The 54509-nt window shown below is 46.1% G+C and carries 70 protein-coding genes, 1 tRNA gene and 1 riboswitch (1 of these 72 only partly in view); of the genes, 15 read left to right on the top strand and 56 right to left on the bottom strand.

Features of this window, described 5'->3' with window-relative positions; genetic code table 11:
• Positions 1-121: 121 nt before the first annotated feature.
• From recN to ACWJJ5_RS12755, 24 genes are all read right to left on the bottom strand, one after another.
• Positions 122-1852: a DNA repair protein RecN gene (gene recN / locus ACWJJ5_RS12870; protein ID WP_003153174.1), complete on the bottom strand. Its 1731-nt coding sequence runs from the start codon at positions 1850-1852 to the stop codon at positions 122-124.
• Positions 1853-1883: 31 nt separating this feature from the next.
• Positions 1884-2333, bottom strand: a complete 450-nt coding sequence (ahrC, locus tag ACWJJ5_RS12865; protein WP_003153173.1) for a transcriptional regulator AhrC/ArgR — start codon at positions 2331-2333, stop codon at positions 1884-1886.
• A 94-nt stretch (positions 2334-2427) separates the two neighbouring features.
• Complete coding sequence (locus ACWJJ5_RS12860; protein ID WP_003153172.1) at positions 2428-3273, bottom strand: TlyA family RNA methyltransferase; 846 nt, start codon at positions 3271-3273, stop codon at positions 2428-2430.
• Entirely contained in the window at positions 3270-5171 is a 1902-nt protein-coding gene (dxs, locus tag ACWJJ5_RS12855) for a 1-deoxy-D-xylulose-5-phosphate synthase (RefSeq protein WP_024085592.1), read from the bottom strand. The genes ACWJJ5_RS12860 and dxs overlap by 4 nt, the downstream gene beginning before the upstream one ends.
• Before the next feature lie 143 nt (positions 5172-5314).
• Positions 5315-6205, bottom strand: a complete 891-nt coding sequence (locus ACWJJ5_RS12850; protein ID WP_043867281.1) for a polyprenyl synthetase family protein — start codon at positions 6203-6205, stop codon at positions 5315-5317.
• Positions 6195-6449 (bottom strand): exodeoxyribonuclease VII small subunit, encoded by a 255-nt coding sequence (locus ACWJJ5_RS12845; RefSeq protein ID WP_007408352.1) that lies wholly within the window; start codon positions 6447-6449, stop codon positions 6195-6197. The genes ACWJJ5_RS12850 and ACWJJ5_RS12845 overlap by 11 nt, the downstream gene beginning before the upstream one ends.
• A complete protein-coding gene (gene xseA, locus ACWJJ5_RS12840; protein ID WP_003153166.1) occupies positions 6446-7792 on the bottom strand; it encodes an exodeoxyribonuclease VII large subunit in 1347 nt (448 codons plus the stop codon). Before xseA ends, ACWJJ5_RS12845 begins: the two co-directional genes overlap by 4 nt.
• Positions 7793-7915: 123 nt before the next feature.
• Positions 7916-8767 (bottom strand): bifunctional methylenetetrahydrofolate dehydrogenase/methenyltetrahydrofolate cyclohydrolase FolD, encoded by an 852-nt coding sequence (folD, locus tag ACWJJ5_RS12835; RefSeq protein WP_007408350.1) that lies wholly within the window; start codon positions 8765-8767, stop codon positions 7916-7918.
• 11 nt (positions 8768-8778) lie between these two features.
• Positions 8779-9171: a transcription antitermination factor NusB gene (gene nusB / locus ACWJJ5_RS12830; protein WP_326359440.1), complete on the bottom strand. Its 393-nt coding sequence runs from the start codon at positions 9169-9171 to the stop codon at positions 8779-8781.
• Positions 9172-9434: 263 nt separating this feature from the next.
• On the bottom strand, positions 9435-9842 hold the full coding sequence (locus tag ACWJJ5_RS12825; RefSeq protein ID WP_003153156.1) for an Asp23/Gls24 family envelope stress response protein: 408 nt from the start codon (positions 9840-9842) through the stop codon (positions 9435-9437).
• Between the two features lie 21 nt (positions 9843-9863).
• On the bottom strand, positions 9864-11216 hold the full coding sequence (accC, locus tag ACWJJ5_RS12820) for an acetyl-CoA carboxylase biotin carboxylase subunit (RefSeq protein ID WP_007408348.1): 1353 nt from the start codon (positions 11214-11216) through the stop codon (positions 9864-9866).
• 14 nt (positions 11217-11230) lie between these two features.
• On the bottom strand, positions 11231-11710 hold the full coding sequence (gene accB / locus ACWJJ5_RS12815; protein WP_070082099.1) for an acetyl-CoA carboxylase biotin carboxyl carrier protein: 480 nt from the start codon (positions 11708-11710) through the stop codon (positions 11231-11233).
• 153 nt (positions 11711-11863) lie between these two features.
• Positions 11864-12514 (bottom strand): SpoIIIAH-like family protein, encoded by a 651-nt coding sequence (locus ACWJJ5_RS12810; RefSeq protein ID WP_003153150.1) that lies wholly within the window; start codon positions 12512-12514, stop codon positions 11864-11866.
• Between the two features lie 3 nt (positions 12515-12517).
• Complete coding sequence (gene spoIIIAG, locus ACWJJ5_RS12805) at positions 12518-13210, bottom strand: stage III sporulation protein AG (RefSeq protein ID WP_233662321.1); 693 nt, start codon at positions 13208-13210, stop codon at positions 12518-12520.
• Positions 13203-13823 (bottom strand): stage III sporulation protein AF, encoded by a 621-nt coding sequence (spoIIIAF, locus tag ACWJJ5_RS12800; RefSeq protein ID WP_015388014.1) that lies wholly within the window; start codon positions 13821-13823, stop codon positions 13203-13205. Before spoIIIAF ends, spoIIIAG begins: the two co-directional genes overlap by 8 nt.
• A 16-nt stretch (positions 13824-13839) precedes the next feature.
• Complete coding sequence (gene spoIIIAE / locus ACWJJ5_RS12795; RefSeq protein WP_003153145.1) at positions 13840-15048, bottom strand: stage III sporulation protein AE; 1209 nt, start codon at positions 15046-15048, stop codon at positions 13840-13842.
• 32 nt (positions 15049-15080) lie between these two features.
• Positions 15081-15470: a stage III sporulation protein AD gene (gene spoIIIAD, locus ACWJJ5_RS12790; RefSeq protein ID WP_071392571.1), complete on the bottom strand. Its 390-nt coding sequence runs from the start codon at positions 15468-15470 to the stop codon at positions 15081-15083.
• A gap of 12 nt (positions 15471-15482) precedes the next feature.
• Complete coding sequence (gene spoIIIAC, locus ACWJJ5_RS12785; RefSeq protein ID WP_003153142.1) at positions 15483-15689, bottom strand: stage III sporulation protein AC; 207 nt, start codon at positions 15687-15689, stop codon at positions 15483-15485.
• Between the two features lie 22 nt (positions 15690-15711).
• Positions 15712-16227, bottom strand: a complete 516-nt coding sequence (gene spoIIIAB, locus ACWJJ5_RS12780) for a stage III sporulation protein SpoIIIAB (RefSeq protein ID WP_071391624.1) — start codon at positions 16225-16227, stop codon at positions 15712-15714.
• A complete protein-coding gene (spoIIIAA, locus tag ACWJJ5_RS12775) occupies positions 16221-17144 on the bottom strand; it encodes a stage III sporulation protein AA (RefSeq protein WP_171463563.1) in 924 nt (307 codons plus the stop codon). The genes spoIIIAB and spoIIIAA overlap by 7 nt, the downstream gene beginning before the upstream one ends.
• A 76-nt stretch (positions 17145-17220) precedes the next feature.
• Positions 17221-17502, bottom strand: coding sequence for a YqhV family protein (locus tag ACWJJ5_RS12770; RefSeq protein ID WP_003153124.1), 282 nt, complete (start codon positions 17500-17502; stop codon positions 17221-17223).
• 147 nt (positions 17503-17649) lie between these two features.
• Positions 17650-18207 (bottom strand): elongation factor P, encoded by a 558-nt coding sequence (efp, locus tag ACWJJ5_RS12765; protein ID WP_003153123.1) that lies wholly within the window; start codon positions 18205-18207, stop codon positions 17650-17652.
• A gap of 24 nt (positions 18208-18231) precedes the next feature.
• Complete coding sequence (locus ACWJJ5_RS12760) at positions 18232-19293, bottom strand: M24 family metallopeptidase (protein WP_070082103.1); 1062 nt, start codon at positions 19291-19293, stop codon at positions 18232-18234.
• A gap of 131 nt (positions 19294-19424) precedes the next feature.
• Complete coding sequence (locus tag ACWJJ5_RS12755) at positions 19425-19955, bottom strand: YqhR family membrane protein (RefSeq protein WP_003153121.1); 531 nt, start codon at positions 19953-19955, stop codon at positions 19425-19427.
• Positions 19956-20176: 221 nt separating this feature from the next.
• On the opposite strand from ACWJJ5_RS12755, the gene ACWJJ5_RS12750 reads away from it, so the two are divergent.
• The gene (locus ACWJJ5_RS12750) at positions 20177-21133 is read left to right on the top strand and encodes a DUF1385 domain-containing protein (protein ID WP_003153120.1); all 957 of its coding nucleotides are present in this window, start codon (positions 20177-20179) and stop codon (positions 21131-21133) included.
• A 34-nt stretch (positions 21134-21167) separates the two neighbouring features.
• Positions 21168-21563, top strand: a complete 396-nt coding sequence (locus tag ACWJJ5_RS12745) for an SA1362 family protein (protein ID WP_173613473.1) — start codon at positions 21168-21170, stop codon at positions 21561-21563.
• Here ACWJJ5_RS12745 and ACWJJ5_RS12740 read toward each other — a convergent pair.
• The 3 genes from ACWJJ5_RS12740 to ACWJJ5_RS12730 all read right to left on the bottom strand — a co-directional run bounded on the left by ACWJJ5_RS12740 (position 21560) and on the right by ACWJJ5_RS12730 (position 23914).
• Positions 21560-22435 carry a patatin-like phospholipase family protein gene (locus ACWJJ5_RS12740; protein ID WP_015388011.1) on the bottom strand — a complete coding sequence of 292 codons (876 nt, stop codon included), beginning with the start codon at positions 22433-22435 and terminating at the stop codon, positions 21560-21562. The two genes, ACWJJ5_RS12745 and ACWJJ5_RS12740, sit on opposite strands and share 4 nt — an antisense overlap.
• A gap of 114 nt (positions 22436-22549) precedes the next feature.
• Entirely contained in the window at positions 22550-22978 is a 429-nt protein-coding gene (mntR, locus tag ACWJJ5_RS12735; RefSeq protein ID WP_007408338.1) for a transcriptional regulator MntR, read from the bottom strand.
• Positions 22979-23077: 99 nt separating this feature from the next.
• Entirely contained in the window at positions 23078-23914 is an 837-nt protein-coding gene (locus ACWJJ5_RS12730) for a lipoate--protein ligase family protein (RefSeq protein ID WP_129091565.1), read from the bottom strand.
• Positions 23915-24107: 193 nt separating this feature from the next.
• On the opposite strand from ACWJJ5_RS12730, the gene ACWJJ5_RS12725 reads away from it, so the two are divergent.
• Entirely contained in the window at positions 24108-24488 is a 381-nt protein-coding gene (locus tag ACWJJ5_RS12725) for a rhodanese-like domain-containing protein (protein ID WP_007408335.1), read from the top strand.
• Positions 24489-24540: 52 nt separating this feature from the next.
• Here ACWJJ5_RS12725 and gcvPB read toward each other — a convergent pair whose 3' ends face one another.
• The 3 genes from gcvPB to gcvT are packed head-to-tail and all read right to left on the bottom strand — an operon-like array spanning position 24541 to position 28470.
• Entirely contained in the window at positions 24541-26016 is a 1476-nt protein-coding gene (gene gcvPB / locus ACWJJ5_RS12720; RefSeq protein WP_070082106.1) for an aminomethyl-transferring glycine dehydrogenase subunit GcvPB, read from the bottom strand.
• Positions 26009-27355: an aminomethyl-transferring glycine dehydrogenase subunit GcvPA gene (gene gcvPA / locus ACWJJ5_RS12715; RefSeq protein WP_454022442.1), complete on the bottom strand. Its 1347-nt coding sequence runs from the start codon at positions 27353-27355 to the stop codon at positions 26009-26011. Before gcvPA ends, gcvPB begins: the two co-directional genes overlap by 8 nt.
• Positions 27356-27369: 14 nt before the next feature.
• Positions 27370-28470, bottom strand: a complete 1101-nt coding sequence (gene gcvT, locus ACWJJ5_RS12710) for a glycine cleavage system aminomethyltransferase GcvT (protein WP_454022441.1) — start codon at positions 28468-28470, stop codon at positions 27370-27372.
• A 178-nt stretch (positions 28471-28648) separates the two neighbouring features.
• Positions 28649-28749: riboswitch (glycine riboswitch) on the bottom strand.
• Positions 28750-28893: 144 nt separating this feature from the next.
• On the opposite strand from gcvT, the gene ACWJJ5_RS12705 reads away from it, so the two are divergent.
• From ACWJJ5_RS12705 to sinR, 4 genes are all read left to right on the top strand, one after another.
• Positions 28894-30564 carry a DEAD/DEAH box helicase gene (locus ACWJJ5_RS12705; protein WP_060562612.1) on the top strand — a complete coding sequence of 557 codons (1671 nt, stop codon included), beginning with the start codon at positions 28894-28896 and terminating at the stop codon, positions 30562-30564.
• A gap of 17 nt (positions 30565-30581) precedes the next feature.
• A complete protein-coding gene (locus ACWJJ5_RS12700) occupies positions 30582-31376 on the top strand; it encodes a YqhG family protein (protein WP_104842681.1) in 795 nt (264 codons plus the stop codon).
• A gap of 176 nt (positions 31377-31552) precedes the next feature.
• Complete coding sequence (gene sinI / locus ACWJJ5_RS12695; RefSeq protein ID WP_003153105.1) at positions 31553-31726, top strand: anti-repressor SinI; 174 nt, start codon at positions 31553-31555, stop codon at positions 31724-31726.
• 33 nt (positions 31727-31759) lie between these two features.
• The gene (gene sinR / locus ACWJJ5_RS12690; RefSeq protein WP_003153104.1) at positions 31760-32095 is read left to right on the top strand and encodes a transcriptional regulator SinR; all 336 of its coding nucleotides are present in this window, start codon (positions 31760-31762) and stop codon (positions 32093-32095) included.
• A gap of 47 nt (positions 32096-32142) precedes the next feature.
• Here sinR and tasA read toward each other — a convergent pair whose 3' ends face one another.
• From tasA to tapA, 3 genes are all read right to left on the bottom strand, one after another.
• On the bottom strand, positions 32143-32928 hold the full coding sequence (gene tasA, locus ACWJJ5_RS12685; protein ID WP_007408329.1) for a biofilm matrix protein TasA: 786 nt from the start codon (positions 32926-32928) through the stop codon (positions 32143-32145).
• Positions 32929-32991: 63 nt separating this feature from the next.
• Positions 32992-33576 carry a signal peptidase I SipW gene (gene sipW, locus ACWJJ5_RS12680; protein WP_060562614.1) on the bottom strand — a complete coding sequence of 195 codons (585 nt, stop codon included), beginning with the start codon at positions 33574-33576 and terminating at the stop codon, positions 32992-32994.
• A complete protein-coding gene (gene tapA, locus ACWJJ5_RS12675; RefSeq protein ID WP_173613471.1) occupies positions 33548-34219 on the bottom strand; it encodes an amyloid fiber anchoring/assembly protein TapA in 672 nt (223 codons plus the stop codon). Before tapA ends, sipW begins: the two co-directional genes overlap by 29 nt.
• A 258-nt stretch (positions 34220-34477) precedes the next feature.
• Here tapA and ACWJJ5_RS12670 point away from each other — a divergent pair, with 258 nt between their 5' ends.
• Entirely contained in the window at positions 34478-34807 is a 330-nt protein-coding gene (locus tag ACWJJ5_RS12670) for a DUF3889 domain-containing protein (RefSeq protein WP_003153097.1), read from the top strand.
• A gap of 39 nt (positions 34808-34846) precedes the next feature.
• On the opposite strand, the gene ACWJJ5_RS12665 is transcribed toward ACWJJ5_RS12670, so the two are convergent.
• The 9 genes from ACWJJ5_RS12665 to ACWJJ5_RS12625 all read right to left on the bottom strand — a co-directional run bounded on the left by ACWJJ5_RS12665 (position 34847) and on the right by ACWJJ5_RS12625 (position 40143).
• A complete protein-coding gene (locus ACWJJ5_RS12665) occupies positions 34847-35026 on the bottom strand; it encodes a YqzE family protein (RefSeq protein WP_003153093.1) in 180 nt (59 codons plus the stop codon).
• Positions 35027-35081: 55 nt separating this feature from the next.
• A complete protein-coding gene (gene comGG / locus ACWJJ5_RS12660; RefSeq protein ID WP_094247734.1) occupies positions 35082-35459 on the bottom strand; it encodes a competence type IV pilus minor pilin ComGG in 378 nt (125 codons plus the stop codon).
• Complete coding sequence (gene comGF / locus ACWJJ5_RS12655; RefSeq protein WP_094247733.1) at positions 35460-35855, bottom strand: competence type IV pilus minor pilin ComGF; 396 nt, start codon at positions 35853-35855, stop codon at positions 35460-35462.
• A 13-nt stretch (positions 35856-35868) separates the two neighbouring features.
• The gene (comGE, locus tag ACWJJ5_RS12650) at positions 35869-36183 is read right to left on the bottom strand and encodes a competence type IV pilus minor pilin ComGE (protein WP_015388003.1); all 315 of its coding nucleotides are present in this window, start codon (positions 36181-36183) and stop codon (positions 35869-35871) included.
• Positions 36167-36604, bottom strand: a complete 438-nt coding sequence (comGD, locus tag ACWJJ5_RS12645) for a competence type IV pilus minor pilin ComGD (RefSeq protein ID WP_025852922.1) — start codon at positions 36602-36604, stop codon at positions 36167-36169. The genes comGE and comGD overlap by 17 nt, the downstream gene beginning before the upstream one ends.
• Entirely contained in the window at positions 36594-36902 is a 309-nt protein-coding gene (gene comGC, locus ACWJJ5_RS12640; RefSeq protein ID WP_327969171.1) for a competence type IV pilus major pilin ComGC, read from the bottom strand. The genes comGD and comGC overlap by 11 nt, the downstream gene beginning before the upstream one ends.
• Before the next feature lie 4 nt (positions 36903-36906).
• Entirely contained in the window at positions 36907-37944 is a 1038-nt protein-coding gene (gene comGB / locus ACWJJ5_RS12635; RefSeq protein ID WP_454022455.1) for a competence type IV pilus assembly protein ComGB, read from the bottom strand.
• Positions 37931-39001: a competence type IV pilus ATPase ComGA gene (gene comGA, locus ACWJJ5_RS12630; protein ID WP_003153083.1), complete on the bottom strand. Its 1071-nt coding sequence runs from the start codon at positions 38999-39001 to the stop codon at positions 37931-37933. Before comGA ends, comGB begins: the two co-directional genes overlap by 14 nt.
• 191 nt (positions 39002-39192) lie before the next feature.
• The gene (locus tag ACWJJ5_RS12625) at positions 39193-40143 is read right to left on the bottom strand and encodes a magnesium transporter CorA family protein (protein WP_071391609.1); all 951 of its coding nucleotides are present in this window, start codon (positions 40141-40143) and stop codon (positions 39193-39195) included.
• A 145-nt stretch (positions 40144-40288) separates the two neighbouring features.
• Between ACWJJ5_RS12625 and ACWJJ5_RS12620 the strand changes: the two genes are divergently transcribed.
• Complete coding sequence (locus tag ACWJJ5_RS12620) at positions 40289-41590, top strand: hemolysin family protein (protein ID WP_094247732.1); 1302 nt, start codon at positions 40289-40291, stop codon at positions 41588-41590.
• Between the two features lie 37 nt (positions 41591-41627).
• Here the strand turns inward: ACWJJ5_RS12620 and ACWJJ5_RS12615 are convergent, their stop codons facing one another.
• Complete coding sequence (locus ACWJJ5_RS12615; protein ID WP_070082115.1) at positions 41628-42458, bottom strand: STAS domain-containing protein; 831 nt, start codon at positions 42456-42458, stop codon at positions 41628-41630.
• Between the two features lie 71 nt (positions 42459-42529).
• Here ACWJJ5_RS12615 and ACWJJ5_RS12610 point away from each other — a divergent pair.
• Positions 42530-42600 (top strand) — tRNA-Gln (locus tag ACWJJ5_RS12610).
• Positions 42601-42663: 63 nt separating this feature from the next.
• Here ACWJJ5_RS12610 and ACWJJ5_RS12605 read toward each other — a convergent pair.
• Positions 42664-43044 carry a Spx/MgsR family RNA polymerase-binding regulatory protein gene (locus ACWJJ5_RS12605; RefSeq protein WP_003153079.1) on the bottom strand — a complete coding sequence of 127 codons (381 nt, stop codon included), beginning with the start codon at positions 43042-43044 and terminating at the stop codon, positions 42664-42666.
• Positions 43045-43280: 236 nt separating this feature from the next.
• Here ACWJJ5_RS12605 and ACWJJ5_RS12600 point away from each other — a divergent pair, with 236 nt between their 5' ends.
• The gene (locus ACWJJ5_RS12600) at positions 43281-43526 is read left to right on the top strand and encodes a DUF2626 domain-containing protein (RefSeq protein WP_003153078.1); all 246 of its coding nucleotides are present in this window, start codon (positions 43281-43283) and stop codon (positions 43524-43526) included.
• A 40-nt stretch (positions 43527-43566) separates the two neighbouring features.
• On the opposite strand, the gene ACWJJ5_RS12595 is transcribed toward ACWJJ5_RS12600, so the two are convergent.
• Positions 43567-44205 (bottom strand): MBL fold metallo-hydrolase, encoded by a 639-nt coding sequence (locus tag ACWJJ5_RS12595; protein WP_003153077.1) that lies wholly within the window; start codon positions 44203-44205, stop codon positions 43567-43569.
• A 154-nt stretch (positions 44206-44359) separates the two neighbouring features.
• On the opposite strand from ACWJJ5_RS12595, the gene ACWJJ5_RS12590 reads away from it, so the two are divergent.
• Positions 44360-44533 carry a DUF2759 domain-containing protein gene (locus ACWJJ5_RS12590; protein WP_003153076.1) on the top strand — a complete coding sequence of 58 codons (174 nt, stop codon included), beginning with the start codon at positions 44360-44362 and terminating at the stop codon, positions 44531-44533.
• Between the two features lie 32 nt (positions 44534-44565).
• Here ACWJJ5_RS12590 and ACWJJ5_RS12585 read toward each other — a convergent pair whose 3' ends face one another.
• From ACWJJ5_RS12585 to ACWJJ5_RS12565, 5 genes are all read right to left on the bottom strand, one after another.
• Positions 44566-44880 (bottom strand): MTH1187 family thiamine-binding protein, encoded by a 315-nt coding sequence (locus ACWJJ5_RS12585; RefSeq protein WP_003153073.1) that lies wholly within the window; start codon positions 44878-44880, stop codon positions 44566-44568.
• Positions 44881-44885: 5 nt separating this feature from the next.
• Positions 44886-45923, bottom strand: a complete 1038-nt coding sequence (locus ACWJJ5_RS12580) for a YqgU-like beta propeller domain-containing protein (RefSeq protein ID WP_353575136.1) — start codon at positions 45921-45923, stop codon at positions 44886-44888.
• A gap of 72 nt (positions 45924-45995) precedes the next feature.
• A complete protein-coding gene (locus ACWJJ5_RS12575; protein WP_173613044.1) occupies positions 45996-47123 on the bottom strand; it encodes a M14 family metallopeptidase in 1128 nt (375 codons plus the stop codon).
• Between the two features lie 82 nt (positions 47124-47205).
• The gene (glcK, locus tag ACWJJ5_RS12570) at positions 47206-48168 is read right to left on the bottom strand and encodes a glucose kinase GlcK (RefSeq protein ID WP_017418148.1); all 963 of its coding nucleotides are present in this window, start codon (positions 48166-48168) and stop codon (positions 47206-47208) included.
• Between the two features lie 35 nt (positions 48169-48203).
• On the bottom strand, positions 48204-48413 hold the full coding sequence (locus ACWJJ5_RS12565; RefSeq protein WP_025852938.1) for a YqgQ family protein: 210 nt from the start codon (positions 48411-48413) through the stop codon (positions 48204-48206).
• Positions 48414-48610: 197 nt separating this feature from the next.
• On the opposite strand from ACWJJ5_RS12565, the gene nhaC reads away from it, so the two are divergent.
• A complete protein-coding gene (gene nhaC, locus ACWJJ5_RS12560) occupies positions 48611-49975 on the top strand; it encodes a Na+/H+ antiporter NhaC (protein WP_021494320.1) in 1365 nt (454 codons plus the stop codon).
• Positions 49976-50051: 76 nt separating this feature from the next.
• Here the strand turns inward: nhaC and ACWJJ5_RS12555 are convergent, their stop codons facing one another.
• From ACWJJ5_RS12555 to rpmG, 3 genes are all read right to left on the bottom strand, one after another.
• Positions 50052-50225, bottom strand: a complete 174-nt coding sequence (locus ACWJJ5_RS12555) for a hypothetical protein (RefSeq protein WP_003153061.1) — start codon at positions 50223-50225, stop codon at positions 50052-50054.
• Positions 50226-50295: 70 nt separating this feature from the next.
• The gene (locus ACWJJ5_RS12550; protein ID WP_038459203.1) at positions 50296-50850 is read right to left on the bottom strand and encodes a 5-formyltetrahydrofolate cyclo-ligase; all 555 of its coding nucleotides are present in this window, start codon (positions 50848-50850) and stop codon (positions 50296-50298) included.
• A 78-nt stretch (positions 50851-50928) separates the two neighbouring features.
• Positions 50929-51078, bottom strand: coding sequence for a 50S ribosomal protein L33 (gene rpmG, locus ACWJJ5_RS12545; protein WP_003153056.1), 150 nt, complete (start codon positions 51076-51078; stop codon positions 50929-50931).
• Between the two features lie 347 nt (positions 51079-51425).
• On the opposite strand from rpmG, the gene ACWJJ5_RS12540 reads away from it, so the two are divergent.
• Positions 51426-51779: a hypothetical protein gene (locus tag ACWJJ5_RS12540; protein ID WP_003153047.1), complete on the top strand. Its 354-nt coding sequence runs from the start codon at positions 51426-51428 to the stop codon at positions 51777-51779.
• Positions 51776-52240, top strand: a complete 465-nt coding sequence (locus tag ACWJJ5_RS12535) for an endolytic transglycosylase MltG (protein ID WP_003153042.1) — start codon at positions 51776-51778, stop codon at positions 52238-52240. Before ACWJJ5_RS12540 ends, ACWJJ5_RS12535 begins: the two co-directional genes overlap by 4 nt.
• Before the next feature lie 97 nt (positions 52241-52337).
• On the opposite strand, the gene pstB (ACWJJ5_RS12530) is transcribed toward ACWJJ5_RS12535, so the two are convergent.
• The 3 genes in view from pstB (ACWJJ5_RS12530) to pstA are tightly spaced (at most 18 nt apart) and all read right to left on the bottom strand, a layout consistent with a single transcriptional unit that may run on beyond the window.
• Positions 52338-53120: a phosphate ABC transporter ATP-binding protein PstB gene (pstB, locus tag ACWJJ5_RS12530; protein ID WP_003153040.1), complete on the bottom strand. Its 783-nt coding sequence runs from the start codon at positions 53118-53120 to the stop codon at positions 52338-52340.
• 11 nt (positions 53121-53131) lie between these two features.
• Positions 53132-53938, bottom strand: coding sequence for a phosphate ABC transporter ATP-binding protein PstB (gene pstB / locus ACWJJ5_RS12525; protein ID WP_070082116.1), 807 nt, complete (start codon positions 53936-53938; stop codon positions 53132-53134).
• 18 nt (positions 53939-53956) lie between these two features.
• Positions 53957-54509: the 3' portion of a phosphate ABC transporter permease PstA gene (pstA, locus tag ACWJJ5_RS12520; protein WP_017418153.1), read on the bottom strand. Its footprint extends 332 nt past the window's final position; 553 of the gene's 885 nt are visible here — the last part of the coding sequence; its start codon lies off the right edge, out of view; it ends in the stop codon at positions 53957-53959.

The raw sequence follows: 54509 nt of genomic DNA, 5'->3' as shown, positions 1-54509 counted from the left end.
TTTTCTGCTACATCTATACTTTTGCCTTCCTGCGCTTGATTTATAACCGGCATACGAAGAAAAACATTGGATACACTGTTAGAGAAATGGAACAAAAAAATAAGCTGCCTGTATCAGCAGCTTATCCTGTCGTTTTTACCTGTCCGGCCTGTTTTAATAGCTCTTGTGCATGCCGTTTTGTCAGATCGGTCACTTCCACACCCGCAATCATACGGCCGATTTCCGCTACCTTATCCTGCTTGGAAAGCGGCGTGACATGCGTTGTTGTCCGTCCGTCTTTGAATTCTTTTGCGATCAGAAGGTGCGTATCCGCCATGGCGGCAACCTGCGGCAGGTGTGTAATGCAGAGCACCTGTGAACCGGTCGATACTTTATGGATTTTTTCCGCGATGGCTTGGGCAACCCGCCCGCTTACACCGGTGTCCACTTCGTCAAAGATGATGGAGGTGACATCCTGCTGGGAAGAAAAAATACTCTTCATCGCCAGCATCACCCTTGAAAGCTCGCCTCCGGAAGCGACCTTTGACAGCGGTTTTAAAGGCTCACCGGTGTTTGTTGAAATTAAAAACTTCACAAGGTCAATCCCCTTTTGGGTAAGCTGCACGGGCTGCCCGTTGACAACCGGTGCTTCACTGGCTGACGGATCGGTTTTCACGAGAAATTCCGTATCAAACGTTGATTTGCCCATATACAGACTTTGTAATTCCTGATGAATCGCTTCCGCCAGTTTCTTGGCCCATGCTTTTCTGATTTTTGATAAATTGGCGGCTTCTACGGCCACATCTTTGCCGACCGACTCCAATTCCTTCTTCAGGGCTTCAAGGTGGCTGTCGCGGTTCTCGATTTGATCGATTTCCTCTTCTATTTTAGATCCGTATTCCAAAATGTCTTCTACCGTCGCTCCGTATTTGCGCTTCAGCTGTTTGATCTCATTTAAACGGGTTTCAATAAAATTCAGCCGTTCCGGATCATATTCCAGATCATCTAACAGATTGCGCATCTGAAAGGTTGCATCCTCCAGCAGATAATAGGAACTTGACACACTTTCAGACAGCTTTTGCAGCGGTTCATTGATATCCGAAATATCTTCAAGCTGGGCAGAGGCCATTCCGACCCAGTCAAGCCCCCCCTGCTCGCTGCGGAGCGCATTATAGGCGTTTTGCAATGATTCATAAATTTTTTCAAAGTTGGATATCTGCTTCCGCTCTTCCTGAAGAAGTTCGTCTTCATTCAATTCAAGCTTCGCCGACTCGATTTCTTCAAGCTGAAATTGAATCAGGTCTAACCGATGCGCCATTTCCTGCTCGCTTTCTGACAGCTTCTTCACTTTTTTGAGCAGCTTCATATAACGCTCATAGCCTTCATGGTAAGCCTGAAGCGCGGATTCGGCCTCAGCGCCCGCAAATTTATCCAAAAGCTCCAAGTGTTTGTCGTCCTCCATTAACAGCTGGTTATCATGCTGTCCGTGAATATCTAATAAAAGTCTGCCGATTTCCCTTAAAGCCGCAATCGTCACTAATTTTCCGTTGACACGGCAGACGCTTTTTCCTCCGGCATTGATGTCCCTTCTCATGACAATCATGTCGTCAGATGCGTCTATTCCCTGCTCACGGCATACTTCAAAAACGGGATGACCGCTGTCCAATAGAAACAGTCCTTCAAGCTCGGCCTTTGTTTCACCGTAACGGACAAATTCAGACGAGCCGCGGCCGCCGACTAATAGGGAAACGGCGTCTATAATAATTGACTTGCCGGCCCCTGTTTCTCCCGTCAGGACGGTAAGCCCCCGTTCAAACGAAATCGTCAGTTCCTCTATAATGGCAAAGTTTTTTATTGATAGTTCAGCTAACAAACAGCATTCCACCTTTTATCTGATAATTACGCTACAGCAGCTCCAAAAGACGGCTTTGTACGCCTTCCGTATCTTCAGGCGTCCTGCAGATGATTAAGATCGTGTCATCTCCGCAGATCGTGCCCATGATTTCTTCCCATTCGAGATTATCCATCAGAGCGCCGATTGCCTGAGCATTCCCCGGCATCGTTTTTAATACGATCATATGGCTTGCTGAGTCAATTTTTACGAACGCATCCATTAATGAACGCTTCAGTTTTGACAGCGGATTGAACCGCTGATCCGCCGGCAGGCTGTATTTGTAGGAGCCGTTGTTCGTCGGCACCTTTACGAGATGCAGCTCTTTAATGTCTCTGGAGACAGTCGCCTGGGTTACCTTATATCCTTCTTCTCTCAGCATGTCAACTAAGTCATCCTGCGTTTCAATCTCATGGCTTGTAATAAGCTCTCTGATTTTTATATGCCTTTGGCCTTTTGTCATGTAAGCACCTCTGTTTTCAAGCTGTTTGTCATTATGTTAACCGCTTCTTGATAAAAAGTACATGATGGCAGAAAAAAGGAATAATAGCCCCCTATTATTCCGGTACATCTGTCTTTTTGGCTTTTAATGTCTCATGTGCTTCGCGGACGGTACGGAGAATGTCTTCTTCCGGCAGTTCAGCGCCGTTTCCGTCTTCTCCGCCCCATTCCAAATGAAGCAGAAACTCAATATTGCCGTCTCCCCCCGTAATCGGTGAGAAGGACAGTCCTTTCACTGTATATCCTTCAGAAGCTGCAAATTGATTCATGCGGCGGAGAACGTCAGCATGAACGCCGGGATCTCTGACAATGCCTTTTTTTCCGACGGATTCCCGTCCGGCTTCAAATTGCGGCTTCACCAGTGCGATACAATCGCTCCCCGGTACAAGCAGCGTTTTTAAAACCGGCAGAATGAGGCGGAGTGAGATGAAAGAAACATCGATTGTCGCAAATTCCGGCAAACCCTCTGTGAAATCGGAAGGCTCGGAATAGCGGAAATTCGTCCGTTCCATGACGACGACCCTCTCGTCCTGTCTGAGCTTCCAAGCAAGCTGATTATAGCCGACATCCACTGCGTAGGACCGCTCAGCTCCGTTTTGGAGGGCGCAATCCGTGAATCCCCCTGTAGACGAGCCGATGTCAATCATCGTTTTGCCTTTTACCGAGACAGGAAACACTTCCAAGGCTTTTTCAAGCTTTAATCCGCCTCTGCTGACGTATTTAAGAGGGTTTCCTTTTACCGTTAACGGAAGATCCCGGGCGATTTTTTCACCCGGTTTGTCCAATCGGTTTTCATTTGAGTATACGATGCCCGCCATAATGGCGCGTTTCGCTTTTTCCCGCGTTTCCGCAAGGCCTTTTTCTACAAGAAGTACATCTAATCGTTCTTTTTTTGCTGTCATGATCCAATTCCTTTATGTGTCTTCGGCGGCATCAGCAGTTTTATCCGGTTCATAACCTCAGCCTTCGTGAGACCGATTTCTTCAAGCAGGGCGGTTACGCTGCCGTGTTCAATAAACCGGTCAGGGATGCCCATTCTGTCAATCGGTGTATGATACATGCCGAGGTCATGAGCGTATTCAAGAATCGTGCTGCCGAATCCGCCTTCAAGCACGGCTTCTTCTATCGTTAAAATCGGCAGACCTTCATTAAGAATGGCCTTCATCATTTGTTTATCAATCGGTTTTATGAACCTCGCATTCACGACACGCACGGACAGGCCTTCTTTTTGCAGTTCTTCAGCCGCTTCCAGCGCCATTTCAATGGTCGTACCGAATGTTAAAATGACCGCGTCTTTTCCGGGACGGAGCACTTCCCATGTTCCGATCGGAATGGTTTTCAGCTCTTTATCCATCTTAACGCCGAGCCCGTTTCCGCGCGGGAAGCGCATCGCGATCGGACCTTCCTCATAGGAAAGGGCTGTATTGACCATATGGCGGCCTTCATTTTCATCCTTCGGCATCATTAAAACGAGGTTCGGTATATGCCGCAAAAAGGCGATGTCAAAGACGCCTTGATGCGTCTCCCCGTCAGCGCCGACCAAACCGGCGCGGTCAATGCCGATAAATACATTCGCGTTTTGACGGCAGATGTCATGGACGACCTGATCGTACGCCCGCTGCAAAAAGGTCGAATAGATCGCAAGAAACGGCTTCATCCCCTGAAGCGCCATTCCCGCGGCCATTGTCGCCGCATGCTGTTCTGCGATTCCGACGTCAAACATGCGCTCAGGAAATTCTTTCGCAAATCCTTCAAGCTTAGAGCCGACCGGCATAGCCGGTGTAATCGCGACAATTCTGTCATCCTCGCGCGCCAGCTCCTGCACGGTGCCGCTGACAAGTCCGCTCCATGAAGGCGCCGCGGCTTTCGGCTTGACGAAATCACCCGTATTGATTTTATAAGGACCCGTTCCGTGCCATGTGCCGATTGTGTCGGTCTCAGCCGGTTTATAGCCTTTGCCCTTTTTCGTAATGACATGTAAAAGGACAGGACCTTTCGTTTTTTTGGCGTATTGCAGGTTTTCAAACAGTTCGTGGTAGGAATGACCGTCAACCGGGCCTAAATACGTAAAGCCCAGCTCTTCAAAAAACATACCTGACACAAGCATATATTTTAAGCTGTCTTTTATCCGTTCCGCTGTGGCGGCCAATTTTCCGCCGACGGCCGGGATGCGCTTAAATAAATATTCAAGCTCGTCTTTTACCCATTGATATTTGCCGGCCGTGCGAAGCCGTCCCAGCATAGAATGAATCGCCCCGACATTCGGCGCAATGCTCATCTCATTATCATTCAGAATGACGATCATATCTTTTTTCTCATCACCGATATGGTTCAGCGCTTCAAGCGCCATTCCTCCGGTTAAAGCGCCGTCTCCGATAATCGGGATGATATATTCTTTCGATCCTTTAATATCACGGGCGGCAGCCATTCCCATCGCGCCTGAGAGCGATGTTGAGCTGTGGCCTGTTTCCCATACGTCATGTTCGCTTTCGCTGCGTTTCGGGAAACCACAAAGCCCTTTATATTGGCGCAAGGTTTCAAACTCCTTGCCGCGCCCGGTTAACAGTTTATGAACATAGGACTGATGTCCGACATCCCATAAAAATTTATCTTTCGGACTGTCAAATTCTTTGTGAAGCGCAATTGTCAGCTCGACAACCCCGAGGTTCGGCCCGATATGGCCGCCAGAGGCAGACAGCGATGTGATGAGGAAATTGCGGATCTCCTCACTCAGCTCTTCCAGCTGTTCAATTGACATCTTTTTAAGAAATGACGGGTCCTGTATTGATAAAAGATCCAAAGCGGATCAACTCACTTTCAGCATGAATTTCTGCAAATTAAACAGTGTCTTTTTGAAAAAAGAAAAAGACTCCCTTTGTATTTTCATCGAAACTGCTTACATTTTACCATAGGAGCGGCAGCCCCTTCAAATCAGGACCGTTTTTAATGATCTCTCGCCGCGATTAAATCACAGAGGTCATGCAGCAGTTCTTTCTGAAGAGAAAGGCCGCTGATGATCCGTTTCGCCTCGCTGATATGATACGCCAGCTTCTCTTTCGCGCCTTCTAGCGTTAAAAGCGACGGATACGTTGACTTTTCATTCGACGTGTCTGAGCCGACCGGTTTGCCGATCTTCTCCTCATGCCCTTCAATATCAAGGATGTCATCTCTGATTTGAAATCCGATGCCGATATGGCTGCTGAACAGACGCAGCTTTTCGACTTCATCCTCCGGCGCATCTGCCAAAATGGCGCCCGCCGTCACAGAAAAACCGAGGAGCTTGGCCGTTTTCCGCTCGTGGATGGATTCCAGCTCCTCAAGCGTTATCCGCTTTTGTTCCGCTTCCATGTCGGCAGCCTGCCCGCCGACCATTCCTTCCGTTCCTGCCGCGCTGATCAGCTCATCGACGAGACGGAGCCGTTTTTCTGCTGAAACCGCCTCAGACACGTGAGATGTGATCAATTTAAAGCTTTCTGTCAGAAGCCCGTCTCCGGCCAATACGGCTGCCGCTTCTCCGAAGACTTTATGGTTTGTGGGCTTTCCCCGGCGCAGATCATCATCGTCCATGCAAGGAAGATCATCATGGATTAAGGAATACGTATGAATCATTTCGACAGCGCATCCGACCGGAATCCCGTCTTTTTCATCTTTTCCGTAAGCATTCAGAACGGCTAAGACGACGAGGGGGCGCAGCCTCTTTCCGCCTGCTTCCAAAGAATACAGCATAGATTTTTTGAGGATTTCAGGCATCGCAAGCCGTTCCGTATACAAAGAAAGCTGCTGTTCAATCAGTTGTTTGCGCGATGCTAAAAATGCGTCCAGTTTATTTGTCACCTTCGTCTTCCTCCTGAACGCTGAAAGGTGCAAGTTCGCCGTTATCTTTTAAAATAAAGTCCATTTGCTTTTCGACATGCTGAAGCTTTTCATGGCACATTTTTGAAAGGGCCATCCCTTCCTGAAAATAATTAATCGCCTGCTCAAGCGGCACGTCTCCTTCTTCAAGCTTTGCCACAATGCCTTCAAGGCCTTTCATCGCCTCTTCAAATGTCAGCTCTTCACTTTTTTTGGTTTCTGTCATTTTCGTTCGCCTCTCTTTTGCAATACTTCACACGTCAGAACGCCGTCTGTCATCTTTACTTCAAGCGTATCATTTTGTTCGACTTGATCAACGCTTTTGATCAGCTCTTTGTCTTTATAGGCCAGACTGTATCCTCTCTCCATCACCTGAAGGGGACTTAATGCATTCAGTTTACCAAGAACCGTCTGAAACTGCGAATGAAGCTGCTTCAGCTGGACATTCATGCTTCGGGCGAGCTGATTTGAGCGCTCCTCGTACCGTTTTTTCGCCTGTTTCAGCTGGGTTTCAGGGTGGAGCGCCGTTAATCTGTACGTATTCCGCTCCAGCTGCCTTTGTTTCCTGTCCGTAAGCCCTGTGAGCTGTGATTGGAACTGCTGATACAAAAGATCAAACTGCTGTTCTTTTTGGGTATACAATCGTTTCGGAAAACGGAACGCGTAGGATGACTGGAGCGATTGAACCCGTTCTTTTTTCTTGCTGATATGCTGCTGCATCGCTCTTGTCAGGCGGACTTCCGCCGTTTTTGTCCGTTCCATTAAGTCCGTCGTGTGGGGGACGGCGATTTCTGCCGCTCCTGTCGGCGTTGCCGCCCGGATATCCGCGACGAAATCACTGATTGTAAAATCTGTTTCATGTCCGACGGCTGATATAATCGGAATGGCGGAAGCAAAAATCGCCCGGGCCACGATTTCTTCGTTAAATGCCCACAATTCTTCGATCGAGCCCCCTCCCCTTCCGACGATCAGGACGTCACACATTTTTTGTGCATTGGCTTCTTCAATGCGCTTCACAATCGATCTGCTGGCATTTTCACCTTGAACGAGCGCGGGAAGCACAATGACTTTCACAAGGGGGTATCTTCTTTTAAGTGTGGTAATGACGTCTCTGACGGCTGCTCCCGTCGGTGACGTGACGACCCCGATCGTAGCCGGAAAAGCGGGGATGGCCTGCTTATGCCGGTCATCAAACAACCCTTCGCCGGCAAGTTTTTTCTTTAATTCTTCATATGCTAAGTAGAGCGCCCCCACACCGTCCGGCTGCATTTCTTTCGCGTACAGCTGATAGCTTCCGCTCGGTTCATAGACGGAGATCCCGCCTCTTACGATGACCTTCATTCCGTCCTCGGGCTTAAACGCAAGCCTCGAACTTTGTCTTTGAAACATGACGGCCTGCATGCGGGCATGCTCATCTTTTAATGTAAAATAGATGTGGCCTCTCGTATGAATTTTAACATTGGAGAGCTCACCCTTAATCCAAATGTCTTCAAGATGAGGGTCCACATCGAATTTTCGTTTAATGTATTTGGTCAGCGCGGAAACCGTGACATATGCCGCTTCACTCACATCCTGCACTCCTTTCATAAAGGCTTTTTGCCCTAAACTAAGAAAACCCGCTCTGGCTGAAAGGAGCCTTAAGAAGCGGGTATCGTGCTCATTGTCACACTTTTTGTGACTGTCTCCGGTTATCTATGATAACGTACGTCTGGCAGATTTAACAGTATTATGCGCAAGCATTGTGATGGTCATCGGACCTACTCCGCCCGGCACCGGTGTAATGAAAGATGCTTTTTCTTTCGCTTCATCAAACTGAACGTCTCCGCAGAGTTTTCCGCTTTCGAGACGGTTGACGCCGACATCAATGACAATGGCGCCCTCTTTGATTTGATCGGCTTTGATGAAATTCGCTTTACCGACCGCTACCACAAGAATATCTGCTTTTTTCGTATGCTCAGACATATTTTTCGTGCGGGAATGGCAATATGTGACGGTCGCGTTTTCGTTCAGCAGCAGCTGGCCGACCGGTTTACCGACAATATTGCTTCGTCCGACTACAACAACTTCTTTGCCGGAAAGATCTACGTTCGTCTTTTTCAATAACTCGACAATTCCGTGCGGCGTGCATGGAAGAAATGTATCTTCGCCAAGCAGCATTTTCCCGACGTTGAGAGGGTGGAAACCGTCAACATCCTTATCGGGAGAGATCCGCTCGATTACGGCTTTTTCAGAAATATGATCCGGGAGCGGCAGCTGGACGAGAATGCCGTGGAATTCCGGATTTTGATTATACTGATCAATCACTGTTAAAAGCTCCGCCTCGGTTAAGCTTGAGTCAAAGCGGTCAAGCTTAAATTTCATTCCCATTGTTTCAGCGGCTTTTTTCTTGCCTGTCACATATGAAACAGAAGCGGGATCGTCTCCGATTAAAATGACCGCCAAACCAGGCACTACGCCTTGTGCTTTCAGCTCTTCTACTTCTTTTGCCAATTGTTCGCGTTTTTCTTTAGCCGTTTCTTTTCCGTCGATGATTGTTGCAGTCATTTTCTTTCCTCCTATGATTCCATATCAGTTTTAATGTTAGAAAGAACCCCGTTTACGAATTTTGCAGCTTTATCGTCGCCGAACCGTTTTGCCAGCTCGATTGCTTCGTTTAATGACACGTTAGCAGGAATGTCGTCAGTATAAACCATTTCATACACCGCCAGACGCAGGATCGCGCGGTCTACGTTTGCAATCCGGTCAAGCTTCCAATTGACGAGATGGCCGGAAATCATTTCATCAAGCTGAACCTGATGTTCGATCACTCCGTACACCAGCTGTTCAAAGAAGGCATCTGTTTTTTCACCATCAAGCGCGTGCTCAATGGCATTGTTCGGTGCAATATCGCTGACATCAATCTGAAAAAGTGCCTGCAAAGCTTTTTCTCTAGCTGTTCTTCTTTTCATTTTCTTTCTCCTTCAGATCCGCTTTATCCGCTTGTCGTTAAGCTTAAAGAGATCATAACATATTTTTTTCTCAATCGCATGTCGAAATTTAGGTTTTTCACCCTAATGCCGAATATTTTCACAAACCGTATTAATTTCATTCGGATTTCACAGCATGAAGAAACTCGGCTGCCGTTTGTAAGCCGGCTTTCTTCATGCCTGAAATGACGGGAAACGTATAAAAAACCAAAGGGCTGCCCATCCCCTTGGTTTTTATACGCTCATTACATTTCTTCGTCGATTTCGACTTCTTGGGCTTTCGTGTCAAATTGAATGCCGACGATATGAATATTGATTTCATTAATGGTCAGAGACGTCATGTTTAATAAGGTTTGGCGGATATTCTCCTGAACGCTTGCCGCCACTTTCGGGATCGAGATCCCGAATTGAACGACGCAATAGACGTCGATGGTAATCCCGTCATCGGCTAAATCGACCTTTACGCCTTTACCGTGATTGATTTTGCCGAAGCGCTCTACGACGCCGGTGGCGAAATTGCCGCGCATTTCAGCAACTCCTTCAACTTCGGAAGCGGCGATGCCGGCAATGACTTCAATGACCTCAGGAGCAATTTCAACCTTGCCTAAATGAGCCTCGTCATGATCCATTTTAAGCACACTGTTGTCTTCCATTCAATTCACCTCCCGCAAAAATTATGAGCCCATTACATCATATGTTTCTAAAAACTTTGTATTAAACTCTCCGCTGACAAATGTTTCGTGTTCAAGCAGTTTCAGATGGAACGGAATCGTCGTTTCAATACCTTCAATCACGAATTCGCTCAGCGCGCGTTTCATCCGTGCGACTGCCTCATCACGCGTTGTTCCGTATGTGATGACTTTAGCAATCATACTGTCATAGTACGGCGGGATCGAATAGCCGGGATATGCGGCTGAATCCACGCGTACGCCGAGTCCGCCCGGCGGCAGGTACATGTTAATTTTACCAGGTGAAGGCATGAAGTTTTTCGCAGGATTTTCAGCGTTGATGCGGCATTCAATCGCCCAGCCGTTAAATTCAACGTCTTCCTGTCTGAGCGAAAGCTCCTGTCCGGATGCCACTTTGATCTGTTCTTTGATCAGATCCGTTCCCGTCACCATTTCTGTGACAGGGTGCTCTACTTGAATACGCGTGTTCATTTCCATGAAGTAGTAGCGCTGTTCTCTGTAGTCATAAATGAATTCTACTGTGCCGGCTCCCGTGTAACCGACGGCCTTCGCTGCTTTTACCGCAGCTTCGCCCATCTGCTCCCTGATTTCAGAATCAAGCGCAGGTGACGGTGACTCTTCAAGAAGTTTTTGCAGACGTCTTTGGATAGAACAGTCACGCTCTCCGAGATGGATCGTGTTTCCGTAATTATCCGCAAGCACCTGAATTTCAACATGGCGGAAATCTTCTATGTACTTCTCGATGTACACACCCGGATTTCCGAATGCCGTAGCGGCTTCCTGCTGGGTAATCTCAATGCCTTTGATCAGTTCTTCTTCTGTGCGTGCGACCCGGATGCCTTTTCCGCCTCCGCCCGCAGTGGCTTTTATAATGACAGGATACCCAATTTCACCTGCAAGCGAAACCGCTTCTTCCGTATTTTTTATGATTCCTTTTGAACCGGGCACAATCGGCACGCCCGCCAGCTGCATCGTGTCGCGCGCGATATCTTTTGTTCCCATTTTTGAAATGGCGTCAGCCGTAGGGCCGACAAACGTTACGTTTAATTCCTCGCACAGCTCGGCAAAGTCGGCGTTTTCAGCTAAAAACCCGTATCCCGGATGAATCGCATCCGTGCCGGTCAGCTTTGCGACGCTGACGATGTTCGTTACATTTAAATAGCTTTCTTTTGATGTTTTCGGCCCGATACAAAAAGCCTCATCGGCCATTTGGACATGCAGGGCGTCTTTATCTGCCTCAGAATAAACGGCTACAGTTTCAATGCCCAGCTCTTTGCAGGCCCGGATGATTCTGACGGCGATTTCTCCTCGGTTGGCGATCAATAGCTTTTTAATCATAATAGCAGGTCTCCTTACTCAGCTTTTACAAGAAATAGAGGTTGTCCGTATTCGACCAGCTGGCCGTTTTCAACTAACACTTCAACGATTTCTCCTTTTACTTCGGCTTCAATCTCGTTAAAGAGTTTCATTGCTTCTACGATACAAACAACTGTATTTTCGCTCACTTTTGAACCTTGGTTTACGTAAGGGCCGGCTTCCGGCGATGAAGAAGCATAAAACGTTCCGACCATCGGAGACGTAATTTTGTGCAGGTTTTCGTCTTGTTTCGGCGCTTCCTGAACAGGAGCGGCTTCACGCGCTTCCGGTTTTGCAGCCTGCGGAGCAGGTGCGTAAGCGGCGGGAACGGCTTGGGCTTGTCCCGTTACATTCACTGCCGGCGCTTCATTTTTTTTCAGTTTGAGGCTTACGCCTTCGATTTCGTAAACGAATTCGTCGATGGAAGATTCATCGATTCTTTTTATCAGTTCATGAATTTCGTTGATTTTTAACATCAGTTTCCACTCCTATGTATAAAAAATAGAAATTTATGGGTTGCTACTAAAAGTACATACTATGTTTATCTTACAGGAGCGCTTGTGTAAATTCAACACTGATCTAAAATGACATCAGAAAAGCCCGCAGCAGGTGCGGGCGGTGGAGATCTCTTATTTTGTCGGTTCAAACGTGACGGCGACGTCTTTCATTGTCTTGATTTCTTTTTCCACCAGGTCAATGATAGCGGAAGCTTTTGCGTTTGAATGTTTGTCAGACATGACCGTAATATTGATTTTGTCTCCTTCAGCATCCACGAGCGCATCTTTGTAGCCTTGTGTTTTAATCAGCGTTTCCAGCTGTTTTTCCGTCCCTTCAGCATTGCTCAGCGCCGTCATTTTATCGTAGGCTTCGCTTTTTTCCTTTGCGGTCGCATCATCGCTTGAAACTATGCTGTTTAACTGTTCCCTTTCTTTGCTTCTCGCGTCTTCAAGCTCCATGCGGTATGCGGTAAATAAGTTTTCATCAGCTGTTTCTGTAGCGACCGATCCGTCTTTGTCCGATGCTTCGGCTGATGTTTCTTTATCTTCTTTTGTGCCTTTAGAATCTTTCGTTCCTTTTGTTCCGTCTTCTTTATCCGTGCCGCTTCCGTTCTTATCTTTCGTTTCAGGAGCCGGCGTTTTTTCAGTTGCCACTTCTCCGCTGCTTTTTTCGCTTTTCATCTGCACGGCATTTTTGCTTTCCGGCGACATAATATAATAAACACTTAATACCACGACGAGACTGAGCATTGTTAAAAGCCAAACCGTTTGTTTTTTCAGCATGATTTATGAATCCTCCTTGATTTTTTTAGGGGCAACCGCTACACGGTAGCTCGGAACATCAAGCACCCTTGTGATGGCATCAATGATGGTTTTTTTTATTTGAACGTTGTCCACTCCCTGAGCGACAACGAGTACACCGCGAATATCGGGCTTTTTCGTCTGGACGACGACCGGGGTTTCCTTATCCCCGTTTCGAATCATGACAATTTGCTCCTCTGAGGTTTGATCGGTTACGCTTCTTTTGCCGCCTTCTTTATCGGTTTCTTCGGTGGTGGTGTCTTTTTTCGTTTTATTTTTCTCAAACACTTTCAAAGATGTTGCGTCTACGTTCACGACAATTGATACATCCTCCACGCCGATAATCGTTTCAAGGATTTCTTTCAGCTGGTTTTCATAGTCTCTTTCATAATCATCGATCGTGTTTTTGGCGCTGCTGTCTTTCGATGCCTTAAAAACGGGTGCGCTTTTTTGCCCGCTTTTGTCTTCCGTTCGGCCGGACATGACGGTCTGCGCCGCTTGGTCCTTCCCGGTTTTCTCCGGTGAAGAGAACAGCTGGCTCACCAGCATAAAAGATACCCCGAGCACAAACACGAACAGAAAATAATGATATTTTGTCAGTTTTGGTTTTTCTCCGTCTTTCGCCTGTCCGATCATCAGCTGTTTTTTGAGTATGGTCCATAGTCCGTTTTTATTCATGGCCGTTTTTCTCCCCGCCTTCCATATAAACCGTAATTTTCTCACTGCCGATTTCCCATATATCCGCAAGTTTTTCTTTGATGTCTGCGGCCTCTTTTTTTTCGGCTGCGCCTTCCGGTTCGTATTTGCGGTCTGTGCGGATGTCGATCGGTGCGACGGTTTGCACGGTTTTTTCAGAAGATGGGGCCATATACACGCTGATCGTTTTTACATCTTCTTCTGAACGAACCTGTTCTTCCGCTGTAAGGCGGATGTCGTCTATTTTGTATTCGTCATGACTGAACATCTCCTCCGCTTTCTTTTTTAGTTGGACAGCCATTTCTTCTAAAACATATGCGCGGTTTGATGCTTGTATTTCTTTTTTTTCTGATTTGATTTGATTTTTTATATCAGCGGATTGAGATTGCTCTTGTTTTGTCAAATAATCGAAGATGATTTCCGGGTCTGTTTTGAAAAGTTTGAAGATCGGGTTGAGCATGACAATGATTAACAGCAGGCTGACAACCATCTTGGCGTATTTTTGCATACTGGAGCTTGGCAGCAGCATGTCGATGACGATGGCGAATAAGATAAATAAAATAATGCTTGTCAGCCATTCTGTTAAAAAGCTCATATCCAATGGGCCTCCTTTATTTCATCATCATGGTGAGGTTGCCTGCTGTAATAATGACTGTAATACTGAGGAAAAACATGAGAGAGACGATGGCGAGCGCCGCGAAAATATACAGCACGCTTCTGCTGATGACGCCGAGGCACGTAATGACGGGCCCGCCTCCGAGCGGCTGCAGAATAGCGGCCGCGAGCTTATAAATAAAAGCGAGCGAGAGCACTTTAATCGCCGGAAACGCGGAGATGCAGATCAAAATTCCGACTCCTAGGATTCCTACGGTGTTTTTTAATAGGAGCGAGGCGCTGATGACCGTATCCGTCGCATCCGTAAACATCCGGCCGAGCACGGGAATAAAATTGCCTGTGATAAATTTTGCAGTCCTGAGGGTAATCCCGTCCGTCACGGCAGCCGAAGCCCCCTGTACGGAGATGACGCCGAGAAACACGGTGAGAAATACGGCAAGCGCGCCGATCGCGATATTTCTGAGCAGATTGGCAAGCTGCGTGACTTTATATTGATCCGTCATCGTGCTGACGATGCTTAAAATCGCTGACAGGAAGATAAGCGGCATGACAATGTTTTGAATGAGAAGGCCGCTCGTATTCATCAGAAATAAAATAACGGGGTGAAAAAAAGCTGCGGAGACGGCTCCCCCGGAAGACGCCAAAAGCGCGAGTAAAAGCGGGATGAGCGCGAGAATGAAACTTGTCATCGTCTGGATCGCTTCACTGGCATAATTGACGGCAACATGAAAGCTGTTTAAAGCGAGAATAATCAGCACCATGTAGACAATTGCATAAGCCACTTTGCTGACGGTGCTCTGCTGGAACGCATTTTGCAAAAGCTGCAGAATGACACAAAAAATGGTGAGAAGAATCAAAGTTCCCAGGAGCTTTCCGTTTGCGAGCACTTCATGAAACAAGTATGAAAATAAAGCCTTCAGCCATGCCTCCGGCGAGAACGTTTTTTCTCCGTTAATAAAGTCGATGATGCTTCCCTTTTGGCTTTCAGGCAGAAGACCGCCGTATTCTGTCATGATGTCGTCCCAAAACTTTCCGATGCCTTCTGTTTTCAGCGCTTCAGCCTGCTTTTTCGCCACTTCATCAGCGGATTCTTGGTGAACTGCGGTTTCCTGCGACGCACCGTCTGTTCCGGCAGCTTGTACACATTCAGTCTGAAAAAATAAGAGGATGAACAAAAAAGCCCCCGCCCACCGAAAGCGCTTCATTTTTTGTGCCCCCCTTTCCATTTTATTTATGATCAAGAAGGAATAAGTCCGAGAATCGTTTCAATAATGACGGTGAGTATCGGCACGGCCATTACCAGTATCAAAATTTTTCCGGCCAGCTCTATTTTCGAAGCAATCGCTCCCTGGCCCGCATCCTTTGTCAGCTGCGCACCGAATTCAGCGATGTAGGCGATGCCGATAATTTTTAAAATGGTTTCCACATAGACCATATTGACATTTGCATTGACGGCTATTTTTTCTATCATTCTGATAATGTCGTAAATCTGATCGATGAGATAGAGAAAGATCACGCAGCCGCTGAAGACGACAATCATAAACGCGAAAGTCGGTTTCTGTTCTTTTACGATCAGGGAGAGAAATGTGGCGATCAGGCCTAAACCTACAATTTGAACAATCTCAATCTGTAAGCCCCCCTATCCTTGGAATAGAAACACAGCTTTGATCTTTTTGAACAGGTCATCGACAATCGTCGCCACCATAAATAAAATATAGATAAAGCCAAGCAGCGTCACCCATTGGGCGTATTCTTTTTTTCCCATTTGGTCAAGTATGGTGTGCAGAAACGCAACCACGATACCGACTCCGGCGATTTGAAAAATGACATTTACGTCGACTCCCATTTTATGTTTGCTCCCCTCATGTTTACATCAATAGAAGAATGAGTAACAGTCCGGCTAAAAATCCTAAGCTTTTCACCATTTTTTCATTTTTCGCCTGCGCCCGTCCGGCATCCGCTTCCGCCGCTTCCAAATGTGTAAGCGCAAGCTTGATATGTTTCTGCTGAGAAACACGGTCATGGAGCCCGAGCGTCTCTCCGAATTGCTTCAGCACATCGTATTCGCTTTTTTTCATCGCCATGGAAGACCAGTTATGTTTCAAGCTCTGTTCCCAAGCCGTTTTGGCGGAATCGCTTCCCTGCTCAAGCCTTCTGCTGAAAGCTAGAAACAATAACGATACAGGTTCGGAAAGCTGTGCGGCAATTTGTCCCGAAGCTATGTGCAGCGGCGTATGCCCGAACATGATTTCCGCTTCTAGCGATTGGAGCGCCGCGCGCAGCTGACGGATCTGCCTCGGCCTTTCAATATACATTTTGGCGATCTCAAATCCCGTCCATGTCGTCGCTGTCAGAATGAACACGGCACCTAAAAGCTTCAGCATGACATCACGCTTTCAGCATGCGGAACAGGTTTCCCGTCCTTTCCGTACATCCTGCTGATCGTTCCCGGACCGCGGCGTCTTGACAGCTCCACATACCGGTCAAACACGTTTTCCTCCCACAGCATTTTCAGCGACGGCCTCTTGACCAAGTCTTTCATATTCCATCCGTGCGCAGAGACGATAACGGATACGCCCGCATGGAGCGCCTCCAGCAGCGCTTGTGAGTCTTCCATTCTGCCGATCTCATCCACAATTATGACATCAGGACTCATAGAGCGGATCATCATCATCAGCCCTTCCGCCTTCGGACAGGCATCAAGGACATCGACTCTGCGGCCGAAACTGTGCTGGGGAATGCCCCGCAGGCAGCCGGCAATTTCCGACCGTTCATCTACGATACCTGTCTTTTTTGCCGGGATGCGTTTTGATCCGGTGCTGGAAAGCCGGGCCAAATCACGAAGCAAGGTCGTTTTCCCCGTTTGCGGAGGACCGATGATCAGCGTGTTCAGCCAGTTTTCTTTCCATAAGAAAGGAATGAGCGGTTCTGCGATCCCCAGCTTCTCCCGGGCGATTCGGATATTAAAAGAAGTAATATCCCGGAGTCCTTTGACGGCTCCGTTTTCGACGATGACTCTTCCGGCCAGCCCCACACGGTGGCCTCCTCTGATTGTGATGTATCCTTTTTTCAGCTCTTCTTCCAGCGTGTACATACTGTAATTGCTGAGCCGGCTGAGGATCAGCTGTGCGTCGCCGGCCGTACACACATATGACAAATACAAAGGTTGTCCTTTTTGGATCAGTTCAACCGGCCTGTCGACCCGGATTCTGATTTCTTCTGTATCCCGCCTCGCTTCTTCGGGCACGGCGGAGATGGCATCTCTCAATAATTCAGGGAGAACCTCTGTAATTTCATTCAATAGAGTCTCCTCCTTTTTACCGATTGGCTTCTTTAAAATGTATGATCCGGGACAGACTTTATGACACCCCGGCCCTCTATTTATGCACACCGGCCAAAATCAGCACCACCCCCGCAAAAATCAATATTAATTTTGCATATGAGAGCTGTCCGGCAATCTGATAAATGCCGATCGTCATTGTGATGATAAAGATCAGAGGGCCGACGATTGCCAAAATACTATTCACCACAACCGCTTTTCTGATGTCGTTTGTCAAAAGCATGATAATAGCGGCCGATAATTCAATGAGCGAGGACAAAACTCGTAAACCGGCCATCGTTAAAACAGTAGAATTGATTGAACCGAACAAAAATTTCATTGCAATCCCCCAACTTCAAGCATTTTGTTACACTATATGCTCTAGCTGACGGAAGTAGTCTCACTATTTTCATATAGAAGAAAGATTCTGAGGCAGAACGCAAAAAAAGCCTGCCCCGTAAAAGGAGCAGACTCCGAATTTCTTTAACTACGCTCTTGACACGTAAGAACCGTCTGATGTATTTACAACCAGCGTATCGCCTTCGTTCACGAAGAACGGTACGTTTACGACAAGGCCTGTTTCCGTTTTGGCAGGTTTCGTGCCGCCTGACGCCGTGTCGCCTTTAATTCCCGGCTCTGTTTCAACAACTTTCAGTTCAACTGTGTTCGGCAGTTCAATACCGAGCGTTTCAGACTGATACATCATGATATGCACAGACATATTTTCCAGAAGGTATTTCAATTCTTCTTCGATTTGGTTTTCGTTCAATTCAAGCTGTTCATATGAGCTTGTATCCATGAACACGTGCTGATCGCCGTTGGCATAAAGATACTGCATCGTTTTTGTTTCGATTTGAGCTTTCGCGACTTTTTCACCTGCACGGAATGTTTTCTCCTGAATAGCGCCCGTGCGCAGGTTACGCAATTTAGAACGGACAAATGCCGCTCCTTTTCCCGGTTTTACGTGCTGAAAGTCAACGACGCGCCAAATGCCGCCGTCTACTTCAATCGTTAGTCCTGTACGAAAATCGTTAACTGAAATCATGTTTGATGTCCTCCTATATTCCGATCACAAAATAATTAATTCTTTAGGGGAATGCGTAATTGTCCGGTTGCCGTCCTCAGTGATGATGATATCATCTTCGATTCTTGCGCCCCCAACATCCGGTATGTATATGCCCGGCTCAACCGTTACCGCCATGCCCGGCTCAAGAACGGCCGATGACCTGAAAGACAGCCCCGGTGATTCATGGACTTCCATTCCGAACCCGTGTCCTGTCGAATGGCCGAAATACTGTCCGTAGCCTTTTGCGGTGATATGATCCCTCGTCAGGGCATCCGCTTCTTTTCCCGTCATGCCGGGTTTTATATGCAGGACACCAAGCGCTTGGGCATCGTATACGACCTGATAAATCTCTTTCAGTTTATCACTTGGCTCTCCGACCGCAACGGTGCGTGTGATATCAGAACAATAGCCTTTATAATAAGCGCCGAAATCAAGCGTGACCAAGTCTCCCTTTTCAATCAATTTGCCGCTTGCCACTCCGTGGGGAAGGCTGGATCTGACTCCCGAGGCGACGATCATATCAAAGGAAGAGCCGTCTGCTCCTTGACGTCTCATATAAAATTCGAGCTCGTTTGCAACTGAAATCTCTGAGATGCCCGGTTTGATAAACGTCAGAATATGTTCAAACGCATCATCCGCAATCTTCGCAGCTTCCTCTAATATCTTAATCTCTTCACTTGACTTAATCAAGCGCAACTTTTCAACGGAATCCGCGACGGGAACCATCTCCGCTTCCTGCAGCACCGCTTGGTAGGATGCATATGTTCCGTACGTCATGCTGTTTTGCTCGAAGCCGAGTTTTTTAACGCCGTACTCAAGAATCGTATCCGCAGCCGTTTGGATTAAGCTACCGCCGTGCTCGATAATGTCAAAACCCTTCACTTGCGTCTTCGCCTGCTCGGTGTAACGGAAATCCGTGATAAATGCCGCACGTTCTTTCGATATGACCGCAAGGCCTGACGAACCCGTAAATCCCGTCATATACTGCAGATTGGCGGAGCTTGTCACCAACATTCCGTCTATATCCAGCTGACCGAAAAGATTTCGCAATTTCTCAAGTTTCATTCCCTTTCTCCTCCTCGCCGATTCTTGACTGCCGCCTGACAACGCGGGAGCATCCCCGCCCGGTTTTCAGCACAAAAAATGTTCACTTCTCGTGAACATTTTACCATACCGGACAGGGATTATACACTTATTCACTTGTTGCCGAGCGCCCTTGCAAGCTTGTCTGACGTAAGTTCATTGTAGTTGAAGGAAATTGAGTAGCCGACAAACAAACCGTACAGAATGTAAAGGCAAAGCGTCGTCACGATTGTATCTGATTTCAATTCAGTGACGGATTTCACATCTTCGAAAATCGGATTGAATAAGAAAAAAACCGCACACCATAAAATGACGCCGTACACCATCCCCGGCCACATGGTTTTAAAACGCTTCAGGCAGACGAAATAAATAAACGCCCCGGCAATTGAAATGAATCCGATGACAACGATGCTGACCATCGTGCCTAGCCATTGTTTTTTCCATTCTCCGATCATAAACGGCTGAAGAATCATGTTGGGGCTGATCTCTGAAAAATGAAAGACATACCCGAGATAGCCGATCAAACTCCAAAATACACCGCCGGCAAATCCGATACCGCAAATTCTGCCGGTAAATGAAACAGGCTGCTGATCATCATCCTGCTTCTTTTTTTCTTCCTGTTCTGAATGTTTTTCGCTTGTCATCATGGCACCTCCAGTCATAGACTGCCCAAAAATTAAAAAGTCATAAAAAGCTGCGCCATATTTTCATTCAATGAGTAAAATCTAAAGAAACGGGGTATACTGCATGTAGAAAAAGCATTGATTTTCCGGCTGTCTAACTAGAGGTTTACCGCGGTTTCCTGTACAATAGAGTGAAAGGAAATGGTTAGTAAATCCTAAGAAAACAGGCAGGTTGATAAACAATGTCCAAACAAAAAACGCCCCCTGCATACGGCGGGCAGGCTGTCGTTGAAGGGGTAATGTTCGGCGGCAGAAAAAATTATGTTACCGCCATCCGCAGGAATGACGGAAGCATTGATTTTTTCAAGCTTCCGAGAGTGCCGAACGCCAAGCTTTCGGCTTTAAAAAAGATTCCTTTTTTGCGGGGAATCGTCGCCATCATTGAGGCGAGCGCCAACGGCACAAAGCATTTAAACTTTTCCAGCGAACGTTACGGGCTTGATCCTCAGGATGACGCCAAGCTGGAGCAGGAAGATAAGAAGGGTTCCGGCTTATCGATGTTTTTCAGCCTGGCGGTGATTGGCGTTCTGTCGTTTTTGTTCAGCAAATTCGTTTTTACGCTCGTCCCGGTCTTCTTAGCGGAGCTTGTAAGGCCCGTATTTTCCTCAGACGCCGCGCAGATCGGAATCGAAAGTCTGTTTAAGCTGATTCTGCTTCTCGGCTACATTTATTTTTTATCAATGACGCCGTTAATTAAAAGAGTGTTTCAATATCATGGAGCCGAACATAAGGTCATAAACTGTTATGAACAGAATTTGCCAATTACAATAGAAAATGTTCAGAAACAGTCACGGCTTCATTACCGTTGCGGTTCAAGCTTTATTTTATTTACGATCATTGTCGGCATGTTCGTCTATTTACTCGTTCCGACAGATCCGCTTTGGGTGCGGATTTTAGACAGGATTGCGCTTATACCGGTCGTTCTCGGCATCTCCTTTGAAGTGCTCCAGCTGACGAACAGAGTGCGGAATATCCCCGTTTTGAAAGTGCTCGGTTACCCCGGCCTGTGGCTGCAGCTTTTGACGACAAAGGAACCGGCGGATGATCAGGTCGAGGTTGCCATAGAAAGCTTTAACGAGCTTCTCAGACTGGAAGACATTTCAGAACAGAGCGAAAAGCCGTCTCACAACGTAATCTGAACCGTTACCGTTATTATTTTGGAGGTGGGCAGTTATGAATCATCGTGTACAACCTTTTTTTGCTGTATTGATAGCGCTTGGCGCATTCGGTTTCATTTATGCGGCGGTAACCAACCCCGGGCAGATGATTTCAAGAGCGATCACCGTAATTATCGCAGGCGTTATTATTTATTTTATCGTGAGGACGGTCCTGAACCGCCGCACCGGCCGCGACGGAACCGCTTTCAAAAAAGCGGCCAGACAATCGCGGCTCCGAATGAAGGAGCAAAAAGCGAAGCACCGCCCCGGACACAGAGGCCGGGTCAGCTATTTGCGGAGCGTGCCGAGCAGCAGCAGACCGAAGCCGATGATTCTTAAGAAAAAAAGCCAGACCCAGCTTACCGTCATAGAAGGCAAAAAGAATAAAAAGAAAAACAGAGCGCTTTTTTAATAGCTCCATTGCTTCAAAAATTGCTCTGTTCTGCTTTTTCCTAGCTCAATGAGAGCTAGTTTTTTTTGCGGTGTGAGATGAAACTCCGTCGCCATCACATGTTCCACCGGAATAAAAATAATATTCTGTTCGTACTTTGTCGCGATATGCCTGGCATCATGAGCGTCTTTCATCGTTTCAAACAAAGCCCCGAACAGCTCAAAAGCGTTGCGGATTGATTTTTTCGGGCGCTCTTTTTCGTTGGGCGAAAGCGAAATTCCGATGACCGGCCGTTTGCGTTCTTTTGAATACAGCCAAATCGGGAAATTGCTTAACACACCGCCGTCAACGACCGTTGAGGTGCCTTTTTCGGTCTTCAGTTTTATCGGTTCAAAAAAATAAGGAATGCTGCAGCTCATTCTGACGGCTCTGGCAACCGGGAACATCTCCGGATTTAATCCGTAGCGGGGAAGATCGTCAGGAAGCACGATCATCGTTCCGTTCGTCAGATCTGAAGCGATGAGACGGAGCGAGCCTTTTTTCAAATCGCCGAACGCGATGATGCCCTTCGCTTTTAATTTATCCGCAATCCATTTTTCCAGCATATCGCCTCTGTATAGTCCGAGGCGCCAATATATCGACACCCACTGCAGGATTTTCAGCGGGAGGAATGAGCATCTCTGATCAAGCAATTGCCTTCCGTCCACCTCATCTATGATGGAATGAACCTCTCTGCTCGTATAGCCCGCAGCGATAAATGCGGCAATAATCGCGCCGGCGCTTGTTCCGGCGAGCCTTTCAAAGCGAAAGCCCTTTTCTTCCAGCGCTTCATAAGCGCCGGCAAGCGCCACCCCTTTTATCCCCCCTCCCGAAAATACGCCGTCAATCTGCATAGCGCGCCCTCTCCCTTCCATCTCAAGGTGTATTATTATTTTAAGAAACGGCTGGGCGAAATAGACCAAAGAATGAAGACATTAAAAAAAGGGCGCCCCATTTCGGGCTGCCCTTTATTCACCGGGATTTTCGGTTTTTTTCTGTACGGATTTCAATTCTTTTTTCCGGCTTTCGTCATCTTCAAAATACTGAACGAGGTCGCCGATGCGGTCAATGCTGTTCCAGCTCAGATGATGTTCGATTCCTTCAACATCATTGTAAATCTTCTCTTCATCAACACCAATGATTCTTAAAAACTGCTCAAGCAATTCGTGTCTGTATACGAGCCGTTTGCCGATCTTTTTGCCTTTTGACGTCAATACGAGCCCGCGATATTTTTCATAAATCAAATACTCGTCTTTATCTAGTTTTTGAACCATTTTCGTTACAGAGGAGGGGTGGACTGCCAAAGCTTCCGCGATATCAGAAACCCGTGCATATCCTTTTTCTTCTATCAGCATATAAATCTGTTCAATATAATCTTCCATACTTGGTGTTGTCATAAGTAACCCTCCCAAAAAGCACCTTAACTTTATAAACCATTACAAGTTTACACTAACGGTCATGAAAAAACAAGGATGCTTCCGGTCTGTCAAGCCTTATCAGCGCTTATAATTCCATTCATCAGACGCGTATTTCGTCTCAGCCAGCTCATTGACAAATGCAAGCTCTTCAGACGTGAGTGTGTAAGGCTCAAGATGAATGTTCAGCCCTTCCTCAAAACCGGCTTTAAAAGCGATTCTGGCCTCATCCATCGTTACCCGTTTCGGCGCTAAGGCGTTGATGGCTACCGCTTTGTTTTTGAAATTCCGCTGCATGCGCTCACGGACTCTGTCGCTCGGATATAAAAACAGATCAAACAGCTTATCCTCATCAATGTCAAGCAGGATGGAACCGTGCTGAAGAATGACGCCTTTTTGGCGTGTCTGTGCGCTTCCGGCAACTTTCCGTCCTTCGACGACCAGCTCATACCACGAAGGGGCATCAAAACAGACGGACGAGCGCGGATTTTTCAAGCTTTCTTTTTCTTTCTCCGTTCGCGGAATCGCAAAGCAGGCATCAAGTCCAAGGTTTCTGAATCCCTGCAGAATACCTTCTGAAATCACCCGGTACGCCTCTGTCACCGTGGCCGGCATTTCCGGGTGATTCTCTGAAACGATTACGCTGTATGTCAATTCTTTATCATGCAGAACACCCCGTCCGCCTGTCGGTCTTCTGACAAACCCGAGGCCGTGTTTATGTACTGCGTCAAAGTTAATTTCCTTCTTAATATTTTGAAAATACCCGACAGACAAAGTTGCCGGATTCCAGCCGTAAAATCGGATCACCGGAGGAATTTTCTTTTGGCTGTGCCAATATAAAAGCGCTTCATCCAGCGCCATGTTAAATGCCGGGCTTTCATTCCCTGAGTCAATAAACCGCCATGTTTCTTTTTCCATATACTGAACCCTTCTTTATCGTTTTAATAAAATCAGTTTAACAAACTGCCTTGAAAATGAAAAATATTTCGTTTCATTAAGGATGACAATCGCTTCATGCTTTACTATAATAGTATTTGTCCCAAAACGTCCGGTAAGCCTTGTTTTCAGGAAGCAGGGTTTTGATTTTATAAGCTAAAGGAGTAGAATTGCATTGTCTAATATGATTGCTTTAATTATTGTTGCGGCGTTTATCGTTTATATGATCGTGTCGTATTTTTACCAGCAGCGTTTAATGAAAACACTTACGGAAGAGGAATTCCGCGCGGGCTACAGAAAAGCGCAGCTGATTGACGTCCGTGAACCGAATGAATTTGAAGGCGGCCATATTCTCGGCGCGCGCAACATTCCGCTGTCACAGCTGAAACAGCGCAAAAGTGAAATCCGTCCTGATAAACCCGTTTATCTGTACTGCCAAAACAATGTCCGCAGCGGACGCGCGGCACAGACGCTCCGCAAACACGGCTGCAAAGATATTTACAACCTGAAAGGCGGATTTAAAAAATGGGGCGGAAAAATTAAAGCAAAAAACTAATCATGAAAAAAGAGCTGTCCGTTTTATACGGAAGCTCTTTTTTTATACCGTGTCAGCGGCTGACGTCAGGTGTACGTTCGTATTTTAAAACCGGCTTTCTTGCCGCCTTGGTTTCATCCATTCTTTTGACAACTGTTGTATGCGGCGCCTCCTGAACGATTTCAGGCGATTCCTCCGCTTCCCGCGCAATTTGAATCATGGCATCTATAAACGCATCAAGCGTTTCCTTCGATTCCGTTTCCGTCGGTTCGATCATGATGCTTTCTTCAACATTGAGAGGAAAATACACAGTCGGCGGATGATAGCCGAAATCCAAAAGCCGTTTGGCAATATCAAGCGTTCTTACGCCGAGCTTTTTCTGCCTTCTTCCCGATAACACAAATTCATGCTTGCAATGACGGTCAAACGGGAGATCATAATAAGGCGCGAGTCTTCTCATCATATAATTTGCATTTAAAACCGCGTTTTCGGTCACAGCTTTTAAGCCGTCAGGCCCCATGGAACGGATATACGTGTAGGCTCTGACATTAATGCCGAAGTTGCCGTAATAAGGTTTTACGCGCCCGATCGACTGCGGCCGGTCATAGTCAAAAGTCAAACGGCCCTCTTTTTTCGTAAGAACGGGTTTCGGCAGATACGGAATGAATTCTTTTTTCACTCCGACCGGCCCTGAGCCCGGTCCTCCCCCGCCGTGCGGCCCGGTAAATGTTTTATGCAGATTAAGGTGAACGACGTCAAATCCCATATCTCCCGGTCTTGCTTTACTTAAAACGGCATTTAAATTCGCTCCGTCATAATAAAGCTTTCCGCCGGCCTGATGGACGATGTCAGCCATTTCCGTAATGTTTTCTTCAAACAACCCGAGGGTGTTCGGATTCGTCAGCATCAGCGCCGCTGTTTCTTCGTTTACCGCTCTTTTCAAATCTTCAATGTCAACCAGCCCGTGCTCATTTGACTTAACGGTAATCGTTTCAAAACCGGCGACCGTGGCGGATGCCGGATTCGTACCGTGGGCTGAATCAGGGACAATCACCTTCGTCCGTCCGAAGTCTCCCCGCGCTTCGTGATAGGCGCGGATCATCATCAGGCCGGTCCATTCGCCGTGAGCGCCCGCCGCAGGCTGCAGCGTCACCTCGTCCATGCCCGTAATCTCCTCCAAGTGTCCGCTTAAATCGTATAAAAGCTCAAGCGCCCCCTGAACTGTGTCCTCGTCCTGAAGCGGATGAATAGCGGAAAAACCTGCGAACCGGGCAATTTTTTCATTTAATTTCGGATTGTATTTCATCGTACAGGAGCCGAGCGGATAAAAGCCTGAATCAACTCCGTGGTTTCTCTTAGAAAGAGCGGTATAATGCCGCATAATATCAAGCTCTGATACTTCCGGCAGCTTTGCGTCTTCATCGCGGATATAGTCACCGGGAAGAAGGCTTTCAAGCTCTGTTTCCGGCACATCAAGCTCCGGAAGGCTGTAACCGACACGCCCTTCGCGGGACATTTCAAAAATAAGCGCCTGATCTTGATTATTCATGTTGATCCCCCAATCCCGCAATAAGCGAATCGATCTCTTCTTTCGTTCTCAGCTCTGTGACGGCAATCAGCATATGCTGATTCAGTTCCGGATACGCAAGACCTAAGTCATATCCGCCGATGATGCCGTCTTGCAGGAGCCGCCGGTTTGCTTCCTTGACGGGAAGATTCAGCCTGACGGCAAATTCATTAAATATCGGGCCGTCAAATGCTACGTGCAAGCCGGCTTTTTCCGCTTGGCGTCTCGCGTAATCAGCTTTCAATATATTTTGGCGGGCCATGTCTTTGACGCCGTTTTTTCCGAGCGCCGTCATTGCGACTGAAGCCGCTAAAGCATTCAGCGCCTGATTTGAACAAATGTTAGACGTGGCTTTGTCTCTTCTGATATGCTGCTCGCGCGCCTGAAGAGTGAGAACAAAACCTCTTCGCCCGTTTTCATCCTCCGTTTGGCCGACAAGCCGGCCCGGCACCTTTCTCATCAGTTTTTTCGTTACTGCAAAATAGCCGCAGTGCGGGCCGCCGAACGCCGCAGGTATGCCGAAAGGCTGCGCGTCTCCGATGACAATATCAGCCCCGTATGCCCCGGGCGGTGTCAAAATACCGAGCGCGAGCGGGTTTGAAGAAACAATCAGCTGGCTGTTTCCTTTATGTGCGAGCGGCTCAATGTCCTTTAACGGCTCGATTTGTCCGAAGAAGTTCGGATACTGAACGATCACGGCGGCCGTCTCATCACAAACGGCATGTTCCAATGCTTCAAGATCTGTGACGCCGTTTTTCGCGGGCACCTCTACAACCTCAATATATTGGCCCTTTGCGTATGTTTTCAAAACATCCCGTGATTCCGGATGAACGGCTGCGGAAATGACGATTTTTTTCTTTTTCGTATGTCCCGACGCAAGCATCGCCGCTTCCGCAAGCGCCGTTCCCCCGTCGTACATAGAGGAGTTTGCGATATCCATTCCCGTTAATTCACAGATCATTGTTTGAAATTCAAAAATCGCCTGCAGCTCCCCTTGTGAAATTTCAGGCTGGTAAGGCGTATATGCCGTGTAAAACTCTGATCGGGATATCACATGATCGACGATAACCGGCTGGTAGTGATCGTACACTCCTGCGCCCAGAAAAGATGCATATGTAACAGCGTCTTTATTTTTCGCCGCAAGCTTTGTCAGCTCTCTCGTCAGCTCCGTTTCAGATTTTGCTTGTTTAATTTGGTAGTCTTTTTGAAACCTCACATCTTCCGGAATATCGGCAAACAGTTCATCAATTGTTTCTGCGCCGATGGCTTTCAGCATTTCTTTTTTATCCTGTTCTGTCGCGGGCAAATATCGATGCTTCATATGACTCTCCTTTTTCAGCTCTGTTTTGGACGTTTATAAAACGGTGTGCGGACAATCTTCGCTTTTACCGTTTTTTTACGGATTTCCACTTCTACTTCCGTTCCGACTTCACTGAATTCCGTTTTGATCAAGGCAAGGCCGATATTTTTCTTTAAAGTCGGAGATTGCGTGCCTGTCGTGACTTCACCGATCGGAACACCGTCTTTTTTCACGGCGTACCCGTGTCTCGGAATCCCTTTTTCAATCATCTCAAGTCCGACCAGCTTTCGCGGGGCTCCTTTTTCTTTCTGTTCACGCAATACAGATTTCCCGAAAAAATCGGAATCTTTCTTGTGTTTCACGGCAAATCCGATTCCGGCTTCAATCGGTGTAATATCTTTCGTCAATTCCTGACCGTATAAAGCAAGCTTCGCTTCAAATCTCAGCGTATCACGGGCGCCGAGGCCGCACGGAACGAGGCCTTCATGCTCTCCCGCTGCAAGTATCTCCTTAAATAGATGAACCGCATCTTCATTGCGGCAATATAACTCAAACCCGTCTTCACCGGTATAGCCCGTTCTTGAAAGCAGGACTTGGCATCCGGCAACGTCCGCCTCGTCAATAAATGTAAACGGCTTTAAGGAGGACAAATCACATTCAGTCAGCTTCGCAAGAACCAACTGAGCATTCGGCCCCTGAACGGCAAGCAGTGAAATCCCGTCAGACTGATTCGTCAGCGTGACGTCGCCTTCCGCATGTTCCGTCAGCCAGGCGATGTCTTTTTCAATATTAGACGCGTTTATCACGAGCAGATAGCAGCTCTCGCTTTTCTGATAGATCAGCAAATCATCGACCGTACCGCCGTCAGGATAGCACATGGCGGTATAAAGCGCGTTTCCCGGCTTTAAATCGGCAACGTCATTTGTCATCATTTTTTGCAGAAAAGACAGGGCGTCTTTACCGGATACTTCAACTTCCCCCATATGAGACACATCAAACAGTCCTGCTTTTGTGCGGACGGCTTCATGCTCCTCTTTAATAGAAGAAAATTGAACCGGCAGCTCCCATCCTCCAAAATCAATCGTTTTTCCGCCGTATTCTTTATACACGTCATAAAGCGGTGTTCGTTTCAGCATCATCTTCCCCCTTCAGTCATTGGCGCATTGTAAAAACATATAAAAAAGGACAGAGAAACACCTCATGAAAATGAAGGTTTCTCTGTCCCGGCACCTGAAAGTTTACTTTATGAACATATCATAAAGACGTCCCCTTTGGTGGCCTGCTTCTTCTAAGTGCAGACACTCTCCAGAGTTGCGTCGAGCAAGAGTTCTTTTGCCTGAGAGATTCACTCCGCAGTTTGCTCCTTCGGCGCCCGGACGCCCATCTTTCGTCCGAGTCTCTCCCCTTGCTGTCATTCGCTCATATTTACCAATTTTATGGACATACTAAAGCAATATCTTTTAGTGAAATCATTACTTATATCCTACCACCCTCATTTACGTCCGGCAACAAAAATTATGATAAATCAGTTTTTTAAAAGAAAGGCGGTTTTGTTACATATGACAGCAGAGATCATATTTGATGCAAACTGGCCGGGAGAGTTTTCTGAGCGGCTGAAAACGGACGGTCCCTGGTCAAATTGGGAGATGTACAAACTGTCGGCTGAAGTCCAGCAGACCCTTGCCATTCCTGAATTCGAAGGGTTGAGGGCTCCTTTGTACCTTCCCGATTTCACTCCGCTTCCCCATCAGCTTGAGGTCGCGCAGAAAGTCGTTGAAAAAATGAACGGCAAGGCGATTTTGGCTGATGAAGTAGGGCTCGGAAAAACGGTGGAAGCGGGCCTGATTTTAAAAGAATATATGATTCGCGGGCTGGCCAAAAAAATCCTGATTCTTGTGCCGGCATCACTCGTTTCCCAGTGGGTGAAAGAGCTTCAGGAGAAGTTTTTAATACCCGCTGTTGAACAGAAGAAAAGCTATGTGTGGGAACAGTGCGATATCGTCGTTTCTTCTATTGATACGGCCAAACGCTCCCCTCACAAAGACATTGTCCTTTCTATTCCGTATGATCTCGTCATTATTGACGAGGCGCACAAGCTCAAAAACAGCAAAACGAAAAATTATGAATTTGCGAGAAGTCTTGTGAAGAAATACTGCCTGCTTCTGACGGCGACGCCGATTCAAAACCGGATCGAAGAAATCTTCAATTTAGTGTCACTGTTAAAGCCCGGCCATTTAGGAAACGAAAGCGGATTTCAAGAAACCTTCAATCAGAAGGACGGGATTGACGCTCATGAGCATTTGAAAGAACTCGTCAATAAGGTGATGATCCGCAACACGCGGAGCGACACCGGCCTTACATGGACGAAGCGCCACGTGGAAACAGTGCCGATCACCTTTTCACCGACGGAACAGGCGCTTTACGATGACATTGCCGCACTGAAAAACGGCACGGAAAAGCCCGCAAGCGCATTTTCCATTATGACGCTGCAAAGAGAGTGCTGTTCAAGCCGGGAAGCCGTGTATATGACGCTCAAAAAAATGCTTGACCAAAAAGACAAACAAGCGCCCGCATTCGATGAACAGACGATCGCTAATTTAATGGACCGCATCAATCAAGTCACGCAAAACTCAAAAGCGATTCAAGTTGTTGACTTGATCCAAAAGATTAATGATAAAGTCATTATTTTTACTGAATACAGGGCGACACAGATTTACCTGCAATGGTTCCTTCAGCAGAACGGCATAAGCTCCGTTCCGTTCAGAGGCGGATTTAAACGCGGAAAAAAAGACTGGATGAAGGATCTCTTCCGCGGCAAAGTGCAGGTGCTGATTGCTACAGAAGCAGGAGGCGAAGGGATCAACCTGCAATTCTGCAACCATATTATCAATTATGACCTCCCGTGGAACCCGATGCGGCTTGAACAAAGAATCGGAAGGATTCACAGACTCGGTCAGGAAAGAGATGTCCATATCTACAATATGGCGACAAAACATACGGTGGAAGAGCATATCTTAAAACTTCTGTATGACAAAATTCATTTATTTGAAAATGTCGTCGGAGAATTAGATGACATTTTAACAAAAATCAAAGTGAGCAATTTTGAAGACCATTTGCATGATATTTTATGCCATTCGCTGACAGAGGAGGAAATGAGAATCAAAATGGACAATCTCACCTCTTTTCTGTCGTACAGTACGGAAAAGCCCGCCACAAAAAAAGGCTCTTAAAAAGGAGGAAGCGCGACATGAGACAGCAGGAGGTTCACCAATTTTTACTGCGCTTTTTTGAAGCGAACCACTGCCCGATTACAGAACACGGGCCGGGTTTTATGACGGTTCAGTTGACGGTCGAGATGGACAAACAAATTATGAACCGCCCGTTTTATTGGCATTGGCGTGAAAAAACGGGCGGCGAACCGAACCCGATGAAGATTACGTTCATCACTGATAAAGAAACGGCTCCGGAGGATATGGACGGCGAGTTTATTTACTTTGGAGCCCCGCGCCTCTTTCAAATCTTTCAAGCAGTTAAACAAAATGGGAGATTTACAAGAATATATGAGAAAATTGTATCAGCCGGAGCCAGAGTGCCGCTTCAGCCCTGGCTTGGATTAAATGTAGTGATTTCATACCAATCCGACATGAAAAAAGACAGACTTTTGTCTTTAGGCCTGCATCTTGTTTCTGGAACAATTATAGAAGGGTTTCAGCAGAAGCTTGCACCGCTTCCGCTGGCCTCGCAAATATCAGACTATTGCTTTACCATATCGCCGATGATTAAGCCGGAAAGCGGGATTAAAAGGATGGAGCATTACTTAAAAGACGCTGCCGCCAAAGAGCCGTCAGACTGGGCTGACAGCGCGATCGCCAGATGGAAAAAGGACCTCAGGCTGCTCGATCAGTTTTATGAGCAGACAGAAGAAAAACCTGAGGAATACCATTTGGAAAAACAAGCGCTGAAAGCCTTATATCAGCCGAAAATTCACATTCAGATTGAAAACGGCGGTTTATTTTTCCTGCAAAGTAATTTTTCTGGATAAGCGTTATCCATTCGACACCTTTCCCGTTTTTTCTGGAAATTCTATATTATAATAAAAGTATATAGAAAAAATTTCTGGCGTTTCGCATGCGATGAATCACTTCCAGACATGTAAAGATAAGGTCATGGGCGGATTGGCTGAAATACATAAACAAGTATTTTAGGAGGAGAAAATGCATGAAAAATGCAAAAATGGAATTTTCGCAATTAGATAAGGAATGGGTTGAGCTGATATTAGAAGCCCAAAAAGCAAATATCAGCCTAGAAGAAATACGCAAATACCTGCTTTCGCATAAAAAGTCTTCTCAACATATCCAGGCAGCCAGAAGTCATACCGTAAATCCTTTCTGAATGTGCTATAATATCACAAGGAAGGTGATGACATTGATTGGCCAGCGTATTAAACAATACCGAAAAGAAAAAGGCTACTCACTATCAGAACTAGCTGAAAAAGCTGGGGTAGCGAAGTCTTATTTAAGCTCAATAGAACGAAATTTACAGACGAACCCCTCCATTCAATTTCTCGAAAAAGTCTCCGCTGTTCTGGACGTCTCGGTTCATACTTTACTTGATGAAAAACATGAAACCGAATACGATGGTCAATTAGATAGTGAATGGGAGAAATTAGTTCGCGATGCGATGACATCCGGGGTATCAAAAAAACAATTTCGTGAATTTTTAGATTATCAAAAATGGAGAAAAGCGCAAAAAGAGGAGTAGTGCCGCCATATGTGCACAACTCCTCTTTTAACTGTCCGACTTTCGGATTAGTTTTTATCCTCACTGTGAGCCTTTTCATTTTCCTTGACGTAACCGTCTTTATCCGTATGATCTTTCGTAATGGTCAAGCCGTTCCATTGCGTTGCTTCAAAAGAGAATTGAAGAGAAATCGCATTGCCTTGGAACTTGTTTTGCACACTTAATCCGTCCGCAGTTTTTGCGGTGTCATTTTTAAATTGGATTTCCATTCTCACCTGGTCATAATCAGCAGGCGTTTTCGGAACTCCGTCGTACTCAGGAGCTGTTTTGCCGTTAATGGTTGCCACATTGACTTTTCCGCTCTCGCTCAGGAATTTCGGATCAATGTGCTTGCTGATCGCTTCGGCAGCTGCTTTATCCTGTTTTGTTGACATTAAGTATAAGTCTTTCAGGCTGGCCGCCTTTAAAATGATATTTTTAGGATAGCCGTTGCCCCCTTCTTTACCGACTGTCAGAACCGTAATTTCAAACTGGCTGAGGAAATCCTCCGCAGATTCATTTCCTTTCTTTGCTCCTTTAAAGTCAGTAAAATTCAAAGCCATCAGCACTTCTTTAATGGCAAGTGAACCGTTGTTTCTGAATTCAAAATCTTTCGTCAATTTATCACCTGGTTTTAAGTTTGACAAATTGACATTGGCTGATTGTTCTTTAGCCGATAAATCAAGTGTTCCTGACGCAAATGTAGCGTCCGTCGACTTTACATCATTAAATGCGGCCCATGTGCCTCCTCCTACTAATGCTAAACCGAGTGCGGCAGAGGCAACGCCCAAGCTTAATTTCTTTTTCATACCCATGTTTGTACTCCCCTTACTTTTTATTTTTTGTTATCAAATCCTGTCGCCAGGTTGCAACCGTATTCATGTGGAGATGGTTCCCTTTTTCGCATGTTCTTCCAGCGCTTTCGTTTTCCGCTCAATATCGCGGAGGGCGCTGACGATGACTGTTATTGAGTAAATCAAAAGCATGACGCCGGGAACGATTAACAGAATCGCCGTTCCGATCGGCTGGCTTGCCAAATGTATGACATATCCTGCATACGGAAGCTGATATCCCGTATACTGGGCCGCCACTTTTTCAGCTTGAACGGGTGCGGCATCCGGGGCGGCATTATGGTCCCCTTTTGTCTCAAACAGCAGGTTCCCGTCCTTTTTTGTGATCCCGATTATTCTGTGTGTGACGGCTGTTCCGTCATCTTGCGTAAAGGTGATCACATCCCCTTTTTTTAAGTCATTCACGTCAGAAATTTTCTTTACCGCTATGAGCGAACCCGTCTTAAATTCCGGGTCCATTGAACCCGACAGCACGGATTTCAGCGTATAGCCGAAGATGGCCGGCTCACCCCCGGAAGCCCGGGTCGAAATCACCGTTAACGTCAGCACAATAATCAGGCTGAAGATGACGGCATATAAAATATTACTGATCAGTTTCAGCGCTTTTTTCATGTTCTTCCCCGCTTTCTTTTACCGGCTCAGCCGGCTCTTTCTCCGTTTTCTTTAGCTCGGAAACGGTCGCCTGTTCCCGGCATTTGACGAGTTTCATCGGTTTTGACCACTCAAATTTTTCTTCGTCCGCCGGATACCCTTCAGGTTTGTAAACCTTGAATGCGTATATGCCCGGCTGCAAAGACCGCTTTGACTCAATTTTATAAATCGTTTTGCTTTTTTTATCAGTAATAAGCCCTTTATCCACAACATTCCCGTTTCGTAAAGGCTGCTGCTGAGAAGCGATTTTATGGAGCTCCCATTTCCAGTCAGAAACAGTCCGCTCTTTTCCCTTATTCTCCAGCTCGGCATAGAGTTGAAGCGGCGCACACACGGTGCCTGACGTATCAGTTTGATTTGTTATATGTAAATCACTCTGATCCCAGCGTTCGTCATAACGGCAATCGTCATCCGTATATTGAAAATCTCCGCACGTTTGAACCGGGAGACTGAAGCTTTTCACATCATTGAAGGAGGAACTTGTATCACCTGTGAACTGAGCACATATCGTCACGGACAGGCAAAAAATGAACGAAAGCCGTAAAAATAGCATCATCCGCCATCTCACCTTGCCCTTTTTTTCCATTCGCAACCGTCGGAACATGCCTTACCCCCTGTAAAACTGTTAATAAATATGACAACCGTTCTCTTTAAAGAACCGCATGAACAAAGTATAATCAAGGATTATCGTCTTGAAAAATGTCAAAATCGGTCAAATTGTTCGTTTTTAAGAATGGTATCTTTCAAAAACATCGTTTTGCTTCAAATTACACACCTTTTTGGAATTTTTTCTAATAAAACGTGAGAAAATAACGAGGTGACTAGAACAAAATGGAAAGTATATACAGCGAAAGGACGAAGAATGATGATCACACAAAGTCTGATTTGCCTTTCTCTTCTTGTTTTCGGGGTTTCAGGAACAGCTCAGGCGGAAACGGTGCCTTATTATGCTGTTCACCATAAATCAAAATGGGAAAAGTTAGCAGAAAAAGAAGCTAAAAAAAGGTATCCGCTCGCCCAAACATTATTTATTCAAAAGGTGTGGGATCGGAAAAGAACGGATGAAGCAGTCAAACAATACCACTTGACATTGCGGGATGGCGCAAAAGAATTTGGTGTGTTTGTTACGATTTCTTTTAATCCCTACAGCCAAAAGGTAAATAAAATTGCCGTCATTGAGGAATACCAATAAGGCCCTCCTGATACAGGAGGACCTTTCGTGTGATTCACTTTATTTTTTTCGCTGCATCCACAGCTTAAAACTGTACGGCAATATTCCGAACCAGTGCTGAGAAGCCGGCACTTTCTTTTCTTTCCGCACTTCTTTTCGCTCTCTCCGTTCCTGTTTCGGTGTATCGAAATATTTAACGAATTGCTCAGTCATATATTTTACATAATCATTTGTTTTCACGGCTCTCACCTCAAGTGCTGTCTTTACTATGAAGTGTTGTCCCGCCGCCTCTTTTTTATACTTCCGTCCATTGAATCAGCTGTTTCTTCTTCTGATCGAACAAAAGGTGAGCCTCGCGTCTCGTGCCTGACACTGTTTCGGCCTGAATTGTAACCTGAACCGTTTCCCGGCGATCACTCCCGGTGATGTGGAAGGAAACAGTTCCGTACGGAAAACGCTGTGTACCAGTTTGGACCTTTTGTCCCTGTGTCATATGGCGGCTTGACAGCAGCGCGCCGTTTTGGAGCAGATTCTCTCCGATCCAGTACTCCCCGGCCTCTTTCGCAAATGTTTTTCGGGTGATGAAATCAGATGAAGTATAGCTGATGACAAGTAAAACTGCGGCAGAAACAAACAGAACCGCGGGATAGATAAAACCGTCAGATTTGTGCATTTAATCACCTTTTAAAGAGCTGTAAACCGGAATGACCGCCTGATTCTTTTTACCTGTAACGCTTGAGATCTCTAATAAGAGCAGGCCGTTTTTCACATCAGCCGTTAATGATGCCGCGTTTTGCAGGATCGGCACGTGGCCTTTTCCGTTTACTCTTTTCCTTATCATCTTATGATAAATTTCAAAACGCACTTCTTCGCCTCCTGTTTCCCGGCATGCTAACGCCCGTCCGCCGTCCGCCGGCTTCACAGTCTCAGCCTGTTTACATTCGTTCATGATCTGCTGAACGGCAATTTGATGCTCCCGGCTGTCTAATCCGCCGTTATCGGTCCGGTTTGATAAAAACAGATGTAAAATCGGGCCCAGGGTGCCTGATAGGAAAAGACAGACTGCCAAGGAGAACAAAACATTAAGAAGCGTAAAGCCAGTCTGTTTTGAGAATGCTGAGGCACATTTCTTTTTCGCCGCGGTCAGCCGCACACACTTTGTAATACTCACCATCCTCCTTCCACTTCACACCGGGAGACGGCGGCTTTTTTCCGGTCATCATATAAGTGCTGATATGTTTCTGAAGAAGCTGGTACGCTTCCTGGCGATCTTCTATTTTCAGACCATCTGTCAGCATGCCCGTCCAGACCGGAATGATAGACGTCATAAGGAACAGCCAAATGGCCATTGCTGATAGTGTTTCAATAGTAGAGAACCCTTTATTTCCGTTTAGCATGGACATTTCCGCTCCCTAAGTAAACTGTGATCTCATAGGTGAACCCGGCGCTCTTCAATTGAATCTTTCCTCCCGAATTCGGATGGCCTTTTTCGTTAAATTCAAGGCTCTCCGGTAAAGTTACAAGTGTAATGTGAAGCGAATCAAAAGAACGCTCGACAATCCTTCCGGCTGACTGCAGTTTGTATTTATGCTCTTTTGGAAGAAAAGTGATTTTTGTTCTTTTATGTTCTGCGATAGCCGTTTCCTGCGCAAGCTGAATATCTTTTTGAAGCTGTTCTGTTTTTTGCCGCACGGCAAGGTGGGTGCAGACCGGCGGAACCGTCGTGAACAAAACCGTCAGCAGGACGGACGCCAGGCTTAACACAATCAGGCTTTCAAGAAGGGTAAACCCGTTTTCTGTCCGCCTGTTATTGTTCAACTGTAACTTCTCCGCCACTAATTAAGATCTTTTTACCATTCGGGCAGGCTGTATTCTTTTTGATATACCCCTCTGATTGTAAATCGTTCATATCCGGCATTTTACCTTCATGGTCGATTTCGTACGCCGTCACTTGGGCTTTCACCATATTCTGCAGTCCTTCACAGCCTTTATGCTGAATGCTTTGATTATGTTTTGTAACGTTAGGAATGGTGATTAAAAGCAGAATGGAAACGATAAATAAAACGATCAGCATTTCAATTAAAGTAAATCCATCTTGATTTTTCAGACGAAGCACTCCCTTACATTTGGTTCATCATCTGGTACATCGGCATCAGCATTGACATGTAGACAATTAAAATCATACCGGCCACAACACCGTAAATGACAGGCTGGAGAATGCCGGTATACTTCGCCGCGTTTTGTTCAAGACGCTCCATCATAAACTGGCTGTACGTATAAAGTTCGCGGTGAAGCAGGCCGTTTGCCTGTCCGTGGCTGACTGCAGCCGCAAGATCTTTTTCATAACACGGATGCCCGGAAAGAGCGGATTCTATGGTTTCTCCGGCTTTCAGACGTGTAATGAGCATCTCTGCTTCTTCACGATAAAAAGGCAGAAAAGATTGTTCTTTAAAAGCTGTTAAGCTGTCATAGATAGAAAGGCCGGATTTCAGAAGACTGCTGAGCTGTAAAGAGAAAAAGTAGCTGTTAAAAAGAACGGCCGCTTTTCCCAAGAGGGGTATTTTCACAACAATGAGCATTTTATCTTGCGGGGATTTTTTCTTACATAAGAACCAAACGTACAAAAACAAGCAGAAAGCTGCGGACAGCGCCAGTGCGCAGGCTTCATGAAAATGCCGAAAAAACGCAAAGATGAAAGCAGTCGCACCGGATGTATTCATATTCATTGATTGATAAATCCCAGAAAACTGCGGAATAATTAAACTTTGCAGGATATAAAACATGACACAGACGGAAGAAATTAAAAACATCGGATACCGGAGCATTTTTTTGATTTGATTCGTCTGCATGAGCTTTCTCTGTAATAATTCGCCGCTTTGTTTCATCGCCCCCGGCAATTCTCCGTGTTTCTCTGCGAAATAGCAGATAGAGACGGCTTCTTTATGAAAAGACAGTGCCTCAAGCACTTCGTAAAACGTATCACCTTCCCTCAGCCGGCGGATTCCGTCCGTCAGCTCTGCAAGCTGACGTTTATGCAGCTGGAGTTTCAGCAGTCTGAGCCCTTCAATCAGACTGTATCCTTTTTCCGTCATTTCACCGAGCCTTTTCAAAAAAGCCGCTTGATCCTTCAACGGCCAGGTTCGTTTAATCCGCTTCATGATACACCCATCGATCGTAATTGTCGGTCGTGACATAGCCGAGCGCGATTCCTTTTCTGATCAGCCTGCGGAGCGTCTGATATTGAAAATTGGCGTGCTCTCCCTTTGCTTCCTGAAAGCATTGGGTAAGGTTTTTCCCGTAGAGCAGTTCATAAATGCCCGCACGGCGTGTCTGCCTGTACATCCGGCAGTACACGGAACAGTTTTCCTCTTTGCAGAACGGACATGTTAAATCAACCAGACGCTGAGCGGCAATGGCAATGACGGTTTGTTCAATTTCTGTCATGTTCACCCCAAACTCCAGCAGTCTGTATATGGCGCCCTTAGCATCCCTTGTGTGCAGGCTTGAAAGAACGAGGTGTCCCGTCATGGCCGCGCGGACTGCGATTTCAGCCGTCTCGGCATCCCTGATTTCACCTAAGATGATCATATCGGGATCATGTCTTAAAATCGCTTTTAAACCGGCGGAATATGTGACTCCGGCTTTTTCATTCACCTGAACTTGCAACACATCCTCATCTCTTGTTTCTACGGGATCTTCAAGCGTGACAATCCGCCGGTTGAAATGCCTTTTTGCATAGTTGACAAGCGAGTAAAGGGTGGTCGTTTTTCCAGATCCGGTCGGTCCGGTAAACAGAAGCAGGCCGTGCGAATGCTTCAGAAAGGACAATAGTGCGGCGCCCGCCCCCCGAAATAAAGACAGTTTATCCAGAGGGGGAATCTGCCGCTTAGGCAAAAGCCTGATGACAAGACTTTCATCATTCATTGTCGGCAAGGTTGACATTCTCAAATGAACGGTTTCCGTCGGAAGCGGCAGAGACAATGACCCGTTTTGCGGCTTACGTCTTTCTCCTATATCCATGGCCGATAAAAACTTGAAATGAGAAATAAGCCTTACGCATTCCTCTTTTTTTAAGACTCTTTTTTTCACAAGAGCATGCCCGATGCGAAAATGAATGAAAGCATCCTTTTCTCTCGGCACAATGTGTATATCTGAAGCCCTTGCCGTATAGGCCTCGTTTATGATGTTCCTGCTGTATGTTTCAATATTTTTCACAAGACTTTCCTCCTTCCGCACGTATTGTAAATCAGATACACAAAAGCCGGCAAAGGAGAGATTATGCGTTTTACACTGTGTAAAACGTAAAAAAATAAAAAATAAGCCCCCTGACTTTGATTTACTGAATGAAATCCGGAACCATTCGGCCATTTTCAGCCATCAAAAAAGCAGGCGTATGCCTGCTCTTCTTAGCGTTTCTTTTCTTTCCGCAAATATTTTTTTTGATGCTCCCTCAAAATGTCTCCTGTCCAGCCTTTCTGCCGCAGATAAATATAAATCAGCAGGGTTGATACAATAATGAGCACGATGGAACAGATATACGCATATTTCCAATGAAGCTCCGGCATGTTATCAAAGTTCATCCCCCAGAGAGCTCCAAGCGCGGTCATCGGTGTAAAGAGAGTTGTAAAGATCGTCAAGGCTTTCACAATTTCATTTCCTCTTTGGGAGGTAATGACTTCCTCGGCGTGCAGCAGATTGCTCAGTTCCTGATCAAACTCATTGATATATGTAATCCCTCTTTCCATCTTATGATGAGCCCTGAGGTAATCTTTCTGCCTGTCATTTTTCGGGAGAAACGCTTCTTTTAAAGCCATTTCCACTTTTTTAGCTCCCAGTGTAAGACCTTTCCAAATGAACAGCTCATGGCGCAGTTTATGCACATTTTCCAAGATTCCTTTGCTGTTGTCATCATGAATCTGCCATTTCAGCGTCCGCTGCTTGACTTCAAATTCATCCAGTCCGATCAGATAGGAATTCATCAGCTCTCCCAGCAGAACAAAAAAGCCTTCAATCGGATTTTCACAGGTTTGAATCTGCTGTGTGGCATGCTTTTCTTTTACACCGCGCAGCAGCGAAAAATCAAAATTAATCGTAAAAAAGAAGTCTCTCGTAATATAAAAGTGAAATACGGTATGGTTTTTTTCATCATCTAATCCTTGATGATAGATTAAAGATCCGAAAACCGCTTCATTATTCTGATCATTTGTATCTGAGCGCAGAAAGTTTATATGATTTTCATGTTCAAACCACTTTTCGCATTGCGGCCAGTGATTGTGATGGATCATTTTTTTCGCTTCCGCTTTTTCATGCGGACCGAGCTGGTACCACAGCCAGTCCGCTCCCGAATGTACCTTCATCTCTTGTCATCCTCCAGTATCGCTTTCTTGTTTTATTACCGTAAATGAGGCGGGCTAAACCAGGTTCGATGTTTGAGCAGCTTTCTACAGTGGTATTATTCCGAAAAAAGGGAGGTGCAAGCCTTCCTTCGCGGAAGGCGTTACATTGTATATCATCAAACTATCTGCCATCGTACTATTTATTTTATTAACGGCGTGTTTTGTCGCCATAGAGTTTTCAATTGTTAAAGCAAGGCGCTCCCGCATTAATCAGCTCATTGAGGAAGATGTAAAAGGAGCAAAAGCAGCCAAGCATGTCATTACACACCTCGATGAATATTTATCGGCGTGCCAATTGGGCATCACCGTCACCGCTTTGGGGATCGGCTGGCTGGGTGAACCGACAGTCAAAGCAATGCTTCAGCCGTTATTTTTAAAAACCGGAGTTCACGAAGCGGTTGCCCAAGTACTGTCATTGATCATCGCCTTTCTGCTGGTTACATATGTGAATGTCGTCATCGGCGAACTCGCCCCGAAAAGTTTTGCTATCCAAAAAGCCGAGCGGATTACACTTTTATCTGCCAGACCGATGATTTTGTTTTATAAGTTAATGTTTCCATTCATCTGGCTGCTCAATCATTCCGCCCGCCTGATTACAGCCATGTTCGGCTTGAAGCCTGCTTCCGAACATGAAATGGCTTATACGGAAGAGGAATTGCGGGTGCTCCTTGCCGAAAGCTATCGAAGCGGCATGATCAAAAAAAGCGAGCTGCATTACGTAAATAACATTTTTACATTTGATAAGCGCACTGCCAAAGAAATTATGGTGCCCCGGAATGAAATGGTGAGCCTGCCGTTAGACAGCGGATCGGGACATATGCTCCGGGACATTATCAAAACAAATAAATATACCCGGTATCCCGTCGTAAAAGGAGATAAAGATCATGTAGTCGGCATCATCAATATTAAAGAAGTTTTATTCAGATTCCTGTCAGAAGGAGGGGCGTTTACAAAACACGAACTCAGCCCTTACATCCAGCCGGCGATCCACGTGATTGAGACGATTCCGATTTATCAATTGTTCGTTAAAATGCAGCGGGAACACGCCCATATGGCCATTCTCATTGATGAGTACGGCGGAACCGCGGGATTAGTAACGGCGGAAGATATCATTGAAGAGATCGTCGGCGAAATCCGCGACGAATTTGATACGGACGAAACACCTTCCGTTCAAAAGCTTGGGAAGAACCGCTATCTCCTGAACGCCAAATTGCTGATCAGTGACGTCAATGATTTACTCGGAACAGAGATTACGGCTGATCAAGTCGATACACTCGGGGGCTGGTTTCTTACTCAGCATATTGAGGCGAAGCCCGGGAGCACCATTGATTTTGAAGGCTACACATTTACGGTAAAAGAAATCGACAGCCATCATATCATGACGATTGAAGCTGACAAAGCTGAATAGCTGAGGGAGAAATCCTCCCCGGCCATTCAGCTTTTTATCATCTTAATGATTCTTTTACGATAAATCCGTTTTTTGCCAGCGCCTTCGCCAGACTCTGCTCTGTTTTCACCTGAGAAAAATCGATGCCGAGCTTCACGACAGTCTGCGCGATTTCCGGTCTGATGCCTGAGATTGTCGTTTCTATGCCAAGAAGTTTTGTGCTGTCAATCACTTTGAAAATCTGATAAGCGACCATCGTATCCACAATCGGCACTCCTGATATATCTAAAAATAAATAAGAAAGACGGAGTGAAGAACATTGGTCAAGCACCGATTCCAAAATCATTTTTGCCCGGTAGGTATCAATTTCGCCGACGAGCGGCAAAATTCCAATACCGTCGGCAATCGGCATAATCGGCGCGCTTAGTTCGTTAATCATTTCCTTTTGGGCGTTTAATTGTGTAACCGTCACTTTATAATATTCCTCTGTAAATACTTCAATCATATGGTCAATTGCTTTGTTCAGCTTCTCTCCCCAATGGAATACCGCATTCGCCCCGGGCTTCTCAGACATCGTTTCACAGCATGTCTGTATGCGGTTCCAGACCAATCTCCGGAATTCTTTAAAGCTCGTGACGCTTTCATAGACCGGTACTTCATGGACGGCCCGGTCCCTTGCGAACTGAAGCGCCCACTTTGTCAGCTCCTCTTCCCCGCCGTCTTTTTCCGATAAAATGCCGGCAACGATTTCAATTAACAGACGGTGCTGCATTTCCGCTTTCTGATCATCTGAAGGCCGCCCCGATTTTGGTATGAGCAGCCACTGGCGTGTGATTTCACCTGATTCTTCAATTAAGGTTCGAGATAATGTTTCATTCAAATGTTTCACGGGTCTCCTCCATTCAAATTACTTTGTATGTATAAATCGGCGCCGGACGCACATACTGTAATTACATCCGATGGGCTATAGCCAAGCGGTAAGGCAATGGACTTTGACTCCGTGATCGTTGGTTCGAATCCAGCTAGCCCAGTCCCGCAACCGCAAAAAACGAAGATTAGCTGATAAATTTGATCAGCGGATCTTCGTTTTTCTCTTATGATACAGATTGATGTACCGTTTTTTTCTTCGTCAGCTTCATCAGTTCTCCCGGATTGTATCCGATAACGAGCTTATTGCGATCGATCAGAATCGGACGCCGCAGCAGTTTCGGCTTCTCAGTCAAAAGCTTCAGCACTTCATTTACAGTCATTTCTTCAATGTTCAGGTTGAGGTTTTTAAATGTTTGGCTTCTCGTCGCCAATATTTCATCAATTCCTTCGGTCGTTAATGATAAGATCTGCTTCAATTCATCAATTGTCGGTGTCTCCCTGAATAGATGGCGCTCTTGAAAGTCAACATTGTGGGCTTTTAGCCAATGTTTCGTTTTTCGGCATGATGTGCAGCTCGGGTATGAATAAAAAATAAGTTCTTTCATTTTTAAAAATTCCTCCCTCGGATAATCCGTCTCTTTGTTAACATAAGTACCCTGAACTTTTTTTCCCTAAACGTATTTCAAAAAGATTTTTCGGATCTTTTTTAGAGAGCGGCATAAGATATAAAACACAGGGAAAGACATAAATTCCACAATAAATATAATCATGAAAATGTTTACATTTTGAGTGCCGATCTATTATAATAAACTTCAGATAGACTCTCGGGAGGGGATAAGGAATGAATCGCATGTTCCGGGTGTTAGGATTTTGGACGGGGATATTTGCAGTCATGTTTTTTCTAGGGGGCATGAAAGACGCTTCTCTTTTGTTTTTTGGACAGACGATCTTTTTCGTATTTCTTTCTTATTTGAATCTGACTGAGCGGATGTATATTTATATTTTTGGAGCTTACTTAACCGTATTTTTCGCCGGATTTACATATTACTCTATTTTTATTATGACACCGGGCGGCGGAACCCATTGAACAGAAAAAGACAGACCGATTATGGTCTGTCTTTTTTCATTTACAGTGAAAAACCATTGATAAACGGGTTTCGCTCCTGCTCTGTCTGGATGTCCGTTTCCGGCCCGTGCCCGCTTAATACAAGTGTATGTCCGGGAAGCGTGAGCAGTTTTTGATGAATGGAATCAAGCAATACGTCCTGACTTCCGCCGTGTAAATCAGTTCGGCCGATGCCTCCCTGAAAGAGCACATCACCTGAAATCACCAGATCCGCGTCCTTCACATAATAAGAAACGCTTCCCGGTGAATGTCCCGGCGTAAACAATGTCTCCAAATGGAAAGGCCCGATGTCCAAAATGCCGTCGCCTTCGATGAGCCGTTCGGCGGGCCGTGCCGTTACGGCAATGCCCCGCAATATGCCTGATCCGTTTAAGGAAGAGTCCTCCAGCCACTTTTCTTCATTTTTGTGAAGATAGACGGGAACATCCCATCTGTCTCTTACTTCGTCAAGTGCGCCGATATGGTCAAAATGGGCGTGCGTCAGTAAGATGGCCAGCGGCTTCAGATTGTTTTCTTTTATGTAATTGTTGATTTTGTCCGCTTCCCCGCCCGGATCAAAAATAAGACAGGACTGATCCTCACTGACAAGAAAATACGCGTTTGCCTGAATCGGACCGGCCGGCATTCGTCTCCATTTCACTTTCATCACCTCTTTATGTATATGCCCTTATTATGAAGGTTTTCTGCGGAAGATTCAATGAATGCGGCCGGGAAAACGCTATCGACAAACAAAATGAAAACGGTTAAAATAAAATGGAAAGATTTTCAGGTTCCAATGACAAAGGAGGAGCATGATGTTACTTGTTGTAATCTTCGGCCTTGTCGCATTATTAGCTGTATTAGGAGTCCTGCGGGCTGTCAGACAGAGAAATATCCTGGGATTTTTGTTAGCCGCCGCCACGCTGGGTGTGTTTGGCTGGTTTACCGTAATGACCGTTGTAACCAGCGGCTATCCGACTGCACATTAAAAGCCTGTATCCAATGGATACAGGCTTATTTTTTATTGCTGCAAATGTTTGCTGACACTTTTGATTTTGCTCTCCAGCGTCGTTTCTTTATCACGTCTGTCATCAATGCGGATATTTGTCGCCACTCTGTGCAGCCCTTTTTGGAACGGGGCTTCGTGAATGTCCTGAATGACTGCGAATAAGTCGCTCAGCTCACCTTCAATCAACGTGTTCATCGGCGTGAGCTGAAATTTGATTTTGCCGGCAGCTTTGTAACCCTCCAAAATGTTTTGCACATCCGCTACATACTCACTGACGCTCGGTGTTTTTGTTCCGATCGGAATGATTGTGACATCTGCAATTGCCATTTGGTTCAAACTCCTTTTTCATTTGTTATGATTGGTTCTGTCATGCCTGTTTTCAGTGAAATCAGACGGTCATACGTAAAGCCGTATAAAGCGTATTCCCCGTTCGGAGAGATCTGAATCGGCTCCATTTCCGTGTTTTTGAGCACCGTCCGCTCCCGTTCGTCTCCTAAGTCAAAGCTGATCAGATTGTAAGAGCGGCCTTCAGGCTTAAATATGTAAAACCGCTTGTGTGTCTGATCGTAATCATATTCCATCGGCGCAAAGCTCTCATACTTTTTTTGGAGAGGAAAGCGGTGTGTCACGGATGCCGGCTTTTGGAAAAGGAACTCGCCGTCTCCGTCCGATTGATCCGTTTGTCTGACGGCAATCGTCATGCCCGGGCGGGAATCAGCCCAGATGACGTGATGAAGCACTCTTTTTTCTTTTTTCGTCTGCAAGTCATAAGAATATAAAGGACCCTCTTCCTCCGTTTTTCCTTGCTTGATATATTGGAATTCATCAGTGGAGGTCCAATGAACAAAAGGGGCCTGAACGGGACTCTTTTTTAAAATGCCGTTGTTCATATCGGCCGTATAGGCTGTGAAGTCCCATGTTTCAGTAAAAACGGTAATCATCATTTGATACGGGTCATACGGATTCCAAGCCGTCTCCAGCTCATAAGAGTTAAAGGCTTTGTGATAAAGTCTTTTCCCCTGCTTGTTTATAAGCACAAGCTCAGTCTGACCGCTGCTTGTCACCTGTACGAGAATCAGCTGTTTTTTCCGGCTGATCTTTACATTGACAATATTGCCCTTTGTTTCATAGAGCCGTTCGGATTTTCCGCTGAAAAGATCATATTTCATCAGCTGATGATGTGCTGTATACAGAATCGTTCTGTTATCCAGCCATCCTTCCGTTTTCTCCGCTTCCTTTTTACTGAGCGGAACGATTTTCTGTTCTGCCGATTTTGCCGAAACGCCTGTGTCTTGCTGCTGATGAGATGGTTCACAGGCCGCTAAACACAGAACGAATGCGGACAGCAGAACACAAACCAAGTATCTCATCAGCCTTCCCTCCATTCTTTTCTATTGTCCCATATTTGTTTATGTAAACAAATGAGAAATTTCACAGATGTCTCAAAAAACAAGCGACCTCCACAAAATACCTTCCGTCGCTTGATAAATATCAGCAAACTGGTGAAAAGGCAAAGGGTTTTTTCCCTTCCCGAGCTCAATGGTATAGCCCTCTTTTCCATACTGCTGTATAAACCAATCCCTAAAACCGGCATGGCTGTCAATGGTTTTAACGCCTTGATAGCGGTTTCCGCTTATCGCTTCAAACTCCCGAATCATCTGAGATGATTGCTCCGGTTCACATCCTTCGTATCCCCAGTAAATCTCTTCTCCCTGCGTATGAAGCGCGATCAGCCGGTCAGGCGGCTGATCCGTTATCAGCCGATGCATCGCCTGCGCCTCCGGTTCAGTGAGCGGCGCCGTTCCCGGAAAATCACGGTATGAAGGGGCTTTCGGTTTGCGCCTTTGTTCAATATCCCAATTGGATGGGAAATGTTTATTTAAATCCACACCGTTTATATTCGCCTTCCATTCGCGGAAATCCGAGCGGTGCTCATTTAATTCGTTGAGAAATTCATTTTTTTCTGATAAATCTTCACATCCGTAAAGTACGAGATCAACACCGTCGGGATTTACGAGCGGAACGAATGACAATGATGTCCGGCTGAATATATCAAGCACAGACTGCCCGAAAACGGTTTTATTTTCGCATAATGCCGCGCAATATTCTTTACACCATTTAATCGCGACCGAGGTGGTGATCCATTCATTGGCATGAAATGAGGCGTTTACATGGACTTTTCTTTCGGCCGTATCCGCACCTATTTTCAGCTCATAAAGCGGCTTTCCCAATACGGAACTGCCGATTTTACGGCATGTGACAAACGGAAAGACATCCGTTATTTTCTCAATTTCTTCATAAACCGATTGGGAGCCGTACACCTTTTCTTCCTTCAGCCATTGATCAGCGGAAAGAACGCTTTCACAGTGCCGGATGTATCGCGAAAGCCCGCTCAGCGTCTCAAGCGGCGGCCCCTCTGACTGCCCGCTCACGGCAAAGCCGGGACAAAATAATTCATCGCTTTCCGCCGTTTTATCAGCGGCTTTCAACAGTTTTTCATCAATTGAAAGCACCTTTGCAATATCTTTCATATGCTGTTTCAATTCAGGTTTGACACGAATTCCCGCCATGTTCATCCCCCTTTTTTTAAAACTATATGACAGGGGAGATAAAAAAAGAAAGCTGCCCGCGATATGGGCAGGCAGACTTTCTTCAGCAGTTTTGATGTTTGAGCCATTCATTTTTGGCAATCCACGCCCCGCCGATGACTCCGGCGTCATTTCCAAGTGCCGCAATCGAAATATCGGCCGCTTCCGCAGAACGCGGGAACGCGGTGATTTTGAAGGTCTCTTCCACTTTTGACCGCAGGATTTCACCCGCTTTAGACACGCCTCCGCCGAGCACGATTTTCGTCGGATTCATGGCGCTTGCCAGATTTCCGAGCACGAGGCCTAAATGTTTTGCGACGTAATCGACGACTTCAAGCGCTGTCTTATCCTGCTGTTTAGCCGCTTCGAACACGTCACGTGCCGTCAGATCGCGCACTTGTAAGAGCGAAGAGTCGGAAACCGCTGCAAGCTTTTCTTTCGCGATGCGGACGATGCCGGTTGCGGACGCAATCGTTTCGATGCAGCCGGATTTTCCGCAATTGCACGGAGCTCCTCCTTCCGGAATACTGCAAATATGACCGATTTCTCCGCCGGCCCCGTTTTTACCGTGAACGATTTCTCCGTTGACGATGATGCCTCCGCCGACTCCGGTTCCAAGCGTCACTAAAATGACATCTTTGGCCCCGTCACCTGCACCCTTCCACATTTCTCCGAGCGCCGCGATATTGGCATCGTTTTCAATGACGGCCGGAATACCCGTTTCCGCCTCGAGATGGTCTTTCAGCGGATAGTTTTTCCACCCCATATTTGTCGTCTCATAGACCATTCCTGTCGCCATTTCCACGGGTCCGGGCGCTCCCATTCCGATCCATTTTACGATCCGTTTCGGCTTGTTCAGTTCTTCCAGCTTCTGATCAAGCGCTTTGGCGATCGTGACCGTAATTGTGTTTCCTGATTTATCGGTCGGAACTTCCCATTTATGCTGAATTTCACCGTACATGTTGATAAAGGCCAGCTTGATGGTTGTTCCGCCAAGATCAATCCCCGCAAACCATGTATCTTCCATAATAATCTCCTTTTCTTATTTAAAATCCTGCTGTGTTATCTGTCTTTGATCCGCTCCGATTCTCTCTGAAGAACTCCGGCGGCTTTTTGCCATAATTCTCTTTCAATCACGTTTGACAAGTACATTTCCTTTAATTCATCTTTCATAAAGTCAATTTCGGCTTGTCTGTCACCGAAATAAACGATATGTCCGAATGACTTAAACAGCTGCTGCACGTCATAAAATGAATTCATCTTCTTCACCATTTCTATTCTTCTTAGTATAAGCGTATTTCATCACTGATCCGGGCGTCAAGCAAAAAACGATTGGAGAAAATATCCTTGTATTATTTTCATAAATTGTATATTCACAATTGTAAAAAAACACTCATTTATGCGTTTTTCTGTTACAATACTTTCGTGCCCAAAAGCACAAAAGGATTAAAGTTTGATGGGGTGTTGTTTTGAAACAAGAAAAAAGGCTGACGTTCATCTCAGCCATCAGTTTATTTGTCTTGATGTTAGCAGTCATTATTTCCTGCCTGTTTTTCTTTCATACAGAGCCGCATATGCCGCTGTTCTTTTGCGTCATTATTCTGTCTCTGGCAGGTTTATGGCTCGGTTTCTCGTGGGACAGTCTTGAAAAAGGAATTGTCAGCGGATTGAAAAACGGTGTGCAGCCGATTATCGTGCTGGCTTTGATCGGTGTGCTGATCGGCGCCTGGATGTACAGCGGCGCCATTCCCACTGTCACCGTTTACGCTTTGTCAATTATACAGCCGAGTCAGCTGCTTTTGACTGCATTATTTTCCTGCATGATTATCAGCACGCTTGTCGGCTCAAGTCTGACAACTGTCAGTACAATCGGCGTCGCGCTGTTAGGGGTAGCAAGCGCGGCGGGAGTTCCGCTCGAATGGACGGCGGGAGCAGTCATTTGCGGGGCTTGTTTCGGTGATAAAATGTCACCGATGTCCGACACGACGAATTTTGCCGCCGGAATCGGCGAAATTCCGATTTTTAAGCATATTCGCCATATGATGGGCACTACCGTTCCGGCACTGCTGATCACAATCGTTCTTTTTTATATTCTCGGTTCATCTGTTTCAATAAATGCCGCTTCAACGCAAAATATTGAGGCGGTCATTTCCGGAATAAAAGAGGCCGTGCACGTTACGCCTTGGTCGCTTCTTTCACCTCTGTTGGTGATCATTTTAGCTGTGAGACGGGTTTCCGTGATTCCGGTGCTTACCGCCGGTATTATTTCCGCAGGGCTTCTGACTGCTGTTTTTATTCCTGACAGCAGCATTCAAGGATTTATATCCGCCCTGCAAAGCGGGACGGCGTTTAAAACCGGCGACCAGGCTGTGGCCAGCATTATCAACAGAGGCGGGCTCCAATCGATGATGGGATCAGTCTCTCTGATCATGATCGCCTTTGCGCTCGGCGGCCTGATGGAAAAAACGGGCCTGATCGCGGCGCTGCTTCAAGGACTGATAAAAGGCGTGCATACGAAAGGACGTCTTGTCATGGCGACCGTCTTCTCAAGTATAGGCGTAAACCTTGCGACAGGTGAGCAGTATTTGTCGATCTTAATTCCGGGTCAATCTTATAAACCTTTATATGACAAGCTCAGTATTAAGCGGATTCACCTTGCGCGGTCGCTTGAGGACGGCGGAACATTGATCAACCCGCTGATTCCCTGGGGAGTAAGCGGCGCTTTTATGGCAAGCGCATTAGGGGTTTCCGTCATCGACTACCTGCCGTTTACCTTTTTCCTGTACATTTCTCCTATGATCTCAATTCTGCTCGGTTTCCTGAAAAAAAGCTGACAATACGAGAAAACCTGCCGTTTTTTACCGGCAGGTTTTCTTATGCAAAAAATCCCGCTGAAAAAACGGGATTTGTTTAAAATGCCTGCTGAATGAATTTGTTTCTGATAAACGGTATTTTTAAAAAGAAATGAATGAATGTCCGTCTGATCCCCGGCTGGCTGAGCACGCTGTTCATCAGACGGTAGCGGTTTTGGTAAACGGCTAAAACAGATACGGCGCATAATGAGTAGATCAACAATTTTTTCATCTTATCCCTCCTGCCCCTATCGTTTGTCAAACAGCGAGAATTATTCCGGTGCAAGAAGTTTTTTATGCGATTAAGCGATGGTTTCAGATTCAGTCACGATCATATCGACCGGAATATCGTGGGGCATGCGGGGAATGCGGTCTGTCAGCTGGCAGTCAAAGAGAAGCGACACGGTACGGCCTTTATAACCGGACAGGTACCGATCATAATATCCTCCGCCGTATCCGATTCTGAAGCCTTCCCGGTCAAAAGCCACGCCGGGCACAATCACAAGGTCAATGTCATTTTGGGCGGCTTTTTCCGTCAGACTCTCGATCGGTTCACTGAGGCCCGCATATACGGTTTCCAGCTGATCATACGCAGAAAATGTACGGAACTCCATTGCTCCCGTCTGCGGAAAGCATTTTGGGATACAGACTTGTTTTTTCTCTTTCCAGGCCTGTTCAATAATCGGCCGTGTCGGAATTTCCAGGCGTGTCGAGATGGTAACGGCGATCACGCGGGCCTGTTTCCATTCTTTTAAAGAAAACAGCGTTTCACGCATGCTGCGGCATTTTTTCTCCCATTCACTTTCTGTCATGTCAGAAAGCTTTGCTTTTATATCGGTTCTGATTTGTGCTTTCACGTTTCTCAAACCTCCCTGAAAGACAAAAAAGCCAGAACTTTATTGAAAGCTCCAGCTTTTTCCGCTGTGTTAAACAGCTTATTTTGTTTCACGGTGTAACGTAGATTTTTTATCACGTGGGCAATATTTTTTAAATTCAACGCGGTCCGGATTGTTGCGTTTGTTCTTTTTAGAAATATAGTTACGCTCACCACATTCAGTGCAAGCCAAAGTAATATTAACGCGCATTATTTTCCCTCCAAACTAAATATCATTTACTTATTCAGACTTATATATAATACCACTATAATGGACGGAATGCTAGAGCTGATTTACATGAAATGTTGTTTAAGTGCAGAAAACATCAGTTTACGCTTCTGATCCTCTGAATGAGCTTGCGTCAGAAGAAGGAAAAATATGACGAAACAGGACAAAAAAGGGCTTTCCGATACGAAATCTATAGAGAAATAACCGTTTGCTCCCCGAGTAAAAAAGATTTTCCGACAAAATTCCGTTTTTTTCTCTATTTCCTTTAGAATGGCGGCGTTTTATGGTATAAAAAAGAAGGGCAAATTAATAATAGAAGGTGATGAAACGTGGAAATTGCTATTATTGCGTTGTTTATCGTCAGTATAGCGCTTATTGCATTCTCATATTCTCAAAGAGATCCGATGAAAGACGTGGAACAGGAGCTAGAAACGCTTCAGCTTTCCGCCATGCAGGAAATTTACAAGTTGAAAAAGAAAATGACGGTGCTTGAAGAAGAATTGCTGGAAACCAACCTCGTGATCCGCAAAGCCAAAAGCAGCGGCATTAACCAAAAAATCGCCAAACAAATCATTTCAAAATATAACAACGGAATGTCTGCGGAAGCCATCGCAAAAGCGGAGCACGTGTCTGTCGAGGACGTCAATACCATTATTAAAGATAATGAGAAGGTGCTCGTATGACAAAACGGGGCATTCAGGCTTTTGCAGCAGGCATGATTTTAGCGACGGCCGTTCTCGCCGCTGTCTTCTATTTGACTGACCATGACCAGGCAGCCGCCGTTAAAACCGAAAAAACAGCATTGACAGAAAAAGAAGTAAACAGCTACCTCGACGATCAGCACAAAGTCTCCGTCAACCGGGATGACTATCAAAAACTGCTTGATTCTAAAGAAAAATCATTAAACAACGACCAAAACACAGACGCTAAAAAGAAAAAAGTAACATACAAACTGACGATTAAAGACGGAATGAGCACTGCTGATGTGTCATCCATTCTTGAAAAAGAAGGGATTATTCCTTCAGCGAAAGACTTCAATGATTACGTCATTGACGCAGGCTACCACAAAGAAATCCGCGCCGGCCATTTCAAAGTCGACTCAGATATGAGCTTTAAAAAAATCGTCAAAACATTAACCCGCTAAAAAAGCTTGCAGGCATCGTCCATTCAGATGGATACGGCCGGCAGGCTTTTTTAATAGGCATATAAAAAGGACCCGGTCAATGGCCGGGCCCGTTTTTTTATCCGAATTTTCCGGTGATATAATCATGTGTTTTTTGATGATCCGGCTGAGAAAATATTTTTCCTGTATCGCCCCACTCCACCAGTTCGCCCATATAGAAAAACGCGGTTTGATCAGAGACCCTCGCAGCCTGCTGCATGTTATGAGTCACAATGACGATTGTATACTTTTCTTTCAATGTCAAAATCAGCTCTTCTATTTTCCGCGTGGACACGGGATCAAGAGCGGACGTCGGTTCATCCATCAGAAGGACGTCCGGTTTGGTGGCGAGCGCCCTTGCGATGCACAGGCGCTGCTGCTGACCGCCTGACAGTGAAAGCGCCTGCTGGTGAAGGCGATCCTTCACTTCATCCCAGAGCGCAGCTGCTTTTAAAGATTCCTCAGCGATTTCAAGCAGTTTCTTTTTATTTTTTTCGCCGTGAATTCTCGGACCGTACACGACATTCTCAAATATTGACTGGGGAAACGGATTGCCTTTTTGAAACACCATACCGATCTGTTTTCTTAATTCTGCCGCATCCGTCTTTTCCTTCAGCAGATTGCGCCCGTTATAGATCATGTCGCCTGTCACTTTGACATTCGGAGCCATTTGCAGCATTAAATTTAATGTTTTAATAAAAGTGGATTTCCCGCAGCCGGACGGACCGATGATCGCAGTTACCTTCCGCTCCTCAAAACCGATCGTAATGTCTTTTAAAGCCTGATGGGCTCCGTACCATACGTTCATGCCGTGAATATCAAATAAATTCTGTGTGTGCACCGCTTCCTTCACAAGACTCACAGTCCTTCCCCCTATCCGAACTTTCCGTTAATGTAGTCATCTGTCTTTTGCGCTTTAGGACTCGTAAAAATTTGTTCTGTCTGCCCGTATTCCACCACTTCCCCGTTTAAAAAGAAAGCCGTTCGGTCAGACACCCTCAGCGCCTGCTGCATGTTATGCGTAACGATAATAATCGAATAATCTTTTTTCAGTTCTGTCAAAAGCGTCTCGATTCTGGCGTTTGAAATAGGGTCCAGAGCGGATGCCGGTTCATCTAAAAGAAGCACGGCAGGTTTCATCGCAAGCGTACGGGCGATACAAAGGCGCTGCTGCTGGCCGCCTGATAACGACAGAGCCGATGAATGAAGCCGGTCTTTGACTTCATCCCAAAGCGCCGCCTTCGTTAAGCTTTCCTCGACCGCATCATCCAAAACGGCTTTCCTGCGTTCCCCCGCATACTTCAGCGCATGTGTGATGTTATTGTAAATGGATTTCGGGAACGGATTCGGTTTTTGAAACACCATACCGATCTCCCGTCTGAGAGACACGACATTAATCGCTTCACCCAAAATATTCAGCCCTTCATAAAGGATCTCTCCCTCGCTTCTTGCCGAAGCAATGGCATCGTTCATTCTGTTAATCTGTCTCAAAAATGTTGATTTCCCGCAGCCGGACGGACCGATCAGAGCCGTCACCGCATGTTTTTCAATATTCATGTTTACATCTTTTACCGCTTGTTTGTCACCGTAATAAATTGATAAATGCTTCACTTCCAAAATCGAAGACTCCGGCGAACGCTTTGTCTGTTCCGCTTGTTCCCTGATGATGTGATCAATCATGTTTTCGCCTCTTTCCGATTAATTTGCCGTAAGCTTTTTATAAATGACAGACCCGAGCCATCTCGCACAAAGGTTAAACAAGAGAACCGAAATCACCAGCACCGCCGAGCCGCCGTTTGCAATCGCTTCGGCGTCAGGGATGATTCCCTGCGTATTGACACTCCATATATGAACCGCCAGCGTCTCAGCCGGCCTGAAAATGTTGAAAGGAGATGATTCAGAAAACGGGTTCAAATCCGTAAAGTTCAGCCGCGGCGTTGTCAGCCCCGCTGTAAATAACAATGCGGCCGCTTCTCCGAATACTCTTCCTGATGCGAGAATGGCTCCGGTTAAAATCGAAGGAATCGCACTCGGAATCAGCACCGTTTTGACGGTATGCCATCTCGATACGCCTAAAGCGAGAGAAGCTTCTTTCAGCTCCTTAGGGACTGCAGTGAGCGCGCCTTCTGTCACCCGGACCATAACGGGAAGGTTAAAGACCGTTAATGCGAGCGCGCCCCCGATAATCGTGTAGCCCCATCCGGTCAAGTTTACAAACATCAGCATGCCGAACATCCCGATGACAATGGAC

Source organism: Bacillus sp. JK74 (genome assembly GCF_053663395.1).
Note: the sequence above shows the minus strand (reverse complement) of the source record. Positions and strands in the feature narration are given on the sequence as shown.

Coding starts and splice junctions, on each gene's coding strand:
- spoIIIAF (WP_015388014.1), bottom strand. CDS start 13,823: ATGAGCTTTTTAACAGAATGGCTGACAAGCATTATTTTATTTATCTTA.
- spoIIIAC (WP_003153142.1), bottom strand. CDS start 15,689: ATGGGAGTCGACGTAAATGTCATTTTTCAAATCGCCGGAGTCGGTATC.
- sipW (WP_060562614.1), bottom strand. CDS start 33,576: ATGAAAAAAGCGCTGAAACTGATCAGTAATATTTTATATGCCGTCATC.
- ACWJJ5_RS12760 (WP_070082103.1), bottom strand. CDS start 19,293: ATGAAACTTGAGAAATTGCGAAATCTTTTCGGTCAGCTGGATATAGAC.
- gcvT (WP_454022441.1), bottom strand. CDS start 28,470: ATGCTGAAACGAACACCGCTTTATGACGTGTATAAAGAATACGGCGGA.
- sinI (WP_003153105.1), top strand. CDS start 31,553: ATGAAAAATGCAAAAATGGAATTTTCGCAATTAGATAAGGAATGGGTT.
- ACWJJ5_RS12670 (WP_003153097.1), top strand. CDS start 34,478: ATGATGATCACACAAAGTCTGATTTGCCTTTCTCTTCTTGTTTTCGGG.
- comGB (WP_454022455.1), bottom strand. CDS start 37,944: ATGAAGCGGATTAAACGAACCTGGCCGTTGAAGGATCAAGCGGCTTTT.
- comGE (WP_015388003.1), bottom strand. CDS start 36,183: ATGCTAAACGGAAATAAAGGGTTCTCTACTATTGAAACACTATCAGCA.
- efp (WP_003153123.1), bottom strand. CDS start 18,207: ATGATTTCAGTTAACGATTTTCGTACAGGACTAACGATTGAAGTAGAC.
- ACWJJ5_RS12535 (WP_003153042.1), top strand. CDS start 51,776: ATGACAAAACGGGGCATTCAGGCTTTTGCAGCAGGCATGATTTTAGCG.
- spoIIIAB (WP_071391624.1), bottom strand. CDS start 16,227: ATGCTGAAGCTTTTAGGTGCCGTGTTCATTCTGACAGCGACGACATGG.
- ACWJJ5_RS12860 (WP_003153172.1), bottom strand. CDS start 3,273: ATGACAGCAAAAAAAGAACGATTAGATGTACTTCTTGTAGAAAAAGGC.
- ACWJJ5_RS12565 (WP_025852938.1), bottom strand. CDS start 48,413: ATGGTGAAGAAGATGAATTCATTTTATGACGTGCAGCAGCTGTTTAAG.
- gcvPB (WP_070082106.1), bottom strand. CDS start 26,016: ATGAATAATCAAGATCAGGCGCTTATTTTTGAAATGTCCCGCGAAGGG.
- ACWJJ5_RS12625 (WP_071391609.1), bottom strand. CDS start 40,143: ATGAAGGTACATTCGGGAGCGGACTGGCTGTGGTACCAGCTCGGTCCG.
- ACWJJ5_RS12825 (WP_003153156.1), bottom strand. CDS start 9,842: ATGGAAGACAACAGTGTGCTTAAAATGGATCATGACGAGGCTCATTTA.
- mntR (WP_007408338.1), bottom strand. CDS start 22,978: ATGACAACACCAAGTATGGAAGATTATATTGAACAGATTTATATGCTG.
- rpmG (WP_003153056.1), bottom strand. CDS start 51,078: ATGCGCGTTAATATTACTTTGGCTTGCACTGAATGTGGTGAGCGTAAC.
- ACWJJ5_RS12740 (WP_015388011.1), bottom strand. CDS start 22,435: ATGCAGATTGACGGCGTATTTTCGGGAGGGGGGATAAAAGGGGTGGCG.
- glcK (WP_017418148.1), bottom strand. CDS start 48,168: ATGGAAGATACATGGTTTGCGGGGATTGATCTTGGCGGAACAACCATC.
- spoIIIAG (WP_233662321.1), bottom strand. CDS start 13,210: ATGAATAAAAACGGACTATGGACCATACTCAAAAAACAGCTGATGATC.
- spoIIIAE (WP_003153145.1), bottom strand. CDS start 15,048: ATGAAGCGCTTTCGGTGGGCGGGGGCTTTTTTGTTCATCCTCTTATTT.
- tapA (WP_173613471.1), bottom strand. CDS start 34,219: ATGTTCCGACGGTTGCGAATGGAAAAAAAGGGCAAGGTGAGATGGCGG.
- ACWJJ5_RS12585 (WP_003153073.1), bottom strand. CDS start 44,880: ATGGCAATTGCAGATGTCACAATCATTCCGATCGGAACAAAAACACCG.
- tasA (WP_007408329.1), bottom strand. CDS start 32,928: ATGGGTATGAAAAAGAAATTAAGCTTGGGCGTTGCCTCTGCCGCACTC.
- ACWJJ5_RS12590 (WP_003153076.1), top strand. CDS start 44,360: ATGTTACTTGTTGTAATCTTCGGCCTTGTCGCATTATTAGCTGTATTA.
- ahrC (WP_003153173.1), bottom strand. CDS start 2,333: ATGACAAAAGGCCAAAGGCATATAAAAATCAGAGAGCTTATTACAAGC.
- ACWJJ5_RS12575 (WP_173613044.1), bottom strand. CDS start 47,123: ATGGCGGGAATTCGTGTCAAACCTGAATTGAAACAGCATATGAAAGAT.
- comGG (WP_094247734.1), bottom strand. CDS start 35,459: ATGCACAAATCTGACGGTTTTATCTATCCCGCGGTTCTGTTTGTTTCT.
- ACWJJ5_RS12580 (WP_353575136.1), bottom strand. CDS start 45,923: ATGAGATACTTGGTTTGTGTTCTGCTGTCCGCATTCGTTCTGTGTTTA.
- ACWJJ5_RS12600 (WP_003153078.1), top strand. CDS start 43,281: ATGAATCGCATGTTCCGGGTGTTAGGATTTTGGACGGGGATATTTGCA.
- ACWJJ5_RS12845 (WP_007408352.1), bottom strand. CDS start 6,449: ATGACAGAAACCAAAAAAAGTGAAGAGCTGACATTTGAAGAGGCGATG.
- ACWJJ5_RS12700 (WP_104842681.1), top strand. CDS start 30,582: ATGAGACAGCAGGAGGTTCACCAATTTTTACTGCGCTTTTTTGAAGCG.
- pstB (WP_070082116.1), bottom strand. CDS start 53,938: ATGATTGATCACATCATCAGGGAACAAGCGGAACAGACAAAGCGTTCG.
- folD (WP_007408350.1), bottom strand. CDS start 8,767: ATGACTGCAACAATCATCGACGGAAAAGAAACGGCTAAAGAAAAACGC.
- ACWJJ5_RS12755 (WP_003153121.1), bottom strand. CDS start 19,955: ATGACAAGCGAAAAACATTCAGAACAGGAAGAAAAAAAGAAGCAGGAT.
- ACWJJ5_RS12605 (WP_003153079.1), bottom strand. CDS start 43,044: ATGAAAGAACTTATTTTTTATTCATACCCGAGCTGCACATCATGCCGA.
- ACWJJ5_RS12745 (WP_173613473.1), top strand. CDS start 21,168: ATGAATCATCGTGTACAACCTTTTTTTGCTGTATTGATAGCGCTTGGC.
- ACWJJ5_RS12750 (WP_003153120.1), top strand. CDS start 20,177: ATGTCCAAACAAAAAACGCCCCCTGCATACGGCGGGCAGGCTGTCGTT.
- ACWJJ5_RS12810 (WP_003153150.1), bottom strand. CDS start 12,514: ATGCTGAAAAAACAAACGGTTTGGCTTTTAACAATGCTCAGTCTCGTC.
- nusB (WP_326359440.1), bottom strand. CDS start 9,171: ATGAAAAGAAGAACAGCTAGAGAAAAAGCTTTGCAGGCACTTTTTCAG.
- ACWJJ5_RS12705 (WP_060562612.1), top strand. CDS start 28,894: ATGACAGCAGAGATCATATTTGATGCAAACTGGCCGGGAGAGTTTTCT.
- accB (WP_070082099.1), bottom strand. CDS start 11,710: ATGTTAAAAATCAACGAAATTCATGAACTGATAAAAAGAATCGATGAA.
- accC (WP_007408348.1), bottom strand. CDS start 11,216: ATGATTAAAAAGCTATTGATCGCCAACCGAGGAGAAATCGCCGTCAGA.
- ACWJJ5_RS12730 (WP_129091565.1), bottom strand. CDS start 23,914: ATGGAAAAAGAAACATGGCGGTTTATTGACTCAGGGAATGAAAGCCCG.
- gcvPA (WP_454022442.1), bottom strand. CDS start 27,355: ATGAAGCATCGATATTTGCCCGCGACAGAACAGGATAAAAAAGAAATG.
- ACWJJ5_RS12770 (WP_003153124.1), bottom strand. CDS start 17,502: ATGAAATTTTTGTTCGGTTCAATCAATTCTACTGTTTTAACGATGGCC.
- ACWJJ5_RS12555 (WP_003153061.1), bottom strand. CDS start 50,225: ATGAAAAAATTGTTGATCTACTCATTATGCGCCGTATCTGTTTTAGCC.